This window comes from Sinorhizobium sp. RAC02, assembly GCF_001713395.1.
Taxonomy (GTDB): Bacteria; Pseudomonadota; Alphaproteobacteria; order Rhizobiales; family Rhizobiaceae; genus Shinella.
In genome coordinates this window covers 57672-115342 of the sequence record NZ_CP016450.1, presented here as the reverse complement: position 1 = coordinate 115342, position 57671 = coordinate 57672, and the positions used below count along the sequence as shown (strand labels likewise).

The following is a 57671-nucleotide window of genomic DNA, read 5'->3' as shown; positions in this document are numbered from 1 at the left end:
CGTCCTCGTTGAAGAACTTCAGATTGTCGAGGCTTGCACCCATCTGAAGGTTTTCAAACACGGTCATGCGCGGAAAAATACGGCGACCTTCCGGCGACTGAGCAACGCGGCGTCGTGCGATGAGATGCGTCGGCAGGCGCGTGATATCCTCGCCATCGAAGGTGATGGTACCGGTGCGGGCCTGCGGGCTGCCGCAGATCGTCATCATCAGGGTCGACTTGCCGGCGCCGTTCGCGCCGATCAGGCTGACGATCTCACCCTTCTTCACATCGACATTGACGCCGGCGAGTGCGCGGATATTGCCGTAATAGGTTTCCACGCCCTGAACGCTGAGAAGCGTATCGCTCATGAGTGCGACCCTCCCTGCGGGCCTTCGCTCTCTGCGATAACCTCGATTTCCTCGATCACCTCTTCGACCTCATCATCTTCAACACCGAGATAGGCCGCGATAACCCTCGGATCGTTCTTCACATGGTCCGGCGTGCCGTCGGAAATCTTCTGCCCGTATTCGAGCACGACCACATGGTCGGAAATTTCCATGACGACCGACATGTCGTGCTCGATGAGCAGGATCGACGTGCCGCTGTCCTTGCGGATGGAGCGCAGGAGTTCGTTGAGCGCCAGCGATTCACGCGGATTGAGGCCGGCTGCCGGTTCGTCGAGGCAGAGGAATTCCGGCCCCGTGCACATGGCGCGGGCAATTTCCAGACGGCGCTGCGCGCCGTAAGGCAGGTCGCCGGCCGGATCGTCGGCACGCTCGGTGAGGTTTGCCTTGTCCAGCCAGTACTTGGCGAGCTCGATCGATTCCGCCGAAGCCTTCTTGTAGGTCGGGAAACCGAGCAGGCCGAGGATGGTATAGCCCGACGCCTTCATCAGCTTGTTGTGCTGGGCGACGAGCAGGTTTTCGAGAACCGTCAGGCCCGAGAAGAGCCGGATGTTCTGGAAGGTGCGCGCCACCTTGGCATCACGGGTGATCTCGAAGTCGGTCATGCGCTCGAGCAGGAAATCCTTGCCCGCTTTCTGGCGCATGGTGATCATGCCCATGGTCGGCTTGTAGAAGCCGGTGACGCAGTTGAAGACCGTGGTCTTGCCGGCGCCGTTCGGGCCGATCAGCGCCGTGATCTCGCCGCGCTCGGCCTCGAAGGAGAGGTCGTTGATGGCCATGAGGCCACCAAAGCGCATCGAGAGGTGCTCGACCGTGAGGATGGGATCTTTCGTCATCGTGTTCGTCGCTACCGTATTCGTCGCCGTCACATTCGTCATGGGGGCCATCAGCCGTGCCCTTCCTTGGTGAAGCTTCCGGAGACGTTCTTGCGTTCCTTCAGGAAGGCCGTCGGTTCACGGCTTCCGACGAAACCGCGCGGCTTCAGGACCATGACGACGACCATCGCCAGACCGAAGATCAGCATGCGGTAGAGTTCCGGCGTGAAGTCCGGCCCGAAGATGCTCTTCAGGAACGTCATTTCACGCAGAAGCTCGGTGCCGCCGACCATGACCACCGCCGCAACGGCGATGCCGATCAGCGAGCCCATGCCGCCGAGAACCACGATGGCGAGGATGATTGCCGATTCGAGGAAGACGAAGCTTTCCGGCGAGACGAAGCCCTGACGCACGGCGAAGAACGAGCCGGCAAAACCGCCGAACATCGCGCCGATGGAAAAGGCCGTCAGCTTGGTCGTCACCGTGTTGATGCCGAGCGAACGGCAGGCGATCTCGTCTTCGCGCAGCGCTTCCCAGGCACGGCCGATCGGCATGCGGCGCAGGCGGATCGTCACGTAGGCGGTCAGGAGAGCCAGCGCCAGGATGAGATAGAACAGGAAGATCTTGTAGTAGGCCGACGACATCGGCAGTTCGAAGACCTTGGCGAAGTTATTCGGTGCGCTGACGTCGAAGGACCAGATGCCGAAGACCGAAGCCTTCGGAATGCCCGAGACGCCGAACGTGCCCTTGGTCACTTCCGTCCAGTTTATCAGGACGAGACGGATGATTTCCCCGAAGGCAAGCGTGACGATGGCGAGATAGTCGCCCTTGAGACGCAGCACCGGGAAGCCGAGAATCATGCCCCAGAAGGCGGCGAGGATGCCGGCAAGCGGCAGCAACACCCAGAAGGACAGGCCGAAATACTGCGACAGCAGCGCGTAGGAATAGGCGCCGACCGCATAGAAGGCGACATAGCCGAGATCGAGCAGACCGGCGAGGCCGACCACGATGTTCAGGCCCCAGGCCAGCATCACGTAGATGAGGATCTGGATGCCGAAATTGTCGACCCACTTCAGCGAGCCCTGCACGCCGAAGAGCATGACCATGAGCGGCGGATAGAAGATCAGTGCAACGATGGCGATCTTGCTGAAGTTGCGCTTGAAGAAGCTTTCTTCCGTGTCTGTGGAAGCTTTTGCGGACGCGGTGGCCTTGCGGGCCGCCAGCCAGGGGCGCAGATAGGCCACCGAAAGGAAGCGGCCGACGGCAGCCACGATCACGAAGATCGCGAGCAGACCCCAGCGCTGGTTCAGCACAAGCTCGTTGCGGATGTTCTGCGTGGTCTCGAGACCGACGAAGAGGACGAAGAGGCCAAGCGAGATGACGCCGGCATAAAAGCCCTCGCGCAGAGCCCGCGCCGTCAGGTTACCGCCGGCGCTCTCATGAGTGTTCGAAATGTTGGCCATGTAATCAAACCTTCTCGACTTCCGGTCGTCCGAGAATGCCGGACGGCTTGAAGATCAGGACGATGGCGAGGATGGAGAACGTCGCAACGTCCTTGTAGTCGATGGTGAAGTAGGCGGACCACAGGCTCTCGATGAGACCGATGAGCATGCCGCCGAGAACGGCGCCCGGCAGCGAGCCGATACCGCCCAGAACGGCAGCCGTGAAGGCCTTGACGCCCGGCACGAAGCCATCTGTGAAGACGGTCACGCCGTAATACATCAGGTACATCGTACCGGCGACGGCTGCGAGCGAGGCACCCATGATGAAGGTCACCGAGATCGTGCGATCGACGTCGATGCCGAGCAGTGCCGCCATCTTGCGATCCTGTTCGGTTGCGCGCTGGGCGCGGCCGAGTGCCGTCTTGTTAACGATATACCAGAAGATCGTCAGCAGGCTGACCGTCAGGATCATAATGATGATCTGCTTCAGCGAAATCGAGATGCCGAAGACGTTGTAGACGGACGAGACAAGCGGCGGGATCGGCTTGTTGCGCGGACCCTGCGTGACCTGAATGAAGTTCGACAGCGCGATCGACATGCCGATTGCGGTGATCAGCGGCGCAAGACGGAACGAACCGCGCAGCGGCCGGTAGGCCACCTTCTCGATCGTCCAGTTCCACAGGGACGCCGTCAGCATGGCCGCGGCGATCATCACCAACAGCAGAAGCACGACCGGGAGGCCGGCAAAGATGCTGGTGAGGAGAAGGAAGACGATGAGAGCGGCAAATCCACCCAGCATGAAGATATCGCCATGGGCGAAATTGATCATGCCGATGATGCCGTAAACCATGGTGTAGCCGATGGCTATCAAACCATAAATAGATCCAAGCGTCAGCCCGTTGACGAGCTGCTGGACGAAGTACTCCATATATATAATCCCCCGGATGCGGTTCCTGATAGGCCACATCTCTTGTTCTTGACGCTCATTTTTGAGCTTGTTTAGACAAGGAGATTCCATACCGCTTTCGAGACAAAAGGGAAGCCAAAAAAGTCCCGATCGACAATTTCTTTAGCAAGAAGCGTTAAATGACGTAATTAACGCCAGCGAAACCAAAAAAACGGCAGGAAAATCTGCACTTTTGCGCAAAATAGTGCACGAAAGCTGCAAAACGCGATGTACCGATTTGATACACCGCGTTGCGTGATGTGGATCAGGTCACCCGCGCATTTTCGCGCCGGACGGATCGAAGAGCGGTTCCGGCTGCAAGCGGGCCGCCAGCACCTCGCCAAGGAGCTCGATCGACCAGCCCCCCTCGACGTCCGAGATCTCCTTCGGCACGTAGCCGACGACAACCGAAACGCCGGCCGCATGGGCATAGCCGCCCGAGGTCACCCAGCCACGCACCGCGCCGTCCAGATAGATCGGCTCGTCGCCGATGACATCAGCATCCTTCGCCTCGAGGATGAAGGTGCGCAGCCGCAAAACACCACCTGATTCGCGTTCGGCCTTGGCCGCAGCCTTGCCGATGAAGTCCGCGCCCTTGCCAACCGCAACGAAACGCTCCAGCCCCGCCTCGAGCGGGCCATAAAGCGGACGGTACTCCCGCGACCAGCTGCCATAGGATTTTTCGAGGCGCAGCGCATTGAGCGCCCGGAGGCCGAAGAGCTTGATGCCGAATTCGGCGCCGGCCTCCAGGATCAAGTCGTAGAGATAGCGCTGGTATTGCGGCTTCATCCAGATCTCATACCCGAGATCACCCGTGTAGCTGACGCGCCCGACGATCGCCGGTGCCATGCCGAGGTCCATCTTCCGCACGGCCATGAAGGGAAAGACCGCAGTCGAAAGGTCCTGATGCGTCAGCTTCTGCAGCACGTCGCGCGCCTTCGGGCCGGCAATCGCCAGGCCGACGAGCCCGAGGTTCAGCGCTTCGAGCGAAACCGAGCTATCCTTCGGCAGGTGCGTCTCGAACCAGCGCATATGATAGTCTTCGGCGATGCCGGAGCCGATGAGCAGGAAATCGCCCTCGCCCAGCTTCGCCAGCGTGAAATCGCCGATGAGCTTGCCGTCATCCTTCAGCATCGGCGCCAGCGTCATGCGACCCGTCGCCGGGATGCGGCAGGTCAGCAGCCCGTCGAGCCAGGCTTCGGCGCCCTCCCCCGTCACCGCGTATTTGGCAAAGCCGGAGGTCTCCATCAGGCCGACACTGTCGCGAACCGCTCGCGCTTCCGCGCCCACCGTCTCGAAGTCCGTCGAGCGGCGCCACGAGAAATGATCCTCGACACCCTTTGGCGCAAACCACAGCGGCGCCTCCAGGCCATAGGATGCCCCGAAGACGGCACCGGCCTCCTTCAGCTTGTCATAGATCGGCGTCGTGAGCAGCGGACGGCCGCCGGGCAGCTCCTCGTTCGGATAGCGGATCGAGAATCGGCGGGAATAGTTTTCGCGCACCTTGGCATTGGTGTAGCCGAGGGTCGCGAAATCACCATAGCGCGAGACGTCCATGGCGAAGACGTCGAAGCCCGGATCACCGTGGATCATCCAGTTGGCAAGCGCGAGACCCACGCCGCCGCCCTGGCTGAAGCCGGCCATGACAGCGCAGGCCGACCAGTAATTCGTCATGCCGCGCACCGGGCCGACGAGCGGATTGCCGTCCGGCGAGAAGGTGAAGGGGCCGTTGATGACCTTCTTGATGCCGGCCTTGTTGAAGGCCGGAAAGTGGCGGAAGCCAACTTCCAGCTCCGGCGTGATGCGCTCGATATCCTCTTCCAGCAGCTCATGGCCGAAGTCCCACGGCGTGTTCAGCGGCGACCACGGGCGGCAGGCCTTTTCATAGGTGCCCATCAGCATGCCGTTGCGCTCCTGGCGGAGATAGATTTCTCCATCGAAGTCGACGCAGTGCATCAGCTCCTTGCCGCGCGTCTGGTTGAACTCGATGACCTCGGGCATGTCTTCCGTGATGAGGTACATGTGCTCCATGGCCAGCACCGGCAACTCAAGGCCAACCATGCGGCCGACCTCGCGCGCCCACAGGCCGCCGCAGTTGACGACATGCTCGGCGATGATCTCGCCCTTGTTGGTGATGACGCGCCAACTGCCGTCCTCGCGCTGCACGAGGTCTTCCACCTTGGTGTGCAGGTAGATGTCGGCGCCGTTCTTCTTGGCCGATTTCGCATAGGCATGCGTCGTGCCGTAGGGATCGAGATGGCCCTCGACCGGATCGAACACCGCGCCGACGAACTGGTCGGGGTCGAGCAGCGGCATCAGGTCGTGCGCCTCCTTCGGCGTCAGGAGATGCGCGTCGAGGCCCATGTAACGGCCCTTGGCGAGGATCGACTTCATCCAGTCGAAGCGGTCCTTGGTCGATGCCAGCATCATGCCGGAGGTCATGTGCAGGCCGATATCCTGGCCGGAATAGGCCTCAATCTCCTTGTAGAGCTCCACCGTGTATTTCTGCAGCTTGGCGACGTTGGGATCGCCATTGATCGTGTGCATCCCCCCGGCGGCATGCCAGGTCGAGCCTGAGGTCAGCTCCGAGCGCTCGACGAGCACGACATCGGTCCAACCGAATTTCGTAAGATGATACAGGACGGAACAGCCGACGACGCCGCCCCCGATGACGACGACCCTTGCATGGCTCTTCATGAAAAACTCCGGCTTTCGGCGGGTTGAAGGGAACTGTGTGCTGCGGACGAAACACAGCCTATTTTGTCCCCCGGAGGCCCGACAAGCCCGTGGTGCGAAACCTCATGTCGCTTTGCCGATTTCGGGTGTCGGCATTGGGGTCGCAGCGCGATGAAAAGCCGGATCCGGATCCGGCATACCCTGTCAGCGCGTCGCGAAGTCCACCGACAGCTCATGGCTGCGTGCCATCATCTTGAGGTCACCGACCAGGGCTTCGGCGAAGCTGCGCATCACGACGAGATCGAAGCTGTCCGCAGCGGTGCGGGCAAGATTGACCGACAGATGATTGCACAGCACGTTCGCCGCCCGGCCGACCGGAAACGCATCCTGATGAAGATCGACGGCAATGCCGTTGGCCAGGATGCGCGCGGCATCGAGGCCAGAGAGCGTCAGGGCGACGCGGCCATGGCTCTGGTCGATGATGAAGGCGAAATCGCCCAGTCGGACGGACAATTCGGCGCAAAGCGTTTCCGGTGCATGCACCTCGGACAGGACCAGCCATTCGCCCGGCCCCGAAAATCGGGCTTCGAACTCCCCGTTCGCAACAAGGATGCCCGCGGCCTCTGTGGTGCGGTCGGGCGCCGCCAGCACCATGGCGATGGCTGTTGAACGGTGGACGGCGAGATGGTTGGCCCGCCGTTCGGAAATCGCGCCGATCGTGCCGTCCAGCGCGTGCACCGCTTGATAGTCGTAAGCCATCGTTGTCACCTCACGCCATCAGCTTGCGGTTTTCCGGATCGACGAAGACCGGATCGCAGACCTCCGCCATGGTCTCGACCCCACGCAGCTGATCCCAGACCACGATCTTTTCACCGTAGCGCTCGCGCCCGGACTTCAGGAAGGCGAGTGCGATGTAGCCACCGAGCGTCGGCGAGAAACAGGTGGAGCTGACCCAGCCCTGGTCGTTCAGCGTCGAGGGTTTGGCGCCATCCTTCAGCAGATGCGCACCGGCGCGAAAATCCTTGTCCGCCTCCAGCGCCTTGAGACCGACAAGCTGCGCGCGGTCGGCCGCCGTCAGGCCGAAGCGGGTGGAAAGCCGCTTGCCGATGAAATCCGGTTTGCCGGTGCCCATCATACGCCCGAGACCGGCATCGTCCGGCGTCACGCGGCCATCGAGTTCGGCGTGGGTGACATGGCCCTTCTCGATGCGCAGAACGTTCAACGCCTCCACACCGTAGGCGCAGATGCCGTGCGGCTGGCCCGCCCGCATCAATGCATCCGCCACCGCCTCGCCATGGCCGGCCGGCACCGCCAGTTCATAGGCCAGCTCACCGGAGAAGGAGATGCGGAAAAGCCGCGCCTTCAGATTGCCCTTCAAACGCACCTCGCGGGCCGCAAGAAACGGGAAGGCCGCGTTGGAAAGGTCGTCTTCGACAACGGTCTGCAGAATGGTGCGCGCCTTCGGCCCGGCAATCGACATCTGCGCCCACTGATCCGAAACGGAGAGGAAGCAAACGCGCAGGTCCGGCCAAAGCACCTGCATGGCAAATTCCATATGCGAAAGCACACCGCCCGCCATGGCTGTCGTCGTGGTCACGAGGAAATGCTCCTCGCCAAGCCGGCTCACCGTGCCGTCGTCATAGACCATGCCGTCCTCGCGCAGCATCAGGCCGTAGCGGGCCTTGCCGACCGGCAGCTTCAGCACGGGATTGCAGTAGAGCCGGTTGAGGAACTCGGCGGCATCCGGTCCGAAGACCTCGATCTTGCCGAGCGTCGAGACATCGCAGAGGCCGGCGTTTTCACGCACGGTGCGCACTTCACGGTCGACGCTTTCGCGCCAGGTCTTTTCGTCCGCTTTGGGGAACCAGGAGGAACGGTACCAAAGCCCGGCGTCGATGAAGACTGCGCCATTTCGCGCCGCCCAGCCATGCAGCGGCGAACGGCGCGTCGGCATGGCGTGTTCGTCGACGGACGTGCCGGCAAGGGCACCGAAGGAGACCGGCGTATAGAACGGCCGAAAGGTCGTGGTGCCGACATCGGCGGGGCTGACGCCGCGCATTGCGGCCAGAATGCCGATGGCGTTGATATTGCCGAGCTTGCCCTGGTCCGTCGCCATGCCGCCCGTCGTGTAGCGCTTGGCGTGTTCGACATGACCAAAGCCTTCGCGCACGGCGAGACCCAGATCCTTGGTATGCACATCGTTCTGGAAATCGACGAAGGCCTTCGATTTTGCGCCCGGCACATGCCATAGCGCCGTGAAAGAGGGATCGATTTCCTCGCCGACAGCCGGACGGTCGAAACCGGCAACCGGGCGCCCAAGCGCCTCGACGGCCGCCGAAGCCTTGCGCGCACCGTCCTCGAAACATTCGGACAGGCGATAATGTCCCGCCGCGGCACCGGCCATCACCAGGCCCGCTCCCACCTCGGGTGCCTCAAATGCCTGAAGGGCCTCCGACCAGACAGGTTTTCCGCCGCGCTGGCAGGCAAGATGGATAACAGGGCTCCAGCCGCCGGACATGGCGACGGCGTCGCAGGCGATCAGCTCTTCAAAGCCGCCCCGATCCGTGACGATCGCGCGAATACGCTGATGTCCTTTCGTGTCGATGACAGTTCCACCGCGAATGAGCCGGACACCGTCCGGCACCGTATCGGCAGCATTCGTCCGTGTGTCGATGACCGCGGCGATCTCGATGCCCTGCGATGTAAGGTCCCGCGCCGTGCGATAGCCGGAAGAGCCGTTGGTGAAAACGGCAACCGACTTGCCCGCGGCAACGCCGAAGCGATTGGCATAGGTGCTGACGGCGCTGGCCATCATCACGCCCGGCCGGTCGTTACCGCCGAAGACCAGCGGCCGCTCCTCCGCGCCTGTCGCGAGAACAGCGTGCTTCGCCACGATGCGCCATAGCCGTTCGACGGGCTTTGCCGCGTCGATGGTCGCGTTGTGCTTCTGCACCCGTTCGACGGCGCCGAAGACATTGTCATCGTACCAGCCGAAGACCGTCGTGCGCGCCAGGAGCGTAACGTTCGGGTTGCCTTGCAATTCATCGATTACGCGGCGGGCAAAAACGAAGGGCGCCTCCCCATCGAACCGCGTCGTCTCGGACAGCAGCGCACCACCGAGAACAAAATCCTGCTCGGCAAGGATGACGCGCATGCCAGAACGGGCAGCGACCAACGCAGCAGCAAGACCGGCCGGGCCGGAACCGACGACCAGCAGGTCGCAGTGCGCCCAGCTCTTTTCGTAGCTATCGGGATCGCGCGGCAAATCCGTGCGGCCGAGGCCGGCGGCGCGGCGGATCAGTGGCTCATAGACCTTCTCCCAGAAGGCGGCAGGCCACATGAAGGTCTTGTAGTAGAAGCCGGCCGAGAGAAAGCGCGACATCAGGTTGTTCACCGCGCCAATATCCCAGGACAGGCTCGGCCAGCGGTTCTGGCTCGTCGCGACGAGACCGTCGTAAAGTTCGGCGACAGTTGCCTTGGTATTGGGGTCGCGGCGCGCACCGCTGCCAACGGTGACGAGCGCGTTCGGCTCCGACGGACCGGCGGTGACGGTGCCGCGCGGGCGATGGTACTTGAAACTGCGGCTGACGAGCAGCCTGTCATTGGCAAGCAGCGCCGAGGCGAGCGTATCGCCGGCATGTCCCGAAAGGCTCGCACCATCAAACGAGAACTGCACCGTATGGCTGCGATCGACGAGGCCGCCGGAGGCGAGACGGGAAGCGGTCATTGGGCGCCTCCCCGCTCGAGGGACGCGTCAGCTACGGAAAACACCTCATGGGTAAAATTGTCCCGTTCCACCACCAGCCAGCGCCGGCATCCGGCGATATGCTGCCAGTGCTCGCGGATGCGCCCGCGGGGATTGGCGCGGACATGCATGTAGTCGTTCCAGACCTCGTCGGCGGCCATCGGCGCGGGGCGAACGGGCGTCGCATCGCCGCGGATCGAAAACTCTTCCTTGGGGCGCGTGCCACAATGCGGGCAGGAAATCAGGCTTGCCATCGCTCACTCAATGCAGGTTGGGCTGGGTGCCGACACCCGCCTCGTCGATCGGGAAACCACGCTCGAAACGATCGAGCCTGAGCGCGCGCGCCACATGATGGCTCTCGCCCTTGGCGATCAGATGGGCGAAGCAGAAGCCGGAGGCCGGCGTCGCCTTGAAGCCGCCATAACACCAGCCACAGTTCAGAAAGAGGTTATCAATCGATGTGCGGTCGATGATCGGCGAGCCGTCCATCGACATGTCCATGACGCCACCCCAGGCGCGCAGGACCCGCACGCGGGAAAGACCGGGGATCATCGTCACCCCCTCCTCCATGACATGCTCAGCCGTCGCGAGATTGCCACGCTGCGCATAGGAGGAATAGCCGTCGATCTCCGCGCCGAAGACCAGGCCGCCCTTGTCCGACTGCGAGATATAGAAGTGGCCGGCGCCATAGGTGATGACGTGGTCGATGCAGGGTTTCAGCCCTTCCGTCACGAAGGCCTGCAGCACATGGCTCTCGATCGGCGGCTTCAGCCCGGCCATCTCGCCGACACGCGACGTGTTGCCGGCGGCGGCCAACGCCAGCTTGTTGCAGCCGATGAAGCCCTTCGTCGTTTCGACGCCAGTGACCACGCCGTTTTCACGGCGAATGCCGGTAACCTCGCAATTCTGGATGAGATCGACGCCAAGCCTGTCGGCGCCACGCGCAAACCCCCAGGCGACGGCGTCGTGCCGCGCCGTGCCGGCACGCTTTTGCAACAGCCCGCCGATAATCGGGAAACGCGCGTGGTCGAAATTGAGGAAGGGCAACATCTTCTTCAGCGTCTCGCGATCGAGCTGCTCGGCCGCCACCCCTTCCATCATCATCGCATTGCCGCGCCGCGTGTAATGATCGCGCTGGCTGTCGTTGTGATAGAGGCTGATGATGCCGCGCTGCGACAGCATGACATTGTAGTTGAGCTCCCGCTCCAGCCCTTCCCAGAGCTTCAACGAGAACTCATAGAACGGCTCGTTGCCGGCCAGCATGTAGTTCGAACGCACGATCGTTGTGTTGCGTCCGACATTGCCGGAGCCAAGATAGCCCTTTTCCACCACCGCGATATTGCGGACGCCGAATTCCCTGGCGAGATAGTAGGCCGTCGCAAGGCCATGCCCGCCACCACCGACGATGATCACGTCGTAATGCGGCTTCGGCTGCGGCTCCCGCCAGGCGGGCTTCCAGCCTAAGTTTCCGGCAAGGGCTTGTTTGAAGATCGAAAAAGCGGAGTAGCGCATGCGGGTTCCCGGATCAGTCGCCCCACATTCGCATATGCAGCACAAACGGCAAGACGGAAGAGCGTCGCAGTCCGCCGCATGCCGAACTCTTTCCACATCACTATATGGTTCGCGCGTCCTGGCAATTGCTTTCAAGGCGCGCCGCGTCTAAGCCATGAGGCCATGCAGATAGACCTTGCAGAGCTGACACAGGTGATGGAAAGCGCCGCGCTCGCCGCCGGCCGCGCCATCATGGCCATCCACAGCGGCGGCCCCGCCGTACAGTACAAGCCCGACAGTTCGCCGGTTACCGAAGCGGACGAAGAGGCCGAGCGGCTGATTCTCTCCGCCTTGAAGCGGCATTTCCCGGCGATACCGATCGTCGCGGAAGAAGCGGTCGCCGCGGGCGACGTTCCAGACATTTCCGGCGGACTGTTCTTCCTGGTCGATCCACTCGACGGAACGAAGGAGTTCGTCGCCGGCCGCAACGAATTCACCGTCAACATCGCCCTCATCCGTGACGGGGGGCCGGTGGCCGGCGTCGTTCTCGCCCCGGCCTTGTCTATCGGTTTCCTGGCCGCGGAAAACCAAGCCGAGCGTTTCTCGGTCACGGACGGCCTTATGATCGGGGAGCGCAAATCGATCGGCTGTCGTGGCAGGGGCACGCCGCCAACCGCCGTCGCCAGCCGTTCGCACGATACGCCGGAAACCGCTCGCTTCCTCGAAGACCACGGCATCGACGCCTGCACCGCCATCGGCTCCTCGTTGAAGTTCTGCCTCGTCGCCGAGGGCCTTGCTGATGTCTATCCCCGCTTCAGCCGCACGATGGAATGGGACACGGCGGCGGGCGATGCCGTGCTGCGCGCCGCAGGCGGGCAAACGCGCACACTGGATGGAAAACCTCTGCTCTATGGCAAGCGTAACCAGGCGCACGACGCGGATTTCGCCAATCCGAACTTCATCGCCGCAAGCCAGGGCTGGAGCGCGACTTCAGAAATGATCACAAAATAACCAGATTGCTGGCTGAGGAGTGCCGGCAACAAAAGGACCGCTTCAACCGGATCGACAACCATGCTACGGCTAGACACGATTGTTCGGCCTTGTTCATGCACGGCATTTTAGTTGTTTGTAAGGGTAAAGTCGAATAATCTGCCGCCACAAATGACTTGGCGACCAATCAGTTTGCTTTTGAGAGAGTAGCGACGTGGAAGACGAAAAAACGCCCGCTGCGGCAGAAACCCCTGACGCCAAGGCAAGCAGCCTGATGGATATCGCCAAGCAGCGCGCCAAGCAGCGCGCCGCACAGCAGAAGGTCGTCGCGATCAAGCAGGCCGCCGCTGCACGGCACCGCTCCGATCCAGAGCTCGATGACGAGGAAAATCTTGGCAAGCGCGCCGACTCGCGGCCGGCCCTGCCGAAGGACATCGTCAAGACCATTATGACGCTGCCTGAAATGCCGAAGCGGAAGCGGAAGCTTCCCTGGGCCAAAATTTCCTTCCTCGCGGCTGCGATTTTCCCTGCATTTCTCACGAGCCTCTATTACTTCTTCATCGCCAGCCCACAATATGTTGTCGAGACGCAGTTTTCTGTCCGCGGCTCCAGCGAGAATTCCTTCAACGCGCTTGGCCTTTCGGCTCTCGTTGGAAACTCGGCGCAGTCCGGCGATTCCTATATCGTTGCCGACTATATTCATTCGGCGCAGATCCTGCCCGACATAAAGGAACAGACGAACGTCGACATCCGGGACATCTACTCGCGCCCGTCGATTGACTTCCTGTACCGCGAAAACAAGGATGGATCACTAGACGAATTCCGCAACTATTGGCGGGACATGATCAATGTCAGCTTCAATTCGACGACCGGAAACGTGACCATGCAGGTCTATGCGTTTTCCCCGTCGGATGCCAAGCAGGTTGCGGATTCCATTCTCACCGTTTCCGAGAATTTGGTGAATACACTCTCCGAGAAATCGCGCAAACAGTTCATCGAGGTGGTCAACCAGCAGGTCGCCCGTTCGGAAGAGCGCCTGCGCAACATTCGCAAACAGATTACCGACCTGCGCATGACGGAACAGGCCGTCGATCCGACGGCCGTCGCAACGATGGAAGCTGCGATCATAAGCACGCTTGAGCAGGAACTCGCATCGCTTAGGACACGATACAAGGCGCTTGTCGATTCGATCAGTTCCGACGCGCCCTCGGCCCGTGTCATCGAGCGGCAGATCAGCGCGCTGGAAGAACAGCTTGTCGAGCAGAAGAGACGGATTACCGGCGAGGCCACTCCGACCGATTCCAGCAACAAGACCACCCGCAGCGGAGCGGAAGGCGGGCGCGCATTGCCCGAAATGCTCGACCGTTTCACGGAGCTCAGCGTCGAGCAGGAATTTGCGGTCAAGGCCTACACCGCTTCGCTCGCCTCGCTTGAAACAGCGATGCAGGAGGCGCAGAAGCAGGAGCGCTATTTCGCAGTTTACGTGGCGCCCCGGGAGCCGGAAATCGCGCTGTATCCGCTGGGTATGTTGAATACCTTCATCGTATTGATCGCATCCGTCGGTCTCTGGATCATCGGGTACTTCACGTTCCGGTCCGTCAAGGACCATTCAATTTGATCGTGGCGCCATGAGCATCTTCGCTGAAAAACCGCTGAGTTACGCGCTAAAGGAAAATGCCAGGGTAATTTCGGCGCTTGTGGTGAGAAACGCCGTTACCAGGTTCAGTAAGAGCCGTTTCGGCTTCATCTGGATCCTGGTGGAGCCGGCCGCCTATGTCGGGATCTTTTTAGCGATCCACACTTTCATGAAGGCGCACATCCCATTTGGCGACAATGCGGCACTGTTTATTCTGGCCGGCGTGTTTGGATTCCGAATGACACGCGGCATCTCCCGCAAAACAGAGCGCGCCATTATCAGCAACCAGCCGATGCTGACCTACCCTCTCATCCGGCCTCTCGATACGATCGTCGCAGCGTTTCTGCTCGAAGCGACAATCTGGATCATGATCTGCGCCCTGTTCATGGGCGGGCTCGCCTATACCATGGACCGACCGATCATCGTGTATCCCGGTGATTTCATGGAATGCCTGCTGGCCATTCTGTTCTTTGCGTTTTCCTTTGCAACGTTCAATGCCACGGTGGGAGGCCTGATCCCCCGCTATGACACGTTCCTGAACATGATAAACCTGCCGCTGATGCTACTTTCGGGCATCTTCTACATGCCGACGCAGCTTTCGCCGGAGGTTCAATCCATTTTGTGGTGGAACCCGTTCCTACATTGCGTGGAGTGGTTCCGCACCTCCACCTATATCGACTACACGCCGCTGCTCGACAAAGGGTACCTCCTCGGATTGGCGACCGGGCTGCTGGCAATTGGCCTTACGGTGGAACGCGTCTTCAGGCCGCGGATCATTAACGCATGATAATATTCGACAATGTCAGCAAAGCCTTTCCACGCCCTCGCGGTGGAAAGAAAATCATTCTGGACAAGTTCAGCGCAGCGTTTCGACCGGGTATTAATGTGGGTATCCTCGGTCGGAACGGTGCTGGCAAATCCACGCTGATGAACCTCATATCCGGTGGCGACCTGCCGGATTCCGGCCGCATCATCCGTGAGGGCAAAATCTCCTGGCCGCTCGGCTTCAACGGTGGTGTGCACGGCAAATTGACGGGCGCCCAAAACACACGGTTCATCGCCGACATCTACGGCAAGAGCCGCCACAAGGTTCTCGACTTCGTCAGCGAATTCTCCGAACTCGGCCCTTATCTCGACATGCCCGTGCGGACCTATTCAGCCGGCATGAAAGCGCGCCTCGCGTTTGGTATCTGCATGGCAATCGAGTTCGAATACTATCTTATCGATGAAGTGATCGCCGTCGGCGATTCGACCTTTAAGAAAAAGTGCAAGGAAGTCTTCGACCAGCGCCGCGAAAATGCAACCCTTCTTCTCGTTTCGCACTCTGCCGGCTTGCTGCGCTCATTCTGCGATATCGGTGGCGTCATGAATGAAGGCCAACTGACGTTCTACAACGATATTGAGGAAGCAATTCAGGTTCACGAGGAAATCCTGCGAACCTCCCGGCCCGCGTCGAGGCAGCGGCGATCAGCCTGACGCGGCTCTGCGCCGGCTACAGCATGTTGTGCAAAGTGTACGCAATTTGCGCAAACATCATGCGAAAAATCAGCGAACTAAAACGCAAGGAGCAAATCTGAAGGGATTGCGACGCGTTTGGTCAATAAAAAGAAATGCGGGTTGGTCAGCCGGCAGATGCCTCGCCGGAACGCTGCCCCCAGACCTGCGGATCGATGGCATCGGACAGAGGCAGTAAAACGCCGGCCGTACGGCCAACCGTCTCCATCGAGCGCAGCTTCGCGAGAAGCGAATTGGTCGCAACCTCCATCCCTTCATAGGCATAGAAGTCACCAGACTCGAGACATTGCTCAGCGACCCAGTTCAGATAGTCCCGCCGCAGGCCCGCAGAGGCCACATGGCCGCTCGACCAGAAGCTGTCCAGATCTATGCCCTTGGCGACGCAGAAAGCGAGCGCAGGATGGCGATAGAATGCTTTTCCAAGAACGGCAAGCGGAACGCCATGCACGAGCGCCGACAGGCCGGAGGTACTATTGATCGTCACCATGCCTGCGGAATGCCGCGTCAGAAGGCCAAGTGAACCATTGTCGAGAATATGCACACGGTCGGCCACATTGTTCAGTACGCCCACCTGGCGGATGAACTGCTTATCTTGGCTATGCCCACGTTCCATGGGGTGAATCTTGAAAACCAGCTGATGCGTTGGCGGTGCGTTTCGCGCAAAGGAAACGATCGCCTTCAGAATGAGTTTCTGGTTGTTCCAGCCACCGGCTGCAGCAGCCAGTTGGCTATCATCGTGCACTTGCAGGGGAACGAGAAAATATTTCTTGTCGTGATGCTCGAGCAGTCGCTCCATGCTGCGGTAGTTGCGGCCGAGATTTCGGAACTTCAGATAGTAGTTCTTGATCCAGTAGAACATCTCGGTCACGAGCGACCGCTTTGGCTTATGGAAAAGCTTGCGTTCGCTCAAGGTCGAAAAGACGCCGCGCACGGCAAAGTAGGTGAAGGCATAGGTCGCCATCGCGCCGAAAGAAGACGGATAGGTGGTGCTTTTCGGGCGTTCCCGCCGCTGCTTGACCTCATCCTCCGGCGGCAAGAGCCCGGCAATCGGCGAAAGCCAATTGTTGCCGCCAAGCTCCATCGTCACGAACCCCGGACGAATGTAGCCTTCTTCGAGGCTCAGCACGGGGATGGCATTCAAGGCGCATTGCTCAATGGCTATCTTGTGCACATCACGTTCGCACCCGAACAGGATGACATAATCGAAACCATGCTCCGTTACGATCCCGGTGAACCAGTCACGCCACGCGTCTGCCGTTCCGGAAAAATGAAGAATGTTGCTTCCGCGGGCAAAAAGCCGGTCTCCCGCATTGAAGCTGACACGCCAGGCATCGAAACCACTGTCGTTGAGGAGAGCCTGCACCTTGCGGAAAAAAGGACCGACCGGGCCCTGCAGCAACAGCACACGTGGCGCGCTCTTGGATGGAAACCGCTTGGAGAGCTTGCGGCGCAACGCCAGATTGACGAGTCGCGGGCCCTTTGCCGAGGCATTCACATCGGCATCCGCGCTCAGATGTTTTTCATGCTGTTCGATCATGACAGGCTGGCTTAACCTAAAGGGTAGCGCTGACGCTGAATGCGCTTGGTATTCGCACAAAGCAGCAATTTTAGCAACGGCATCTACGACACTCCCCCCACAAATTGCCACTCTGGCAACCGAAATTCGAAAAGTGCAGCAGCTATGCAACGCAACCACGGCACCTGTCCGCCTGCTCGCTACCGCAACCGCGAGTCGCGAAGCAACACACCAACCCGGTTTATCTGTTGCGCCGCACCCAGAGTCACCTTTTGCAGCAGGCCAGACTTTTTCAAGGCGCCGACAGAAATCTCTTCGATGAGATCCTCCGGGCGGCAGGGCAGGCCGCTGAGAGGATGGACATAGAATGGGTAGAAAATGAGGCTTGCGGCAACAAGCGTGTCCAGATCGATCCGGCGCGTGCGGCGCGGTATCATCAGACGATCATCGGTGAGACCCCATCCCGCATAGAAGGGCGCGCCATGCACGCCGACAATCTTGCCTCTAAGAAGCGCCTCGAAACCGGCAAGCGAGGTCATCGTCTCGATACGGTCGGCCCACCCAATCCATTGCAGAATGTCACCGCTTTTGACGATCATATCCGCCGCAATCGGCACCACACCACCATCTCGCACGCCGGAAACCACATCGGGGTGCGCCTTGTAGACGATGAAGGCATCTGGAAAGAGCGCCCGCACCGCTGCAACGAGCGCCGCGTTCGAGCGCACCGCCGGCGAGCCGTAGCGGATCGACGCATCCTTTTCGACCTGCCCCGGCACGAGGATTTTCAACTGTCCCGCTGTCCCGGCCGGCAAGCTTGCTTCCGTGCCCAGATTGTATTTGGAAACACCGCGCTGAACCAGCAGGTGCACGAGTGCCCGTGCGCGAGCACGCAACGGTTCATCGAATGTCCCGCCTGAAAGAATCGCCTCCAGCCGGCTTTCGCCCCGGGAATCGTAATAGACATGCTCGTCATCCATGGCGATAGAGGACGGCATGGTCAGGGCGACACCCAGCCCGCGCGATCGGATGAAGCCGTCTTCGAGCCTGATGGCCGGCACGCCGACGGGAAGCGTCCGGTCACTACCCCAGATGGCGACGACACCGTCCTCGGCCTGGGCGGCAGCAACCGCCGCATCAAGCGAGCGCTTGTGGACCGGGTCACCGGCAACCCCTTTGAGGAAGGGGGTCATCGCTCTGCGCTTCCACGGGGAGAACCCGGCGGTAAACACCTTCCGATCTACGCGCATGCGTTGATCCCGCACGGCGATCGCCTGATCTACCGCCCGTTCGAGGCTGCACGCCTCACGGCTGTGCAAATCCAGATAGTGCGAATAGTCGAGGAATGCGGCATGAAAAACCTGCTCCAGCGATGCCGGTGACCGGTTCGCAGGCTGGACGCTATAGTCATTGGTCAGTCCGCGCCCGGAATAATAGGTCGTTCCGAAGCAATGAACCTGTCCGCCCGCCATGAGCGCCTCGAAGCCGAGCTGGCTAGAGACCGTGTAGACGCTGTCGGCCGCCTCCAGAAGCGGCCAGGGGTTCATGCGTCCGGGGACCGCGATATCTGCACCGATCGTCGCTGCGGCCTGTCGTAGAAGGCTCCGGTCGCCGGCTGCGGGGTGCGTGCGCACGACAATCGTCTTGCCCGGATTGTCCGCGATGGCTCGCTCCAGCATGGCCCGAAAGCTCTCCGGCCCCGCACCCGCGCCGGCAATGGATGCATCGCCCGCAACCTGATCGACGAGCAGCACAAAAGGACGCCCGGAAGGCACGCCGGCATCAGCGGGGCTAAGCAGCGGACTATTGTTGTATTTGGAAAGGCGCTCATGGCGCAGTCGAGCAATCAGCAGGCGCGCACGCTCGAGCGCTGCGGCATCGGTCACAGGCAGCGAGAGCAGTCGCTCCAGCCCATTCGCCGCCTGCGCATCGAAATAGATGCCGTCCCGATCAATGACATAGGAATGGCTGGGCTCCCCCTGCCCCGGCGCGAAGCCGCGCAGGAAGCCATCCTCCAGGGTAATGACCTCTTTACCGAAGCGCGTCGCAAGCCGCATCGCCCGGATGCCGGACGGGCGTCGACCCCAACCGACAAAACCATCGAGCCGGCTAGGAAAGACAAACGGCCACGCCACGACATCGGCTTCGAGCAGCCCGGCAATGTCGACGCGCAGCCGCCAGAGACCAGGAGAAAGAAGCGCGTAGGTTTTCCGTGCCTGTCCGGCCATTCAGCCCTCTACGACAAAATGCAAAAATCCGGAACGCCGCAAGGACATTCCGGATGAATGCAGCGAACCCGCCGAAAGCGCTCGGCTACTAGAACGCCCGTCCTGTGCGCTGAATATTGTAGGCCGCACTTGAGCCACTGGAAACGATGCTCATGAACTTCGCAAAATCCGTTGCGACATGGCGTGCCAGATAGATGACGTCCTTGTTCCGCACAGGGAAGTTCTGGGCGATGATATAGCTCTGCGTCTCCGCCAGGTCGAGGCGGTAGACGATCGGATAGCGACCTTCGGTATCCGGCACCATGCCGCGCGAAATCAGATCGCGGAAGCGATCGTCACCCACAACGCTGCGATAGACGTTTTCCTCTTCGTAACGGAAGACGAAATAGCCCTTCGGATCGGCCGTGGCGGTGTTACCGCCGCCAGCGAGTGCCGCCGCCTCGACGAGGCTGAGCTTGGCGGCGTTGAACGCAACCTTGCCGCTCTTCTCCGTCTGCCCGAGCGCCGAGAAGGTCTGCGGATCGTAGCTGACGTAGATCTGGTCTTCCGGCTTGACGTAGATATCGTCCTTCGGATTGTCGATAATCGCCTGCAACAGCACGGACCGCGTGCGCCCTGCGCGCTTCAGGCTGACATAGGTGTCATAGGGCGGCTTGCTGGCACCGCCGGCCATCGCGAGAACTTCGCTGATGTGCAGGCCGTTCAGCCCGAGGGGCACGATGGAGGATTTGTTCACGTCGCCCTGAACGGACACCGTCCGCGAGGCATTGTCGGCCATCGCCACGATGACATCAGGCTCGACAGCCTTTGCCTTCAGCGCATCGACGATCGTCGAACGCGCCGAATCGATGGTCATGCCGGCAAAACGTACCGAGCCAACGTAGGGGATCTGGCCGTGCCCGTCCGGCTGCACGATGACGGGAATCGACGTCGATTTGCGCTCGGCGGTGGAGAACAGGCCGTCCGGGCCTGCTTCGAAGATCGTGACCTCTAGGCGGTCACCGACCCCGATAACCGGCGTGCCACCGCCGCCGCCAATACCGAAGGTCTTGGCGAAGCTGGCGCGTGGCGAGGCGTTTACGCTGTTGGCGATGCGCTGGTCGATCGTCACGACATCAAAAATCAGCTTGGTCTGCGGGATCTCGTAGGCCTTGCCGTCCGCACCAGACGAAATAACCTGGTTGGTCAGTGGGCCATCGCTCGGAACGATACAGCCGGCCAGAGCCAGCAGGGTTCCTGCCGCGAGAATACGCACGAATGCGTCCAACCCCTTACGCGGCCTGCTCACGTCTTCAATTCCGATCATCACACTGCAATTCCCTTCGACCGCGCCCGAGAGGGCACGAGGCAAGAGCCGATCGCTTGCCACGATTGGGCGGCATAGACATGCAGTTTCAACGTTTCGTCAAGTCCCATGACCAAACCTTGTTCCACTCCGGTACATCCGCCCTGTCCCGCCGATACCATGGAGAAAATCCCTTGCACATTCGTTACTGCGTGGAAAGCGGCTTTGCCCTTCGGCATTGAAAATCAACTTTTTCCACCAGCTTTTTCAAAAAGAGTGCGGCAAAAAGAACGCATCTTCACCCGCGAAAGCCAAGACATATAAAGGGCGTAACCGCGCCTGAAGCTTGCCACGAGAATCATTGCCCCTCCCCACGCCTGCCCATCCATGGCTGCGATTCCTAGAAGCCATGATGCCGGACATGGGCGAAATTGAGAGGCCCTACGCCGCCTTGACGGGCTCTGCCGGTGGAGCCGACGGCTCTTCCTTGTCTTCGGGCTTGATCCGGAACCAGGCGATGTAAAGCGCTGGCAGGAAGAGCAGCGTCAGCACCGTGCCGACGATGATGCCGCCCATCATGGCATAGGCCATCGGCCCCCAGAACACTTCGCGCGATATGGGGATGAGCGCGAGGCTCGCCGCCGCCGCGGTCAGCATGATGGGGCGCATACGATGTTCCGTCGCCTCGCGCACGGCGTTCCAAGCATGCATGCCCTCTCGCCGCAGATCCTCGATCTGCACGACGAGAATCACCGAATTGCGGATCAGGATGCCGATCAGCGCCAGCACGCCGAGGATGGCGACAAAACCGAGTGGCGCACCACTGCCGAGCAGCGCGATGACGACGCCGATCAGCGCCAGCGGCGCCACCGCGAACACGAGGAACAGCCGCGAGAAACTCTGGAGCTGCAGCATCAGGATCGTTGCCATGGCAAACAGCATCAGCGGCACGACCGCAATGATCGGCGCCTGGCTGTTGGCGCTTTCTTCCACCGTACCGCCGACCACGACATTGTAGCCGGAGGGAAGGTTTTCCTGGAAGGCCGAAACGTCCTTGGCGACCTGCGAAACGATCGTTGCCGGCTGCACGCCACCGGTAATGCTCGCCTTGACGGTGATTGTGGGTTCACGCGAACGGCGCCAGACGACCGGCTGCTCCATTTCGTAGCGGAAATTGGCGACCGCGGCGAGCGGCACCGAGGTGCCGCTGGCTGTCGGCAGCTGGAGCTGGCGCAACGTCTCAATCGATTCGCGCTCGCTTGCCCGCGCCCGGCCTATGACGTCGATCAGATAAACGTCATCGCGGATCTGGGTAACAGTCGTGCCGCCGACGACACCGTTAAGAGCCGAGGCGATATCCTGCGAGGTGACGCCCAGCTGGCGGGCCTTGTCCTGCAATACATCGACCTTCACGACGCGTGCCGGCTCGTTCCAGTCATAGACGATGTCGCCCAGCAGCGTGTTCTTGCCGAGCAGTTCGCCGAATTCGAGCGCGTGTTTGCGAACTTCCTCGATATCCGGGCCGCTGACACGATACTGGATCGGCCGGCCGACCGGCGGGCCGATGTCGAGCAACTTCACCAGCGCATCCGTGCCGACGAAGGTTTCGCGCAGATAGGCCTGGAGATCGGCACGCAGGCGATCACGCGCTTCGAGATCCTTGGTGACGATGACCGTCTGGCCGAAGGCCGGCGACGGCGGCTGTACGTCGAAGGACAGCAGGAAGCGCACAGCGCCCTCGCCCACATAGGAGGACCACCGCTCGACATCCGGATTGCCCTTGAGCTTCTCCTCCTCGAACTTGGCGATCTGCGCATTGGTCTCGGCAATCGAGGCATTCTGCGGCAGCGACCAGTCGATGATGAGCTCCGGCCGGTCGGACGACGGAAAGAACTGCTCCTGTACGTACCGCATGCCGAAAACGGAAACGCAGAACACTAGCACGGTGGCGATGATGGTCGTCCACTTCCAATGCATGCAGGTATCGAGCAGGCGCACGAAGGCGCGGGTGAACCAGCCCTTCTGCTCGTGATGTTTCTTCATCGTCTTGGGCAGGATCGTCACGCCGAGCAGCGGCGCGAAGACCACCGCGACGACCCAGGAGACGAGCAGCGAAATGGCAATGACGACGAAGAGGCTGAAGGTGAACTCGCCGGCCGCGCTGTTGTTGAGCCCGATTGGAATGAAGCCCGCCACCGTCACCAGCGTGCCGGTAAGCATCGGGAAAGCGGTGGAGGTGTAGACATAGGTCGCGGCTTTCCGCCGCGAATCGCCCATCTCCAGCCGCGCCACCATCATTTCCACCGCGATCATCGCATCGTCGACAAGCAGGCCGAGCGAGATGATGAGTGCGCCCAGCGAAATACGCTGCAGCGATATGTCGTCGTAGTACATGAAGACGAAGGTGATCGCGAGCGTCAGCGGGATCGACAGCGCCACGACAAGCCCGGCACGCACGCCAAGGCTGACGAAGCTGACTGCGAGAACGATGATGACCGCCTCGAACAGCGCCCGCGTGAAGCCGGAAACCGCCTCTTCGACCACCTTAGGCTGGTCGGACACGAGATGTACGTCGACGCCGACGGGCAGCTCATGCGACAGAAGCTCGATCTGCTTCTCCACGGCCGCGCCGAACTCCAGCAGGTTCGAACCCTGCTTCATGCCGATCGCAAGACCGATCGCCGGCTCGCCGTTGAAGCGGAAGAGCGCCGATGGCGGATCGAGGTAGCCGCGGGTGATCGTGGCAATGTCGCTCAGGCGGAAGAAGCGATTGTTAACCCGGAGATTGACGTCGCGAAGGTTCTCTTCCGAAGCGAACTGCCCGCCGACACGCACGCTGACGCGCTCGCCGCCTGCCTGCACGACGCCGGAAGGCGTGACGGCGTTCTGCGCCTGGAGGGTCGAAACGACCTGCTGCGTGGAAATGCCGAGCGCGGCGAGTTGGCGTGTCGAGAATTCGAGATAGATCACCTCGTCCTGCGCGCCGACGAGATCGACCTTGCCGATATTGGGAACCGTGAGGATGCGCCGGCGGGCGTCTTCCACATAGTCGCGCAACTGGCGCGGCGAAAGTCCGTCCGCGGTGAAGGCATAGATATTGCCGAAGACGTCGCCGAATCGATCGTTGAAGGCAGGACCGACGACGCCGGACGGGAAATCGCCACGGATGTCGTTGATCATATTGCGCACGGTCACCCAGGTCGGCGCGACATCACGCGCGCGGGTCGTCGGCTTGAGGTTGACGAAGATCAGTGTCTGGCCAGGCGTGGTGATGCTGCGGGTGAAATCAAGCGATTCCAGCTCTTCCAGCTTGCGCTCGATGCGCTCCGTCACCTGCAACGTGGTCTCCTCGACGGAGGCCCCGGGCCAGGCGGCGCTGATCGTCATCGTCTTGATCGTGAAGGACGGATCCTCCTCGCGACCGAGATTCTGGTAAGTGAAGAAGCCGAGCAGCGCGAAGACGATCATGAAGTACCAGACGAGCGATGCGTGATCGAGCGCCCAGTCCGAAAGGTTGAATTTCTTCATAGGCTTGCCTCGTCTTCAACCTTGATTTTCTGGCCTTCTTCGAGGCTGTGTACCCCGGCGGTGACGACGCGGTCACCGGCTTTCAGCCCGCTGGATACCGGGAGGTACCGGCCGACCGCAGCACCCGTTTCGATCGGTGCCAGACGCACCTCGCCCTTCTGCGCATCGACCAGCCAGACATTCGGCTTGCCATCCTTCTGCAGAATCGCCGTTTCCGGGATCATGATGGCGGTGACGTCCGGCCCTTCGAGTTCGGCCGTGATGGTGGTGCCGAGACGCACCGTGTCCGGCGGGTTTTCCAGCGCGATCTTGACGCGCCGCGTGCGGGTCACGGCATCGGCGGAGGGCGCCACCTCCCGCACCACACCCTTGACGGTGATGGCAGGATTGATCTGCAACGACACAGTGAACCGGCTGCCGATAGCGATGGCTTCCGCCGTCTCCGGGATATCGACGACGGCATCCCGCTCGTCCGGGCGGGCAACCGTGACGATCGCCTCGCCGGGCGAAACGGTCTGCCCCACCTCGGCGCCCGTCGCAACGACGACGCCGTCGAACTCCGCCAGGATACTCGTGTAGGAAAGCTGTTCCTCCGCCTTTACGAGTGCCGTGCGCGCCCGCGTCACTCCGGCATCGGCGGCCTCGCGCGACTGCTCCGCGCTCTCGACGGCGGCCTTCGCCGCGGCGTTCGATTGCAGCAATGTCTTCTGCCGCTCTTCGATCGAAACCGCGCTGGCAAGCGTTGCCTCCGCGCTTGAAAGTTCCGCACGCGCCGAACGCACGGCCAGTTCATAGGCCGTCGCGTCAAGCACAGCCAGCACGTCACCCTTCTTCACGAGATCACCGACATGCACGGCGCGCGAGACGAGACGACCTGCAACCCGCGAACCGAGCGTAGCCTGCACCTTCGCCTGGACCGTACCGGCAAAGCGCGTGCCGGGAAGCGCCGTGGGCGTGACGACCATGGACAGGACCGGCCGCGGTGGGACGACGGCCTCTTCTTCCTTCTTGCAGCCGGCAAGCGCCAATGGGACGACGATCACCGTGGCGAGCAGAATGGATATCCTCATTGGGTCGCTCCCTCGATCACGGTAACGGTCTGGCCGGGTCGAAGCAGCTTTGTGCCGTCGGAGACGTAGGCCTCGCCTTCTTCGATACCGCCCGAGATAAGCGCCACACCGGTCTCGAAGGATGCGACCTCGACCGGGCGCAGGCTCACGGTATTGTCCGCTTTGTCGACGATCCATAGGGCCGGCTTGCCATCGGTGCCGGAAAGGGCTTGCCAGGGCACCACCGCGACCCGACGCGGCGCCAGCGCGCCGACACCAACAACGGAGGCACCAAGTGTCATTTCAGGTGGTGTCCGGTCCATGGCGATCTTCACGCGCACGGTCCCCTTGTCCGCGTCGATCGTCGGTGAAATCTCGCGCACCGTGCCCGTCGTGCGGATCCTGTCATCGCTGAGCAGGGTCACGACAACGCCGTCCCTCGCCGGCTGCGCGAAGAACAGGGATTCGTAGACATCGAAGACGGCATCGCGCGGGCCGGTGTCGGCAATGGTGAACATGGTCTGCGCCGCCTGCGCCACCTGGCCGCTCTCGGCGAGGCGCGCCGTGACGATACCATCAGTGGGCGCGCGCAGTTCCGTATAGGAAAGCAGTTCCTTCGCAGTACCGCGCTGGGCGATTGCCGCCTCCCGCGAACTTTCCGCCGTGCGCAACGCCGTTTCGGCGTCGTCGAAATCGCGGCGTGTGCTGATGCCGTCATTGAGAAGTGATTTCTGGCGGTCGAAATTGGTGCGGGCGAGCCGCAACTGCGCATCGGCCGCGCGAACACCGGCTTCCGCGGCCTCCACGTCGGCTCGCTGCTCCTCGGGGTCGAGCCGCGCGAGGACCTGGTCCTTCTTGACCGCGTCCCCGACATCGACGAACCAGCCGGTGATGCGCCCGCTGACGCGGAAGGAGAGATCCGTCTCCACGCGCGCAATCACTTCGCCCGTGATGGTGACCGTCTGTTCGCGCTGTTCGAACTGCACCGGCGCGACGCGCACCGGACGTGCCAGACCGTCAGCCCAGGCTGGTGAAGCAATGGCGCAGACCGCCACCGCCGCCAGCAACATTCTCCCCCATCGGGTCATTGTCGACTCCACCGTTGCAGAACCCCCATTTAATATGGGTCCTCATTATATCGAGTAGATCAGACTGGCAAGTTTCGACACCAAAGCTGTTTCATTTGCCTGAACTGAAGTGTGGCGGAGTCCGCGAGAAAAGCCAATCGGGGCAAAGCTGTGATAGGAAAATATAATAAATCATGTTTTTCAGCCGCCTAACGCCTCCGCGTGTAAGGGCCGGAAACAACAAAGCCGCTGGCAGCTTCGAAACCTTTGCGGTTCCCACAGAGCTGCCAGCGGCTTTCCCGGAGCGCCATTCGTTGGACGCTTCTATCTCGGTCCCCTCTGGACCTATCCCCAAGAAAGCAGGAAGCATGCCAAGCCGAAAGAATTATCAATAGTCATTCGATTTCAAAACGATAAAGCCATTCCTAACATAGAGGGCGCGCAGCGTTAGCCGCCAACCTGGTTAAATGCTGTGCACGACGCAAAAGTTGTGCGCTTTTCTGACGCACAGCAAAAAGGCGGCCGGATGGGCCGCCTTTTCCTGAAAGCCATCGAAACCGGCTCAGAACTCTTGCCAGTCCTGCGCCGCAGCACTGGCCGCCGCCAGCCCGCCGCCAAAGGCACGGGTGAGCTTGCTGCCGAGCGCCCGCGCACCGGATGCCGCCGGGCGATGCTCGGCGGACGATGCGGCAACCGGGCGGGAGTTAGCCCCTCCCATGCCGAGACGGAACTGCGCAATGAGCGCGTCGAGTGCCGTTGCCTCGTTCGCCAGCGCATGGCTTGCCGCGGTTTGTTCTTCCACCATGGCGGCGTTCTTCTGCGTGCCCTGATCGATGGAATTCACGGCCGCACTGATCTCGTTGAGGCCCGTTGACTGTTCGCGCGCAGAACGCACGATCGCCGCGACATTGACGTCGATTTCCTGGACCTGGTTGACGATTTCGCTGAGCGCCGAGCCCGTCTCACCGACGAGCGTAACACCAAGATGGACCTGTTCGCCCGATTTGGTGATAAGGGCCTTGATTTCCTTGGCTGCATTGGCCGAACGCTGAGCGAGCTCGCGAACCTCCTGCGCCACGACGGCAAAACCCTTGCCGGCCTCACCGGCACGCGCGGCCTCGACGCCGGCATTCAGCGCCAGAAGATTGGTCTGGAACGCGATCTCGTCGATCACGCCGATGATGTTGGAGATTTCGCGCGAGGAATTTTCGATGCCGCTCATTGCGGAGACGGCGCGGCGCACCACCTCACCCGACTTTTCCGCACCGGCGCGGGTGCGCTCGACGAGCTGGCCGGCATCCTCGGCACGGCGCGTCGCATCCTTCAGCGACGTGGTGATCTCCTCCAGCGCGGCGGCAGTCTCCTCGACGGAGGCGGCCTGCTGCTCGGTGCGCTTGGCGAGGTCGTCGGAGGCAGAACGGATTTCCGCAGAGCCGGCCTGAATGGCATTGGCATTGCCGCCGACCGAGCGCAGCGCCGACTGGAGCTTCTCGACGGAGGCGTTGAAATCGTGGCGGACCTGGTCGAGCGAGCCGGCAAAGGTATGCTCGATCCGGTGCGTCATGTCGCCGTCGGCCAGTTTCTGCAGGCCATCGGCCAGTGCCTCGACGGCGATGCGCGTCTGGCGTTCACGCTCGGCCGCCTCGTCGGCGCGCTGGCGACGCTCGTCTTCGGAAAGCGCCCGGTTTTCTTCCGCCTCGCTTTCGAGACGCAGCTTGGCGAGTGTCGCATCGCGCAGCACGGCGAGCGAGCGGGCCATTTCGCCGATTTCATCCTGACGCGTAGATTCGGAAAGATCGACATCCGTGCGACCACTGGCAATCTCGCTCGTGGCCGTAATCACGGTGGCCAGGCGTTTGCGGAAGCGCGCGGCAAGCAGCCAGCCGATCGAAATCAACAGGCCTGCAGCAATAGCGATGACGATGATGGATGTGATGGCCAGCGTGGAAAGGCTGGCAAAGAGGACGCGCTTTGGCACGGAGACGACGGCGTACCAGGTGGTGCCCGGCTGCAGCGGCACCGGCACGGCGACGGCCATCGAGGCAACGCCCGAGGCATCGGTCATCTCGAAAGCCTTGTGCGGATTGTCGATGAGCTGCTGCCAGGCGGCAACGTCGAGACCGGAATCCTTCAGTGTCTTGCCGAGTGTCGCGGTATCCGGGTGACTGACGATGCTACCGCCCTGGCTGAGCAGCGTGACGTAACCCTCGCCGAGCGGTTTCAGCTTGGCCATGTCGGCCGCCAGCGCATCGAGCGCAACATCGACGCCGGACACCGCCTTGAAGGTACCGTCGTACATCAACGGCACCATGAACGACGTCATCAGCGTGTCTTTGCCGCCGACATTGTAGGTATAGGGCTCCGTCAGCAGATCTTTCCCGGTCTTCTTCGGGATCTGGTAGTAGTCGCCGGCACCGTCCTTGTCGTAATCCACCAGCGCCTCGATCACCGCCACGCCGTTCGAACGAATGGCATAGGGAACATAGCGGCCGCTCGCATCGTGGCCGGGCTTGTCCTTGTATTCGGCGTCCTTGCCATCGAAGGCGTCGGGCTCCCAGCCGGTGCTGAGGCCGACGGCAAACGGATTGTCGGTCAACAAACGCTTCAACGTCGCATCGACCATCTCGCGGCTTGGCGTAGCACTGTCCTTCATCGCAAAAATCGCAGACCGCAGGTTCCAGCTCAGCGTCTTCACCTGCGCGAACGTGGTTTCCACCTTGCCGGCGCTGGCCTCCGCCGCATTCACCATTTCCGAAATCGAGCGCTCCTCGACCGCACGGTAGGAGAGCCACAGCAGAACGCCCGCCGTCGCCACGGTCGTGGCAACACCGGTCGCAACGATGGCGAACATGTTTCGGGCAGTCGCAGTCTTCGGCAGCATCGAACGTCTCCTCGCGCGGGGCGGAAATTCCGGACCGGCAGTTCATCGGAAGGGTGGACATGCCGACGGGCGCGGCGAAGCAGAGACGAAGTCATTTCGCAACCGGCAGCGTACGGAGGGTTGGTTTATGAAACGATAAGTTTCGGAGGCGCTAACATTGGAACAGAATGGGTGAGAACGCCGGGAGGAAGAATGGCGGCTATGTGCCAGAAGATCCGGCATTCTGAGGGCAAAAGGGTCGTTCAACAAAAGTGAACAATCCGTTCGCCCGACCCGGTCTTTCGGCAGCGCATGCGAGGGGCGATATTCGCTTCAACGCAAGGCCCCGACAGCGGGGTACGCACCAGAACGCCCCGGATAGATCCGGAGAGGAGTTTATCATGACCCTACAGCTGACAGGCATCCACCATCTGACCGCGATCACCGCGAATGCGGCGGAAAACCTGCGTTTCTACACGCAGGTGCTCGGCCTGCGCCTCGTCAAGAAAACCGTCAACCAGGACGATACGAGCGCCTACCATCTGTTCTACGCCGATGGACTCGCATCTCCCGGCACGGATCTCACCTTCTTCGATTGGCCGGTCGGCCACGAACGGCGCGGCACCCACAGCGTCTCGCGCACGGGCTTGCGCGTCGCAACCCTTGCCACGCTCGAATGGTGGAAGGCCCGCTTTGCCGAGTTGAAAGTCAAGGCCGGTGAGATCCATGATGTCGGCGGCCGCGCTTCACTCGATTTCGAAGACGGCGAAGGCCAGCGCTTCCGCCTTGTCGTCGACAACGCCGGTGCGCCGGCCAACCCGTGGGACAGAAGTCCGGTTCCGGCCGAACACCAGATCAAGGGCCTTGGCCCCATCACGCTCAGCGTGCCCGACATCCGCAACACGCAGACCGTGCTTGTCCAGATCATGAACATGACGGAGACCTCGACCTATCCGAACCCGGACGGGGCGGGTGACGTGCATGTCTTCTCGATGGGCGACGGCGGCCCTGCCGCCGAACTGCATGTCGCCATCGAGCCGGATCTGCCGGTCGCCCACCAAGGTGCCGGCGCCGTGCACCACGTCGCCTTCCGTGCACCGGATGAAGAGGCACTGCATGCGTGGACAGAGCGTCTGCGCGGCTTCCGCCTGCCCTCGAGCGGCGAGGTCGAGCGTTTCTACTTCCGCTCGCTCTACTTCCGCGAGCCGAACGGCATCCTATTCGAAATCGCCACGGACGGCCCCGGCTTTGCGGTGGACGAACCGCTTGAAACACTCGGCGAAAGCCTGTCGCTGCCGCCCTTCCTCGAACCGCGCCGTGCGCAAATCGAGGCGCGGCTGAAGCCGCTCGTCTAAACCAGATAAAACCCCGGCGTGACAAACAGTCCGCCGGGGTTTTTTATGCCGTCTGCAAAGAGGAGAACCCAAATGACGAAACTGGTGGCAATCTCGGGCAGCCTGCGCAAGGGCTCCTTCAACACGGCGCTGCTCCGCGCCGCCCTAGCCATGGCGCCGGAGGGCGTCGAGATCGTCGAGGGCTCGATCCATGGCATTCCGCTCTATGACGGCGACGCTGAGGCCGAAAGCGGCATCCCGGATGCCGTCACCCGTCTCAAGGACCGCGTTGCGGACGCGGACGGTGTCCTTCTCTTCACACCGGAATACAACAACGGCATTCCCGGCGTCTTCAAGAACGCCATCGACTGGATGAGCCGCCCCTCATCCGACATTGACCGCGTCTTCGCCGGCAAACCCTTCGCGATCACCGGCGCCTCGCCCGGCAATTTCGGCACGCTCCTGTCGCAGGAAGCCTGGCTGCCCGTCATGCGCACGCTCGGCACCGTGCCGTGGTTCGGCGCCAAGCTGATGGTCTCGCGCGCCGGAACGGTTTTTCAGGATGGAAAAATCGTCGACGAGGCAACCGAGAAGAAACTTCGGGCCTTTATTGCGGGCTTTTCGGCTTTCGTTGCCGAGCACGGGCGTTAAGGCCGGTCGCACAATGGATCGACCGAATCAAAAAGGGGCATGCCAGCCGGCATGCCCCTTTTCTGTCTTGCGGCGCGGTCCCGTCAGCCGATCATCCGCTCCCTATAGGCCTTTGCCAGATCCAGATCGGCAGCGGCGAGTTCGTGACCAGCGTCGAGCAACCGGTTTTCGACGGATGCACCCGCCGCAGCCAGGCGCGTTTCGAGCGCCGACGCATAGGAACCGTAAGGATCCGACTTGCCCGTCAGCATCAGCACGTTGGTGCCGGAAAGATCAGCCTCAGGGGCACTTTCCAGAACGTTCATGCCACGCAGCAGCACCGCATTGCGGATGAGGCCCGGATGAAGCTGCATGACCGCGCCGATCATGTTGGCACCATTCGAATATCCGACGAAGAGCGTCTTCTGCGGATCCAGCCCATAGGCCGCATTCGCGCCCTCCAGGAAGGCGGCAAAGGCTTCCGCCTCGCCGACAAGATCCTTCTGGTCAAAGGTCGTCGCCGTCAACCGACGGAAGAAGCGCGGATAGCCTTCGTCCACGCTGCGCCCGCGCGGGCTGAGCAGGGCCGAATGCGGCGCCAACCGCACGCCGAAAGGCAGCAGGCTCGTCTCGTTGCCCCCGGTACCGTGCAACAGCACCACGGCCGTACCATCCGGGCTTTCCGGACGGTACACGCGGTGGATGAAGGGCAGGTCGCGCTCCGTGATGCGCTCCTCGCCCGGGAGAGCGAACTGCGGAAGCCGGGCACGGACATCCTCTGGATCGGTCCGGAAATGCCGTGGCACGAACAGTTTGCCACCGAGGCTTTCCAGCGGCTCATCCACCGTCATGCCGGGTGCATCCGTCGCGTATTCAATGAGCGCCCCACCCGGCTCACGCACATAGAGCGAGTAGAAATAGGTGCGGTCGTGCATGTTCGTATCACCCGCATCCTCATCGGCAAGCCGCTTGGCCATGGCCTCGACAGCAGTCCGGTCCGGCGCGCGCAACGCGATATGGTCGATCGTCCCGGTGCCGGGCGCCGATGTCCAGAAGCCGCTGGCATTGCGGATGTCGAGCACATCGCCCGTATCGCCGGCGAGCCTAGTGACGCCGTTCGCCTCGGCGGCTGTGCGGTAGCCGAAATGCCCGGTGATGAAGGCCGCAGTCTCCACCGGCTTTTCGGAGAAAATCATCGCGCCGCGAATACGCTGGATGGCATCCGCCACCGCGATGTCCTTCGTGACATGCGGGGCCGGCCCTTCCACGTCCGCCTCGCCGACGAGCTTGACGATGATGCCGTCCGGATCCTTCAGACGCAGCACTGGTTCACCAAACTCCTGCGCCGGGCCGGTGAGCGTAATGTTGTGCGTCAGCGCCCGCGTCAGCCAGAAGCCGATCGCCTCCGGTTTGATGGCGAGGGCGATCTCCGCCGGCTGGCCGAGCCCGACACGGCCAGGCGATCCGTCCTCCCAGGCAAGGAAGGTGATCAGCGAGCCGGGGTTTGCCGCCGCATCGCCATACAGGAGGTGGAGCTGATCGGCGTCTTCGTAGCCCGCCGTTCGCTTGACGAGGCGCAGGCCGAGAAAGCCGACGTAGAAATCGACATTCGCCTGGATTTTCCGGGTGATCGCCGTGATGTGATGGATGCCGCTGGTCATGGGGCACCTCCTTTCAGGCGGTAAACAATCAGGATTTCACAGTCCGCGCCAGCCGGCGCCCGGTGAATGCACTGTCCACAAAACATGACCGGCCCCGTTGATTGGCGGGGCCGGTCGATATCCGGCCTGGAAATGCCGGATCGTCAGAATTTCGGTTCAGGCGGCCGCGCTATGGGCCGGGGGCAGCGCCCGTGTGGCGGCAGCCGGGTCATTCAGGAGGCGACGGATTGCCATACGCACTTCGTCTGCCGACGAGAAACGCTGCGAATCCAAGTCCCACACGGAATATTTAACGGCTACGAACTTCAGCCGATCCTCATCAGGAACGACAACGCCGACGGCTTCACCACCGATTTCGATAACTTGCTTTTGCATAACAACTCCTGCCGCACCGAAGGTGCAGCCAATTCAATCTTGCGCTTAATTCGAAGAGGGAAGTGCGGTTACATTCGGCGGAGTGCCGTATGCGCTTTCCCTGTAATCGTTTCACGACAGGAGTACGCCACACACACGGAGGCGATGCAGTTAATGTCGTACATGGGCACTCCCTCTTGTTGGCGCCGACGCTCTAAAATGGATGCGTCAGGGGGACCGGGGTTAAAACGCATGCGGTCCTCATGCGAGGCTCCAACACATAAGCGAGCCTCCTTTCCTTGTCAATGGAATCGGCAGAATTTTGGAAAAAATTGCTGCCGAATTTGTGTGACAATTCGAATCACAAAATTCTGTTCGCTCATGCAGCATTTTTCAGAAAAATATGTCGCAAAGACGGGCAATCCGAGGAAATGCCGTGACGCAACCTTGCGGGGTGTTTTCGAAGGGGGACTTTCGCCGATCGAGCGAAAATGCGACATTCGGGCAAATGCCCCAGTTGCACGACGGACACACCCTCCCAGGTAAGCGGGGAAAAAACGCTGTGGGACCATTCTTTCTTGGGTGGGGGCTCGATCTTCCGCCCAAACATGAATAAAGAGTGAATCGCACATTTGTTCCGTTAAGTATGCCATGATGGCCGGCAGGGTAGACCCATGAATTTTTCCAGGACGCTTTTTCCGCTCACCATGCTTCTCTTGTCCGGCTGCGTCGTCGGACCCGATTACCAGAAGCCCGACACCGCGTTGCCGGCCAAGTTTTCCGAAAGCAAGGCCACGAGCAGCGAAAGCGTCGCGCTCAATCCGTGGTGGGAGTCCTTCCGCGACAAGCGCCTCAACGGGCTCGTGCATCAGGGCATGGCTGAAAACCTGACCGTCCAGCAGGCGCTGGAGCGCATCACAGCAGCCGAAGCGAACGTCATCATCGCTGGCGCAGGCGCCCTGCCGAATGTCGGCTTGTCCGCAGAAGGTAATGTCAGCGGCCAGGACGGCAACTATCTGCGCCGGACGAGCACCACCGGCGCGAGCCATTCCGAATCGAAATCTCTGAACGCCGGCTTGAGCGCCTCCTGGCTGATCGACTTCTTCGGCCAGTACCGCCGGCAGAGAGAAGTGGCGAACGCCTCGCTCGACGCAGCTTACGATGACGTCGGCGTCGCACGCCTCGCCTATCTGTCCGACCTCGTGTCGAGCTATGTCAGCGCGCGCTACTTCCAGGAAGCGCTCGCGCTCAACCGCAAGAACCTGGTCTCGCGCCGTGAGACGCTAAAGCTCACCAACGAAATCAAGGAAGCGGGTGCCGCCTCCAGCCTCGACGTGCTGCAGGCCGAAGGTCTCGTCAATCAGACGCTCGCCAACCTGCCGGCACTCGAAACTGGCTTCCACCAGTCGGCAAACCACATTGCGACCTTGCTCGGCGTGCCGGCAGCGACGATCACCTCCAGCCTGATCAAGGGTTCTTCCCAGCCAATGCCGCGTTATTCCACGCGCACCGGCATTCCGGCCGACCTCATTCGCAACCGTCCGGACATCCGCGCGGCCGAACGTCGCCTGCAGGCCGCAACGGCGCAGATCGGCGTCGCGGAAGCCGATCTCTATCCGAGCATCGAACTCGGTGGCTCGATCGGGGCGGCGCGCAACTTCAACACTAGGGTGGGCAACCTGACGAGCTGGTCGTTTGGCCCGACGCTCTCCCTGCCGATCTTCAACGGCGGCGCGCTCAAGGCGCAGGTCAAGGTCGCCCGTTCGGACGCCGAGCAGCAGTATCTGACCTGGAAGTCGACAGTGCTCAACGCCGTCGAGGAAGTGGAAAACGCCCAGACCGCGCTGATCCGCGATTACCAGACGGTCGCCGCCCAGCGTAAGGTCGTCGAAACCTTCGACCAGACCCTGGTCCTCGCCCGCGAAAGCTATCGCGGCGGCGCCAGCACCATCCTCGACGTGCTCGATGCTGAACGCAACGTCGCCGAATCCCGCTTGGCGCTCGCCACGGCCATCCGCCAGCTGGCGCGCGACTATGTCTCGCTCAACGTAGCGATCGGCGGCGGTGCCGAGATCGGCGCCTCGACGGTCGTCGTCAGCAAGTAAGCGTCACGCTTTGAAAAAGCCCTCGAGCGCTGCGGCCGTCCGGCCGTAGTGCTCGCGGAGCGCCTCGGCCGCTCCGTCTGCATCGCGCGCCAGCGCGCGGTCCATCAGCCGGCGATGCTCTCCCGTCGCATCCCGCGCCGCACCCTCGAGGCTGACGGACAGGCGCCGATAGCGATCCGCACGGGAAAACAGCTTTCCACAGATCTCCAGAAGTGTCGGCGAGCCGCAGGCCGAAATGAGGGCGGCATGGAAGGTGGTATGGCGCGCCTCCCAATCCTCCCGCATCGCTGACGGAATGTCCTCGCGCGCCTGTGGTATGCGCGCCATCAGATGGTGGGCGGCAATCACCCTGCCCTCCCAGTCTGCATCTCCCCTCAGCACCGATAGCCGCAGCGCCTCGCCCTCGCAGAGCTGGCGTGTCGCCGTGACGTCGCGCAGTTCCTCCAGCGACAGGCCCGCGACGCTGTATCCGCGGTGATCGTCCAGCACGGTAAAACCTTCCGCCGTCAGCCGCGCCAGCGCTTCGCGCACCGGCGTCACACTCATGCCGCACAGCGCCTGGAGATCGGCAAAGCGCAGCCGGTCGCCCGGCTTGAACGCGCCGGTGCGGATGGACTGGCGGATTGCCGCATAGGCTTCCGCCGCAAGGGTGCGTCCACTTCCCTTCTTCTGTTCCATGCGTCACACCGAATTTATAAAATCAGAAGATTTTCGAAAGTCATTGACTTGATGTAAAACCAGATGGAAGGTGCGCGCAACCGAAATCATAACTGGCATTCAATGGAGGTTCACATGAAGCTGGTGCGCTTTGGCGCGGCGGGCGCGGAAAAGCCCGGGATCATCGACGCGGACGGCAAGATTCGCGACCTGTCCGGCGTCGTACCGGATATTGCCGGCGACGTGCTTGGTCGGGAAGGCCTCAAGCGCCTTGCCGCGATCGACCCCAAGAGCCTGCCCCTTGCGCCGGAAGACAGCCGCTTCGGCGCCTGCGTCGGCCGCGTCGGCAATTTCATCGCCGTCGGCCTCAACTATGCCGACCACGCGGCCGAAAGCGGCATGGCCGTGCCGAGCGAGCCGGTGCTCTTCAACAAGGCACCCTCCTGCATCGTCGGCCCGGACGACACGATCCTCATTCCGCGCGGCTCGGAGAAGACCGACTGGGAAGTGGAACTCGCCGTCGTCATCGGCGAGCGCGCCTCCTACGTCTCGGAAGCCGATGCGCTGAACTACGTCGCCGGCTATTGCGTGTGCAACGATGTTTCCGAGCGCGCCTACCAGATCGAGCGCGGCGGTCAGTGGACCAAGGGCAAGGGCTGCCCGACCTTCGGGCCGATCGGCCCCTGGCTTGTGACGACGGACGAGGTGGACACAGGCGATCTCGCCATGAAGCTCAGCGTCAACGGCGAGCAGGTGCAGAACGGCTCAACGAGCACCATGGTCTTCAACGTGCCGTTCCTCGTGCACTATATTTCTCAGTTCATGATTCTCGAACCCGGCGACGTCATCACGACAGGCACGCCGCCCGGCGTCGGCATGGGCATGAAGCCGCCGCGTTACCTGAAGCCGGGCGATCGCATGGAAGTCTCCATTGCCGGTCTCGGCGTGCAGCGCCAGATCGTTGCCGCCGGTTGATTTAAAACATATCGCGCAAAAGTGCGCAGCGCTTTGGGTGAGACAAAACCCAAAAAAGCAAGAGGGGCCTTAACGGCCCCTCTTTCGTTTCTGCGATCAAAGCGTCTCGCGCAAAATGTGCCGCGGCTTCGCCTGAAAGCGATACGTAAAATTAGTGGAATGTCGCAGGCGACACTTCGTCTCCGAGAATGCGGAAGGCTTCGTTGAGCGCGGCCACTAGAATGTCCGTCAGTTCGTCCGCGTCATTTTCGAGGAGGAAGAGCGCAACCGTTGCATTGTCCGGGTCGCTGTAGCGCTCGAGATCGTTCGACATGTCATTGTCCCTTTCCAGCCGGCACCATCCCGGTTAACGGAAAGCATAGGAACGCTGGCTTGCGTCGGGCTTGTGCCGGAAAGACACAGGTTGCGCAAGATTTAATGCCTCAACCGCACCAGGATTGATGGCGCCCCGTCCAGGGTTTTGCGAGCCCTTCCTGCACGAGCCGATGGCCCACCGATTGACCGTTTCGCAGCACAAAATGTGGTGTGGCCCCTGCCCGCGCGCCGTCCTTCGCCGCAACCAGAGTCACATCGCCCTCGTTGAGAATTTCGCGCAGCCGCAGCTTGGCATCACCGCCGCGCAGGCGCTCCGCGTCGCAGCGTGCGTTCGCAATCGCCGGCGCATCGATATCGGCAAGCCGCACCTTGCGGCCGGCATAGAGGATCGTGCTGCCATCGAGCACGCAGTAGTCGGACTGCGTTGTGCAGATGAACCATTTGCCGGAAAAAGCCGGCAGTGCCTGCTCGAGCGGGAGCTTTTCCACTTTTCCAGTGAGCTCCTGCCTCGGCCGCGGCAACGGCACCTCACGCTCGACCTTCTTCTCCTTGCGCTCGATGGAGGCCGTGCGGATCGCCGTCGCCGGCGTTTCCGGCCCCGGAACCCGGTTGTCCATATAGAGAACGCCACCGATCACGGCTGCGCCCAGCACATACCAATGCGCCATGCCGCCTCGCCCCGCCGCAGCAGAACGCTTCGTGCCCGTCGTCTTCTTTCGCCTGGTCGTCTTCTTCGCCATCACCGGTCTCCTGCGCGAGACAGTGCGATGATCTCTTGAAGATATGGTTACCGAGACATGATGCCGGCGTTATCGTTCTCTGCACGGCGATCGGATTCCATCGATGGGTCGATAACAAAAGCGGAAAGGCAGCACTACCGAAAAATCCCTCCACCTGCCGCGTGCCTCCGGGAACCTTGCGGCAGGACCGGCATCCAATATTGTCCCGAAAGGAGCACGCCGATGCCAGCTTTGCAGAACAGTCCCCTTCACCCCCTCGCCACGCAGGAAGCCGACCTGATCCGCCGCGCAGTGGCGGGCGACGTCGAGGCCATCCGACAGATCATCGCGATCCACAACCAGCGCCTCTATCGGCTGGTGCGGGCCGTCGTCCGCAGCAATGCGGACGCGGAAGACGTCTTGCAGGACGCATATCTGCGCGCTTTCGCCAGCCTCGGAACCTTCAAGGGCGGCTCGTCCCTGTCGACCTGGCTTTCACGCATTGCTCTCAACGCCGCCTTGATGCGGCTTCGCGCGCAGAAACGATTGAAGCGCTCCGCCGTCACCCTACCGACGGATGCGCAGATCATCCCCTTCCCGCTTGTCTCCCCCACCGCCGATCCGGAGCGCGTCATGGCGCAGCGACAGCTTCTCCACCTCGTCGAGGAGGCAACCGACGCGCTCCCCGATACCTTTCGCCTGGTCTTCGTCGCCCGTATCATCGAGGGATTGAGCGTGGAGGAGACGGCGATGCTGCTTGACCTGCCACCCGCCACCGTGAAGACACGCCTGCATCGCGCCCGCAAGCTGATCCGCACCCGACTGGAAGAGCAGATCGGCCCGGTGCTCATCGACGCCTTTCCCTTCGCCGGCGCGCGCTGCAGCCGGCTGACGGACGCCGTCATCGCCAGACTGGGCCTCGAAAAATAACGGGAACCTCCTCAATGGGCGGGCATCCAATGCTACGTCAACACAAACCGGCGCCGGCCAGTCCCGGCGTCAAGGAGACCCCGATGAAGACCCTGATGTCCACGCTCGGTGCGGCCTGCCTCGCCCTTGCCGCAACCTGCACCATGGCCGCCGACAAGCCGACCGATCCCCAGATCGCCCATATCGCCTACAGCGCCGGCGTCATCGATGTGGAGGCCGCCAAGCTCGCCCTCGCAAAGACGATGAACGCCGACGTCAAGGCCTTCGCCGAGTCGATGCAGAAGGACCACACCGCCGTCAACGACATGGCGCTGGCGCTCGTCAAGAAGCTCAACGTGACGCCGGAGGACAACGCGACCAGCCAGGCACTCGCCAAGGCTGCGGAGGAGAAACGCACCGCACTCGGCAAGCTTGATGGCGCGGCCTTCGACAAGGCCTATGTCGATAACGAGGTTGCCTACCACAAGCAGGTGAACGGCGCGCTCGAGACGCTGCTCATCCCTTCGGCCGAGAACGGAGAGCTGAAAAGCCTGCTGGAGACCGGCCTGAAGCTGTTCCAGGGCCATCAGCAGCATGCCGAGCACGTTGCGGCAAGCCTCAAATGACACCGAACTTGCTCAACCGACGGCAGATCCTGATAACCGGCGCGGCCGTTCTGACGGGCAGCGCGCTCGCCCGCGCGCATAACGGAACGGTCCATGTCACGATCGAAAAGCTGGCCTTCCTGCCTGCCGAAATCGAGGTCCGGGCCGGCGAGACCATCGAATGGGCCAACAAAGACCCGTTCGCCCACACCGCGACCGTGAAAGGCGGTTGGGAGGTCCTGATCCCGCCAGGCAAGGTGGCAACGCATGTGGCAACCGCCGGCGACACCGTCGATTACTACTGTCGCTTCCACCCCAACATGAGCGGCAGGATCACGGTCAAGGCCTGAACAACGCCGGTTGTTGGACCTTGCCATCGTCGTCGACGTCAGCCCCACAAATACATAAGCCCTCCGCGAAGAGGGCTTATGCTCCGTGCTGGAGATCACGACCAAGGCATCGTCCAGAAGCGAGTGCGGGGCGCTTTCGCGCCACCGCATTGGCTTACATCGGTAAAGTCGCCTTCAGCGCTTCGGCGGCGGCTCGCCCGCTGTCATGCGAGCGATGAACCGAACTGGTGCTGATGCCGGCCCAGAACAACACGCCCATTGCAGGAGCATACAGGTCCTTTCCTGCTCCCCGACCATATGCACCCAATGAATACGGATCATTGGCCCAATCGTGAAGGACGGCATTCTTGAATGTCAGGCTGTCGTCGCCTGCCGCTGACCGCACCTGGTCGAGCGAAGCGGCAAGACGATCGTCCTGGCTCAGGCTCCAAAGCCGTGTCGCAGCGTCGCCGGTGGACCAGTTCACCCATATCTCTCCCTGGAAACCGGGCGTTCCCAATGAAGCGTTCCACATGCTCTTGGGGTCGTGCATGTAGGTCGCCGCCTGATCCGTCGGCTTTCCGTCGAACTCCAGGACCTGCCGATCGAATTCGAGAACTGACTTGTAGACTGGGAGATACCGGTAAGATCGCAGACTAGAGAGGTTCATTTCAGGAAGTGGAGGGTCAAACCTCACGTTGCCGCTTTGAAGAACGCCCGCCGGCAAGGTGATCACGGCGCGCTTTGCCTTGAACGCCCCTTTTGTCGTCTCGATCTCAACGCCCTTCGAGGTGTATGCGACGGTTGTGACCTGGGTGTCGAGTTGGATCGTCAATGGCGCCGCAAGCGGACGCAGGATCTGATCGTAGCCGCCAATGACCCGATAATCCCCGTCATTGGTTTCGGGATTGTTCGGATCGGGACGGGGGATGGGCGTGAAGCTGACAGGGTCGTCGCTGATCTCTATACATTGGCGGAGGGTGTCCAGCAGTTCCTCGCCCGCTTCCTGATTGTACAGCGGTTCGGTATCGATCGCCAGACGATGTATATTCACCGGCCAATTCTCGGGTGGCAGGCCGATCTGCTCTAGATAGGCCTGGGCCTTCTGGCCGGACGCGGCTTCCGGCAGCGGCAGCTTCAATCCATCCGGCTTGCCTGACGGGAAGAAGAAATGCTCGACCGCGTCGCGCGCCTGCCACGGATCGCCTTTGTTCACCCGGCGATAGTATCGGGTAAACATGTGCGTCTGAAGCTTCTCCTGTTGTACGATCGCCCATGTCGATACGTGCGGCCCGCCATGCACAAGCTCGCAGCCTCTTTCGATTGGAATCGACATCGAGGTGCGGTCCGTCCACATCCTTCCGCCGATTCGACCCCGCGCCTCCAGAACGAGGACCTTGTAGCCGTCTCTGACGAGATCATGAGCAGCGGTAAGACCGCTCACGCCCGCGCCAACAACGATGACATCCCATTCCCGCTGTTGAAACGATGGATCAATCGCCAGGGCTGTCGCAAACGGGTTCGCAATAGCCGCGGCGCCTATCGCAGCCACCGAATTCGTAAGAAAGACACGACGCGTAACCTTGTTCATCACTAGCTGTTCTCCTTTTTATCGTTGAGGGAAGACCACAGAATTCCCTCGCGCGCTCCTGATGGAGCGCGCGCCTGCTCGATTTCTGTTGTGGTGGGTCGGCGCAAGGCGTAAGCGCCTGCGCCGATGGTCAGGCTATGCTCAGGCGCTGAAATGAAAACTACTGGCCATAGCCAACGATGCTCTTGATCTCGAGGAAATCGTGGATGCCGAAATCGGCGTACTCTCGACCGTTCCCCGACTGCTTGTATCCGCCGAAGGATGCCATCGTGTCCCAGGCCGGATAATTCAGATAGACCGATCCGGCACGCATGCGTGAAGCGACCCGGCGGGCACGCTCGATATCCGTCGACTGAATATAGGCGGCGAGGCCATACACGGTGTCGTTAGCGATCCGGATGGCGTCCTCCTCATCCTCGTAGGGAATGATGGAAAGGACGGGGCCGAAGATTTCTTCGCGGGCGACCGTCATGGTCGGGGTGACATTCCCGAATATGGTTGGCCGGATGTAATAGCCGCGGTTCAGCCCATCCGGCCGCCCGGGGCCACCGGCCACGAGCGTTGCGCCTTCGCTGATGCCCGCTTCGATCAGCCGCTGGATCTTGTCGAACTGGAGTTGGCTCACCACGGGACCGAGATTCGTCTCCGCGGAGTTCGGATCACCCGTGCGAAAAGCCGCAGCCGCGGTCTTCGCGATGGCCAGCGCCTCGTCGTGGCGGTCTTTCGGTACGAGCATACGTGTGGGCGCGTCACAGGACTGCCCGGTGTTGCTGAAGCAGCCGCCAACACCTTTCGTCACCGCCATCTCGAAATCGGCGTCGGGAAGGATGATGTTCGCCGACTTGCCGCCAAGCTCCTGGGCGACGCGTTTGACCGTGTCGGCCGCCGCTTTCGCAACGATGATGCCCGCCCTGGTCGACCCAGTGAAGGAGACCATATCGACATCCGGATGAGACGCCATGACCTGCCCGACATCCGGCCCCGTACCGTTGACGAGGTTGAACACGCCCTTCGGCACGCCGGCCGCATGCATCACCTCTGCAAAGACGATGCCGGAGATGGGCGCAATTTCCGATGGCTTGAGGACGACCGTGCAGCCGGCCGCAATCGCCGGAGCGACCTTGCAGACGATCTGGTTGAGCGGCCAGTTCCACGGCGTGATCAGGGCGCAGACACCGATCGGCTCCTTGACGACTGTCGTCGTGCCGCGCTTTTCACTGAACGAATAGGCTTCGAACGCCCTTATCGTGGACTCGAGATGACCTCGTCCCGCCCACGCCTGTGCGTCGCGGGCGAATGCGAGCGGCGCGCCCATTTCGGCGGACACAGCGTGCGCAATGTCCTCAAACCGTTCAAGATACACCTCGTAGATGCGCTTCAGGAGGGTAAGCCGCTCGGCTGGCGTCGTACGCGAGAACGTTTCGAAAGCGGCCTTCGCCGCCGCGACTGCCTTGTCGACATCGGCCCCGGTACCGACGGAGATCCGGGCGAATGCCTCTTCTGTCGCCGGATTGATGACATCGAGCGTCTGTGGCTTCACGGGCGAAACCCAATCGCCATCGATGTAGAAATTCTCGTGATTGCTCATCGGAGCTGTCCTTTGTGTTTGTACGACAATGTTGTGTCTAACGATCATGCGAGCACGATCCCGCCCTCGACGATCGGCCCTGTCTTTTCGAAGCGGTCGAGCGCGAAGGGCTTCATCCTGTGATCGATCCGGCCTTTTACGATCGCTTCCGCCAAAAGCTTCCCGGCAGCCGGCGCGCCCGCGAAACCGTAGGACCACCCCGCCGAAAACCAGAAGTCCTTCAGGTCCGGATGTTCGCCCAGGAGAGGGGCATAGTCGGAGGATGCATGAAGCTGCCCGGCCCAATGGCGAAGGATGCGGACCTCGCCGAGCTGCGGAAACATCTCGAGGTAGACCTTCGCCATGTTCGCCATGACGGGAAGATCGACCTTCAACGACATGCGCGGTCGCTCCGGCACCTCGGTCCCACCGACCACTTCGCCGCGCGAAGTCTGATGGAAATAGGCAAGACTATCGATCAGCGCGATGGCGGGTTTGATAAGAGGGCGGGTGGGCTCGAGGGCCATGGCCTCGATGCGCATCCCGAAGCCATTCAGCGGCACGCGGGCCATCGCAGCAATTTCCGGGTTGTTGGGCCCTGCGCATGAGACGACGCAATCTGCCTCGATGCGATCGTCGCCGACCAAAACGGCGGTCACACGCGACGCTGCCCGCTCCAGCCCCGTGATGGCCGTCCGGTAGCGCACATCGACATCGTTTCGCAGGCAGAACGCCAAAAGCCCCTTCATCACCGCATGATGCGGCGCCACGCCGCCATCCGGCTGATGCTGTACCGCCCTGACGCGAGACTTGTTGATTGCCGGAAGGAACGTGTCGATTTCCCGGTGCGACAGCATCCAGCTTTTGACCCCGAGGCGCTTCTGAACCTTCAGGCCTTCGAGAAGCATGGCCTCGCTCTTTTCCGCCTCGGACACCACGGAATATCCGCGCTGCGTGAACATGACGTTCTCGCCGAGACGCTTCGACCAGCTCTCCCACTCCTTCACCGTGAGCACGAACAGTTCCGTCCAGGCCTCAGAGGCAAAACCCGGTCGGATCAACGTTCCATTGCGGCCGGAAGCACCGCCCTGCCAGTAGCCGGCATCGAGAACGACAATGTCGCGCTGCCCCTGCTCAACCAGATTGAATGCAACGGACAGACCCTGGATGCCGCCACCGATGATCACCACGGATGCACGCTTGGGAAGAGACTTGCTCATCGGTCAGGCTCCACGAGCCCGGCAAGCCCCGCGGCCTGTGCCACCGTTATCGAACGACGCGGGGGCCTGTGGGTTGGGCGAGCGAATATCTCCGGTTCGGTTCCCATGCGCGCCGCAAGCATCGCCAGCATGTGCTCCCAGCACGGAAAACCCTGACAAGTCCCCATGCCACAGGATGTCAGCCGTTTCAAAACTTCAGGGTCCGTCTCGCCATCGTCGATGTGGCAGTAGAGTTCGCCGGCCGTCACATCCATGCAGGGGCAAATCAAGGTGTCGGGGTGAAGATGCCTGCGCGCAGAAATGCGTTCGTCCCCCAACGCCGCTGCGCCGACGACGGACATCGAGCCCGGCAGAGGACGCGCCTGCATCTGAAAAATCCCATCGCCCGACGCCTGGAAGTCAAGGCTTGGATCGATCCTCCACGGACCGGCGTGAACGACGGCATCGCACCGGATTTGCGCGGCGGCACGAATTGCCGTGACACGGTTCCGCCCTTCGATCTCGACGAGTTCTTCGACCCGTCCTTGGTGAACCACCTTCACGCCGAGAGCAGCAAGTCTTTCCGCGACTGCATTCTCGGCTCCTGTCCCCACCACCGCAACGCGGCTTCCCGGTATGACGTTGTGAATGGCGGCGAGCTGAAGCGCGGAATGCGCATCCAGTACGCCGGGCAACTGATTGCCCTTGACCAAGGGGGGTATGGATCGCCGACCGGTCGCCAACACGGCCGTGCGGGGCTCGAACACGACAGCACCCCGCGTATTGTCGTGCGGGGATCCGACCATGATCGCGCCTTCGCGATACACACCAAAAAGCTCCATGCCCGCAAACAGCCGGACCTGCGGATGAAGCGGCTCGACGGCCATTCCCAGAGAACCCGCAAAACGGGCAAGGCTTTCCCCTCTCGTGACAAGCGCTACCGTTTCACCCAACGCAGTCCGTTGGTTTGCCTCCGAAATCCCGGCAGGGCCTCCGCCGACAACAAGGCAATCCACTGCAACACATTCACCGGGCACCGCCAGGGCTTGAATGGTGACGTCGGCAGGTCGGGCCACGCCCGCAAGGTTTGCCATTGCCCGTTCAGCCAAACGATAGGCCAGCCCGGACCTCGGCATCCAGGCGCCATGTTCGAAACCACCATAGACGGCCTTCGACGGCAAGAACTGAGCTAATCTGAGAAGATCGAAACGCGGGGACGGCCAGGTATTCTGCATTTCGACGACGAGGCCGTCTTGCGCACGAACCTGGTCGAGCCGGACGTTCGGGCGCCCATTCACCCGGGCCAGCACGCCCGTCGGATACGACCCGCTGTAACCGAGCGCACGGTGAAGCTTGCGCGAGCGCGCAAGGGTAATGATCCCGGCTCGCCAAAGGGCAGCGGCAACACTGTCGCTCTGCTCTGCCCGGATCCTGGAGCCGTTCCAAAAGAACACCACGCCCGCCTGCTGCTCGTCATGGCTCACAGTCCGCCCCCCGTATCGCCTGATCACCCGCACCCGCCGATGACCACGATGTCATCGACGGCCCAGGCCAGGCCGATCCGCTCACCGGGGTTCATCGCCGCGATCGAAGCGACATCCCGGCTGCAAAGATTGATCTTGCCGCCATCGGCCATCCGGACGACGAGCCTATATTCCACGCCAAGGTAGATCTTGTCCTCGATCACCCCCTCGCCCGCATTCTCCAGTGCGGTACCCACCGGAACCGCATGGATGCGCTCAGGACGAAGCACCACGCAGGCCTTCTGCGCACCCGCTAGAGACTGCGCCCGGGGATCATCTTTGGGGAGGTTTGCCTTCCAACTCTCGCCTTCGATGACAACGCCATCACCTGTCGATCGGACATTGCCGCGCAACAGGTTGGCTTCTCCGATGAAGTCGGCGACGAATTCGGATCGCGGCCGGAGATAAAGCTCATGCGGCGTGCCGATTTGCTCGAGGCGACCATCCTTGAAGACGGCGATGCGATCGCTCATGACAAGCGCCTCCTCCTGATCGTGCGTGACCGAGACCACGGTCGCGCCGACCTGCCGGGTGATGTGCATGATCTCGATCTGCATCTGACCGCGTAGCTTCTTGTCGAGTGCGGCCATCGGTTCGTCCAGAAGGACGATGTCGGGTTTGAACACGAGCGCACGGGCGAGCGCCACGCGCTGCTGCTGGCCGCCGGACATTTCCTTCGGATAGCGGTTCGCACAATGGGCAAGGCCGACGATCTCAAGCATCTCCATGCTTCGCTTTTCCCGCTCGACCCGCTTGATGCCGCGCGTCTCGAGCGGATAGCCGACGTTCTCCAGAACGGACATGTGCGGGAAAAGCGCATAATCCTGGAACATCATTCCGATGTTTCGCTTCTGCGGCGGGACCACCGTCATATCCCGGCCGTCGATGAACAGCCGTCCGGATGTTGGCTGGATGAAGCCGGCGATGGCGCGAAGCGAGGTCGTCTTTCCAGACCCCGAAGGGCCGAGCATGGTCAGGAATTCGCCTTTTCTAAGCTCGAACGACACGTTGTCGAGAGCCTTGACGGCTCCATAGAGTTTCGAAACCCCGTCGAGCTTCATTGCCGGTCCCGCAGTGTTCTCAAGGGCGGCGTTCATCATCTGGATTCCCTGAATTTGTAGGAAAGAAGGACGCCAAGCGCCGACAGCACGATGAGGATCGCAGCAACGGCGGCCGTGGCAGGGTCGAGATTGGTTCGCACCTGATTCCAGATCATGATCGGAACCGTGCGGGTCTGGGCGTCGGCGAGAAACAGCGCGATGACGACTTCGTCCCAGGATGTGATGAAAGCAAAGATCGCTCCCGACAAAACACCAGGCATGATCAGCGGCAGCGTAACCCTGCGGAAGGTGAACCAATGGCCCGCTCCCAGGCCCAGGCTGGCAGGCGCCAGCGACGGATTCACCATTTTCGAACTTGCCAGCACGGACACCACAACAAAGGGTATCGCAAGGACCGTATGGGCGAAGATCAATCCAAGCCGGGTCGCGACCAGCCCCCATCCGGAGAAGACCATATACATCCCCACCGCAAGAACGATGACGGGTGTGACCATCGGGCTGAGGAGCAGCCCCATGACGAGGGTCTTTCCGGGGAACCGATGCACGTGCAATGCAAGTGCGGCCGCAGTTCCAATGACAGTCGCGAGGACCGATGCGGCCACGGCGACGATCAGACTGTTCACGAGCGCCCCTTGCCAGTCGGATGCTCCGATAACCTTGCCGTACCATTCGAGGGTGAAGCCCACGGGGGGGAATTCGAGCGATGGCGTTGTCGTGAACGACATCGGCACGATGATCAGCGTTGGCAGCAGCAGGAACAAGGCCGTCAGGGCGACTACAAACCAGAAGAGAATGCGTCTCAGCTTGTCCATGTCACGCCTCCCCCCTGCGCCGGCCACGCAGTTGCAGGGCGGCCCACACACTGCCGAACAGTCCGAAGGCGACGGCCGTCAAGACCATGAGGACAACCGCGAGCGCGGCGCCCAGACCAAAATTCAGCTGTTCATTGAATTGCCCCGCGATCATCTGGGCGATCATCATGTCACGCGGGCTGCCGAGCAAAGCCGGGGTAATGTAGAAGCCGAGCGCCAGCGTGAACGCCAGGATTGCCGACGCCACGACACCGGGCAAGGACAATGGAAAATAGATCCGCGCGAACCCACGCAGCCAGCTCGCACCGCAGATGGACGAAGCCTCCATCAGGCGAAGATCTATCTTCTTCATGACAGTGTAGAGCGGCAGCACCGCGTAGGGCAGAAGGATATGCACCATGCCGATCGTCACGCCCAACGGAGTTCGGATGAGGCGAAGCGGTTTGTCGATCAGACCCATTGCGATCAGGAAGTCGTTGATCAGACCGCTGTTCTGAAGCAGCACGATCCACGAGAAACTGCGTAGCAGAAGGCTCACCCAGAAAGGAATGAGCAGTGCGATGGTGAGAAGCAGAAGGACAGAACGCCCGCCATGCGCCATGGCATAGGCATACGGATAGGCGACGACGACCGTGACAACGGTCACGATGAGCGAAACCCGGAAAGTCTCGCCAATGACCCGCAGGAAGATCGGGGTCGTGAAAATCTGCTGGTAGTACTCGACACTGCCACCGGGCAGCGAGATCGCCACGAGCTTTAGCAGGGGAAACACAAAGAACAGTGCAAGGAAGAGGATCGAGGGGACGATCAGCCAAAGCACCGGCGGCAGCCGGACGCTCCGCTGCGGCCCCGCCTTCATCGGCAAGCTGCGATCGTTGATTGATGCGGTCATTGTGTTTCCGAACAGAACGTTGGGAGAAGACCCGCCCGAGATCGGCGGGTCTCCGGCCGAAAGCCTTACTGAAGCAGCCATTCCTGGAAGCGGAGATCGATCTTCGCACCGTTCTCTGCCCACCAGTCGGCGTTCATGAGGACGCGCGTGTCGAGATGATCCGTCGGCAGGCTACCCTTGAACGTGCTGTCGACAGAGCCGACGGCGTTCTTGTTGGAGGGACCATAGGGCATGTACTTGGTGAATTCGATCTGCTGGGCGGGCTCGGTAAAGAAGCTGATTGCCTTCATGGCAGCTTCCTTGTTCTTCGTACCCTTCGGAACCACCCAGTAGCCCGTCTGCGACGTCCAGTTGGTCCAGTCGATCTTGATGCCCTTGTTGGCGACGCTGACGGCTCGCCCGACCCAGACGAGAGCCATGCTCGCCTCGCCGCTCGACAGCAGCTGCTCGGACTGCGAGCCGCTTTCCCACCACACGATATCGGACTTGATCGTATCAAGCTTCTTCAGGGCCCGTTCCACGTCGATTGGGTAGAGGTCCTCTGCCTTGACGCCATCGGCAATGAGGGCAGCTTCGAAAATACCCGACGCCGCATATTTCCAGACAGCACGCGAGCCAGGAAATTTCGTGGAGTTGAAGAAATCGGAGAAACCCTTCGGCGCCTCTCCCGAAAACTCCTCGGAATTGTAAGCCAGCACCGTGCCTTCGATGTCGGCGGCGACGCGATACGTGCCAGCGGCGCCTTCGATGAACTTCGACTTGTCGACGATCGCGTAGTCGATCGGCTCGAGCCACTTGCCATCCGCTTCGAGCCCGAAGCTGTCGTCGGTCACCAGGATGTCAAGCGTGACATTGCCTGTCTCGACCATGGCCTTGAGCTTTGCGTTGCTCGAAGAGCTGTCTTCCACGATCTTGACAGTCGGATTCTGTGCCATGAAGGGCTGGAAATACGACTTTGACTGGGCCTCCTGGTAACCACCACCGTAACTGGAAATCGTCAAGGTGGTGTCGGCGGCACTGACCGCCGTGCCGGCAAGCAGTGTCGCCACGGCCGTGATTGCTAAGGTCCTACGCATTTTGTTCCCCATCCTTTTGCTTGGAGTTGGTCTGCTTTTTGGTTTCGGTGTTTTCAGGATTCGACAGCGGCCTGGACCGCGATCTCGACCAGGATGTTCTCGGCTGCGAGGTTTGCTTCTACCGTCGCTCTCGCGGGGAGCGCATCTTCGGGAATCCAGTCTTCCCAAGCCTTGTTCATGGCTGCGAAATCCGAGACGACATGCTTTAGCCAGACCTGTGCGAAAAGGATTTTGGACTTGTCCGTACCCGCCTTTGCGAGGAGTTCGTCGATCCGCGCAAGAACCTGGACCGTCTGCCCGGAAACATCCTGGTTACGGTCGGCTGGAACCTGGCCTGTGACGTAGGCGATCCCATTGTGGACCAGCACGTGGCTGAGACGTTTTCCGTTTGGTTCAAAACGTTGGATCGGCATGCTCTCTCCTCGAAGTAGGCTGTTACTGGGATTTGCTTCTGGCAGCGCCTGGGGGTTTCAGTCCTTTGGCGGCGCTCGATATCGCTCTGGCAGCATTGACCACCTGCGGAGCAAGCTCCGAAGCTACGTCCTCCGGCCGCCAGCGACTGAAGGGCACGGATATGTTGATCGAACCGAGAGGATGCCCTTCGGCGTTGACGATGCAGGCGCCGACGGCGATGTCGCCGACGTAGATTTCCTCGGCAACGAGCGCAAAACCCTCTCTGCGCGTGCGGCCCAGCGTGTCAAGGATTTGAGCCGGATCGACGATGGTCCTGGGCGTAAAAGCGATCAGCCGGGACTGCGCGACAGTCTCCGCGGCCTCTTCTGCGGGCAGTGCCGCGAGATAGGCGCGCCCAGCCGCCGTGCAGTACATCGGCAGCCTGTGTCCGATGGGAACGTGAATCGTAATCTGCTTGTGGCTGGTGAACCGCGAGACGTAGACCATCTCCGTTCCGGACGGTTCAAGCAGATTGCAGCTTTCCTGGCATTGGCGGTTCAACTCATGAAGATAAGGAGACGCCCGCTCAATCAGTTCGCTTGTCTGAAGGTAACCCGTTCCGAACTCCAGGGATTTCACCGTCAGGCGGTATCGTTTGGAATTACCCTCGCGCGCGAGGTAGCCCATCGCCTCAAGCGTGAACACCGAACGTTGAATCGTGCTCTTGTTCAAGCCCGTGGCTTCGGCCAGTTCGAGCAGGTTCATGGCGGGTTGAGAAGGACCGAATGCCGTCAACACGGAAAGGCCCTTGGCAAGTGCGGTAACGTAGAGAGGTGAATCTTCAGCGTCTGTCATTGTACTCGATCGCAGCAGGTTGAAGGGGACCACTGTCATAGCATCCGCTTTCTTGCTGTCACTCTGGCAAGTTTGCCCGACCGCCTCGATGGAAGTTCACCAAAAGCCAGCAGGGAAGATCGTGAAAAAAGTTGCAGGGCTTTCTGCATATGCGTCATCCCGCTCTGCGCGCTTCGCGAGCATCCTTGGCATGAAGCCAGCGGTATGCCATCCACTGCCCGAGCCGGATGAAAGAGGCGAACGGGTAGCGCTCCGGTTGGCGCGTGAGGAATGATGCGCCCGTCTCGAACGGCCGGCCCGTCGCCATCATCGCAAGCTTCGCGCCGAGGTGGATCGAGAAGGAAACGCCGCTGCCTGCGTAGCCGCCGGCCGTGAACACATCACCCATTCCGGGCACCTGATAGCAGAACGGAAGGGAGTTCCGCGTGACGGCCACCCAACCGCCCCACCAGTGCTCGACGCCGATTCCAGCGAGCGCTGGAAATTTGCGTGTCATCGCATCGTGGAGATATTGACGATGGCGAGGCGCCTCCGCGTCCTTGCCGGTGATGGCACTTCGCCCGCCGAACAGCATTCGATTGTCCGGTAGACGGCGATAGTAGAACAGCAATTCGCGGGTATCGAACATGCACTTTCCCGATGGAAGGCTTGCCGCCACCTGAGAATCGCTCATCGGGGCCGTCACGATGATTTGCGAGTGGACTGGCAGCACACGCGCCGCCAAACGCGCGTGCAGCTGCGACGACGTGTATCCGTTGGTCGCGACAATGACGCGCTTTGCCCGGATCGTCCCGGTCGGCGTCACGAGGCGATGCGCACCGCCTTCGGTAATCCAATCCGTCACAGGCGAATTCGTGTGGATACAGGCGCCATGTTCACGCGCCATGCGATGGAGGCCGCGCGCCAATAATAAGGGGTTCAGCGAGAACCCGTCGGGCAGGTAAAGGGCGCCGTGGCTTTCGGGACCTTCGTGCACGCCGCGCAGCCCGCTCGCCTCTTCATACCGGGCCGGATAGCCGAGAACGTTGTTGTAGAGTTCCTCTTCTCGACGGAGCGAGTGGGCATGACTGGCGAAGGTGGCGACTTTGTAGACCCCGTCAGGCTGCTTGTCGCAAGCGATATTGCCGCCGGAGATCAAGTCGCGAACAGTATCCAGTCCTTGCTTGAGCTCCTTGAAATATGCCCGGGCAACATCTGGCCCGTGAGTCTTGACAAGTTCCGACCACGAAACTCGTCCGCCCGAGATCCGGGCGAAGCTTCCGTTCCGTCCGCTGCAGCCCCATGCGGAAGAGCGGGCCTCCAGAACGGTCGCCTTGACCCCATAATCGCGGGCTAGAGCGAGTGCCGCGGAAAGGCCGGTATACCCCCCACCGATGATCGCGACATCAACGTCGGCATCCCCCGCCACGGGGCCATCGTCGCGAGCTTCTCCTTCACTGACCTTCAGCCAGTAAGACTCTGGATTCGGGTGGCTACGGGCGGGGAACGGATGGGCAAGGGGGTCGTACATGCAATGCCTGCTATCGCTATGCGATATTTATATATCGATATAACAATAAGATATTCTGAATAACGATTTGTCAATATCGCACAAAGCCATAAAGACGCTGACGCCCGAATTCTCTCGGATGGGAGTCGCCGATGATTGGAAACAGGAAAACTCGGCCATGAGCGATTTCATTGGCCGAATGGTGTTTGATACACCTCTCCCAAATAGGGCCCTTCTAAAGGAGGACGCAAACCAGCTAGCGGACCTCATCGAGAGGCGAGAAGGGTGGCATAACCGACCGGGATGCGTTCAATCCCACAGAAGCGAAGCTTCACGCTCCCGTGTGGTCACCGAGAACCGCGACGGGCCCACTTCTCGGAAGAACCGCCGAAAGATTTCGATGAAGAGGCGCACGAATAGAGGTTTCGAGCCGCCGTAGGGATCGAGGATGATGACCGAGGGTGGCGGCAGTTCGTCGAGGATCGGCAGGCGGACGATGGCGTGGCCATCGGCCGTCGCCCGGCCGATCGGGCGCATGTTGAGGATGGACATGCCGAAGCCGGAGGCGACGGCAGAGCGCACGGTCTCGTAGGACCGGGTGTGAAAGCGTACCTCGGGGCGTTTTGCGAGAATGTCGAAAAGGGTGAGCAGGTAGGCCGCCGTCTGCGGCATGTCGAGCAGCACGAAGGGCCGCGTTGCGATGTCGGAAAGCCAGACGGCGTCCCGCGTCGCAAGCGGGTCGTCGACATGCAGCACGGCATGGGCCGGCACCTTGCAGATCTTCGTCATCGTGCCGGTGGTGATCGCGCCGATGTCGTAGAGGATCGCGAGATCGATGATGCCCTCCGCCAGCCAGGCTTGCAGCCGCACCTGGTCACCCTCGAGAAGGTCGATCTCGACGTCACCGACATTGTCGATATACATGCGCAGCATTTCCGGCATGAAGAGCGCGCCGAACGGCTCGAAACAGCCGATACGCAGCACCTTCGGTACGCGGTCCGCAAGGTCGCCGATCGCCCGGTCGAATTCTGTGGCCGCCGACAGCATGATGCGCGCCGCACTGATGAAGCGCTCGCCGGCAGGCGTGATCTGGACGCCCCGCGCCGGCCGCCGCTCGAAGATCCGCGCGCCCATCTCCCCTTCGGCAAGCGTGATCGCGGCAAGGATCGACGACTGCGAAATATGCAGCGCCTTCGAGGCCGCCTGCACGCTGCCGAGGCTCGCCACTTCGCAGACATAACGCAACTGCCGGGTTGTCAGGTTCATCGCGTTTGTTCCATAAAATGTAGAAACTTCCGCGAAAGAATACATTTTGTGAAAGCAAAGGAAAGGTTCATTCTGCCCCCGACAGAAAGCCTGCCGCAGATGCAGGTAAGACCAGGGGAACGACCGAATGCCTTTTCAAAACCCTCTCGAAGGAGCGGGCGAGCTGTGCCGTATGGATGCTGCCGGACTGGCAGAGGCCTATCGCACGCGCTCCCTTTCGCCGGTCGAGGTCGCCAAGGCCACGATGGACCGCGCGGAGGAGGTCAATGCCGATCTCAACGCCTTTACCCATATAGACCGTGAGGGCGCGCTTGCGGCAGCGAGCGCCTCCGAGCAACGCTGGAAGGATGGTGCGCCGCTTTCCGAAGTCGACGGTGTGCCGACCACGCTGAAGGATATCGTCTGGGTGGAAGGCTGGAGCGTGCGCTACGGCAGCACCACCACGCCGGCACGCCCGCAAACGGAAGATGCGCCCTCCGTCGCTCGCCTGCGACAGGCGGGTGCCGTCTTCATCGCGCAGACCACCACGCCGGAATTCGGCTGGAAGGCGATCACCGACAGCGCGCTCTTCGGCGTCACCCGCAACCCCTGGAACAGGGCGAAGACCCCCGGCGGCTCGTCGGGTGGCGCGGCCGTTGCCGCAGCCGTCGGCGCCGGCGTCTTCCATCTCGGCACCGATGGCGGCGGCTCAATCCGCATTCCGGCGTCGTTTACCGGCATCGTCGGGCACAAGCCGACCTTCGGCCGGGTGCCGGCCCATCCGCCGAGCGCCTTCGGCACCGTCGCCCATATCGGACCGATGGCGCGAAGCGCTGCCGACACCGCCGCCATGCTGAAGGCGATGTCCGGCCGGGACTTGCGCGACTGGACGCAGGGCGCCGGAAAACTCGGGGCCCTCGCCGCTGACGCCCCGGTCGACCTCTCGGGCAAGCGCATCGGCTACTGGTCGAAACCGGCCTCGGGAACGCTCGACCCGGAAGTTGCCGGGTTGGTAGATGCCACGGTTGCGAAACTCTCGGCTGCCGGCGCCATTGTGGAGCCGGTCGACCTGCCGGCGGACAATCTTCTCGACCTCTTTCATCATCACTGGTTCACGGGCGCTGCGGCACGCCTTTCCTCGATCCCCGAGACCGACCGCAAGGCGATCGATCCCGGCTTTCTGGAGATCGCTCGCGCCGGCGCTGCCTACACCTCGACAGAACTAGTCCTCGCGCAGGTGCGTCGCGGTGAATACGGAGCGGCGATGGATCTTTTACTCGCCGACTACGACTTCCTCGTCTCGCCCGCAACGGCGCTGCCGGCCTTCGACGCCGGGCTCGAGGTTCCGGCGGCAAGCGCTTACGGTCGCTGGACGGAATGGGCGGGTTTCGCCTTTCCAATCAACCTCAGTCAACAGCCGGCCTGCGTGGTGCCCTGCGGCTTTACCGCGGCAGGCCTGCCGGTCGGGTTCCAGATCATCGGCGCGCGGGGCGATGACGCCCGCGTTCTTTCCGCCGCCGCCCACCTGGAGGTGATCTTCTCCACGTAAGCACCCATTGACGCATGACGAACACAACCAACCATAAAAGGGGTAACCGTTATGATGAATAGACGTGCAATGCTTCAGGGAGCTCTGGGAGCCGGCGCAGCCGGCGGGATGCTTCTTGCCGACATGAACAAGTCCGCAAGCGCCCAGGAAACGTTGCCGATCGCGATCGGCTCGGCGCTGCCGATGTCCGGCATCGCGGCCGCCGATGGTATCGAGTTCAAGAACGGGCTCGACCTTGCGGCTGAAGAGATCAACGCCGCCGGCGGCATTCTCGGCCGTCCGGTCGAGATCCACATCGAAGACACCAAGGAAATGGGTGCCGACCTCGTTTCGCAGGCCATGCAGCGCCTAGTCGACCGCTACAACGCGCCGGTGATCATCAACGGCTACAATCTCGGCACCAACATGATCGAGATGGACATCGCCGCCGACAACGATGTCATCATGATGCATTACAATACGCTCATCTCGCACAATGAGAAATTCAAGACAGATCCGGAGCGCTACTACGGCTCGTTCCAGGGTGATCCGCCGGAATTCTGGTACGGCCCGGGCTGCCTCAATTTTCTGAAGACGCTTTCGGAAGGCGGCAAGTGGACGGCGCCGAACAAGAAGATCGCCATCATCCCCTCGGCCAACGAATATTCGATCGTTATCGCCAACGCGATCCGCGATCAGGCCAAGGATTTCGGCTTCGAGGTCAGCCTGTTCGAGACCGTGCCCTTCCCGACGAACCAGTGGGGCCCGACACTCGCGAAGCTGCGCCAGGATCCGCCGGCCGCGATTATCGTCACCCACTTCCTGCCGCAGGATCTTGCCCAGTTCATGGTGCAGTTCCTCGCGCAACCGATCAACAGCCTCATCTACATGCAGTATGGCCCGTCGCTTCCGGCCTTCCGCGAGATCGGCGGAGAGAGCATCAACGGCGTCATCTATTCGACGGTCGTCGGCTGCCTGCCGGATGACTTCTCAAAACCCTTCCGCGAATCCTATCGCGCGAAATTCGGCCCGAACTCGGCCTATATCACCGGCTCCCAGACCTATGACGGCCTGTGGATGTGGGCGATCGCCGCGGCGATTGCGGGGGGACCAGGCGAGCCTTTCAACAAGGAACAGGTGAGCAAGGTCGCCGCCGTGATGCGTCGCAATGTCTATCGCGGCGTCAACGGCACCTACCGCGCCGACCCGGCGGGCCAATCGGCCTATTGCTACCCGACGCAGGTTGCCGACCCCTCGCTCGGCATGCCGCACCAGTTCCTGCAGCATCAGGACTACAAGACCGATCCCAAGCTCATCGCGCCGGTGCTCTACGCGACCGATGAATTCCTGCTGCCGCCCTGGATCAAATAGACGGCTCGTCAGGACGGCGCTGGATCTGCGCATCGGCCGGGCAACCGGCCGGTGCCGATGAGGCCAAGGAGCGGAACATGGAAAACGGCAGGACACCCTTGCTGGAATGCGAAAACGTCGTGAAGCGCTTCGGCTCGCTTTCGGCGGTCGACGGCATGTCGCTGACGGTGCACCCGGGCGAGATCGTCGGCATAGGCGGCCCGAACGGCGCCGGCAAGACGACCTTCTTCGATGTGGTGACGGGCGTGACGCCAGCGACGGACGGCCGGATCGTCTTCGACGGTCACGATATTTCCGGGCTCGGGGCGGACCGGATATGCCAGTACGGCATCGCCCGCACCTTCCAGCTCAACGCGGCCTTCGAAAGCCTGACGGTGCGCGAGAACATCGACATCGCCGCCTATTTCGGCCGCGCCCGCCGCGCGATTCCCGGCCTGAAACTCGGCAAGGACGTGCGCGAGCAGACGGACGCCGCACTCGCATTCGTTGGCCTTGCCGACAAGGCGGATGCACCGGTGGCGCAACTGCCGGTGCTCGACCGCAAGCTGCTGATGATCGCCGGCGCGATCGCCACCAAGCCGAAGCTGCTTTTCCTCGACGAGCCCGTCGGCGGCCTCAACACCACCGAGATCGACCATATCATCCGCCTTGTGGAGCGGCTGAAGGCGGACGGTCTCACCGTCGTGCTCATCGAGCACGTCATGCGCTTCCTGCTGGCGCTGTCCAGCCGCGTCCTCATCATGCACCACGGCAAGAAGATTTTTGAAGGCCTGCCGAAAGAGGTTGCGGAGGACCCGGTCGTCGTCGAGACCTATCTCGGCGAGGGCACCCGCAAGCGCCTCAAGACGTTCTTCGCGGAAGGTGAGGTGCAGGCATGAGCAATGTTGCTAAAGCTCCCCTTCTGAGGCTCTCCAACGTGGTCTCCGGCTACCGCGAGCTGGAAGTCATCAAGGGCATCTCCTTCGATATCGCGGCCGGTGACTTCGTCACCGTGGTCGGCCCCAACGGCCATGGCAAGTCGACGCTGCTCAAGACGATTTCCGGTCTCGTGCCGCTGACCTCGGGCGCAATCAGCATCAACGGCGGGCCGACGCTTTCCAAGCCGCACGCGATCGCAGCACTTGGCATTGCCCATGTGCCGCAGGGCGACATGCTGTTTCCCGAGATGAGCGTGCTAGAAAACCTGCTGATGGGCGCCTATCTCGCGCCCTCCAAGGCGGAGATCGACCGCCGGCTCGACGAAGTCTTCACGCTGCTTCCCAAACTCTCCGACCGGCGCAACCAGGTCGCCTCGTCGCTGTC

General features: G+C 61.6%; 48 protein-coding genes (2 of these 48 cut by a window edge). 15 read left to right on the top strand and 33 right to left on the bottom strand.

Annotated elements, in window-relative coordinates; all coding sequences use genetic code 11:
- The 9 genes from BSY16_RS00515 to BSY16_RS00475 form a co-directional block, all read right to left on the bottom strand.
- A protein-coding gene (locus BSY16_RS00515; RefSeq protein ID WP_069057856.1) for an ABC transporter ATP-binding protein crosses the window boundary here: on the bottom strand, nucleotides 1-349 show its 5' end (the start). 377 nt of this gene lie to the left of the window's left edge; the window shows 349 of its 726 coding nt (coding positions 1-349); its start codon is at nucleotides 347-349; its stop codon lies off the left edge, out of view.
- Nucleotides 346-1263: an ABC transporter ATP-binding protein gene (locus tag BSY16_RS00510; RefSeq protein WP_069061285.1), complete on the bottom strand. Its 918-nt coding sequence runs from the start codon at nucleotides 1261-1263 to the stop codon at nucleotides 346-348. Before BSY16_RS00510 ends, BSY16_RS00515 begins: the two co-directional genes overlap by 4 nt.
- Before the next feature lie 8 nt (nucleotides 1264-1271).
- Nucleotides 1272-2663 carry a high-affinity branched-chain amino acid ABC transporter permease LivM gene (gene livM, locus BSY16_RS00505; RefSeq protein ID WP_069057855.1) on the bottom strand — a complete coding sequence of 464 codons (1392 nt, stop codon included), beginning with the start codon at nucleotides 2661-2663 and terminating at the stop codon, nucleotides 1272-1274.
- A 4-nt stretch (nucleotides 2664-2667) separates the two neighbouring features.
- On the bottom strand, nucleotides 2668-3570 hold the full coding sequence (locus BSY16_RS00500; protein ID WP_069057854.1) for a branched-chain amino acid ABC transporter permease: 903 nt from the start codon (nucleotides 3568-3570) through the stop codon (nucleotides 2668-2670).
- Nucleotides 3571-3858: 288 nt separating this feature from the next.
- Nucleotides 3859-6285 (bottom strand): GcvT family protein, encoded by a 2427-nt coding sequence (locus BSY16_RS00495; protein ID WP_069057853.1) that lies wholly within the window; start codon nucleotides 6283-6285, stop codon nucleotides 3859-3861.
- A gap of 183 nt (nucleotides 6286-6468) precedes the next feature.
- Nucleotides 6469-7023, bottom strand: a complete 555-nt coding sequence (locus BSY16_RS00490) for a sarcosine oxidase subunit gamma (protein WP_069057852.1) — start codon at nucleotides 7021-7023, stop codon at nucleotides 6469-6471.
- A 10-nt stretch (nucleotides 7024-7033) separates the two neighbouring features.
- The gene (locus BSY16_RS00485) at nucleotides 7034-9991 is read right to left on the bottom strand and encodes a sarcosine oxidase subunit alpha family protein (RefSeq protein WP_069057851.1); all 2958 of its coding nucleotides are present in this window, start codon (nucleotides 9989-9991) and stop codon (nucleotides 7034-7036) included.
- Nucleotides 9988-10263 (bottom strand): sarcosine oxidase subunit delta, encoded by a 276-nt coding sequence (locus BSY16_RS00480; protein ID WP_069057850.1) that lies wholly within the window; start codon nucleotides 10261-10263, stop codon nucleotides 9988-9990. The genes BSY16_RS00485 and BSY16_RS00480 overlap by 4 nt, the downstream gene beginning before the upstream one ends.
- A gap of 7 nt (nucleotides 10264-10270) precedes the next feature.
- Nucleotides 10271-11521 (bottom strand): sarcosine oxidase subunit beta family protein, encoded by a 1251-nt coding sequence (locus BSY16_RS00475; RefSeq protein WP_069057849.1) that lies wholly within the window; start codon nucleotides 11519-11521, stop codon nucleotides 10271-10273.
- A 183-nt stretch (nucleotides 11522-11704) separates the two neighbouring features.
- Between BSY16_RS00475 and cysQ the strand changes: the two genes are divergently transcribed.
- The 4 genes from cysQ to BSY16_RS00455 all read left to right on the top strand — a co-directional run bounded on the left by cysQ (nucleotide 11705) and on the right by BSY16_RS00455 (nucleotide 15602).
- Nucleotides 11705-12511 (top strand): 3'(2'),5'-bisphosphate nucleotidase CysQ, encoded by an 807-nt coding sequence (gene cysQ, locus BSY16_RS00470; protein ID WP_069061284.1) that lies wholly within the window; start codon nucleotides 11705-11707, stop codon nucleotides 12509-12511.
- Nucleotides 12512-12704: 193 nt separating this feature from the next.
- A complete protein-coding gene (locus BSY16_RS00465; protein WP_069057848.1) occupies nucleotides 12705-14108 on the top strand; it encodes a KpsE/RkpR family capsule polysaccharide export protein in 1404 nt (467 codons plus the stop codon).
- Nucleotides 14109-14118: 10 nt separating this feature from the next.
- Nucleotides 14119-14913 (top strand): ABC transporter permease, encoded by a 795-nt coding sequence (locus BSY16_RS00460; protein ID WP_069057847.1) that lies wholly within the window; start codon nucleotides 14119-14121, stop codon nucleotides 14911-14913.
- Nucleotides 14910-15602, top strand: a complete 693-nt coding sequence (locus BSY16_RS00455) for an ABC transporter ATP-binding protein (RefSeq protein WP_069057846.1) — start codon at nucleotides 14910-14912, stop codon at nucleotides 15600-15602. The genes BSY16_RS00460 and BSY16_RS00455 overlap by 4 nt, the downstream gene beginning before the upstream one ends.
- Nucleotides 15603-15747: 145 nt before the next feature.
- On the opposite strand, the gene BSY16_RS00450 is transcribed toward BSY16_RS00455, so the two are convergent.
- From BSY16_RS00450 to BSY16_RS00415, 7 genes are all read right to left on the bottom strand, one after another.
- On the bottom strand, nucleotides 15748-17178 hold the full coding sequence (locus tag BSY16_RS00450; protein ID WP_069057845.1) for a capsular biosynthesis protein: 1431 nt from the start codon (nucleotides 17176-17178) through the stop codon (nucleotides 15748-15750).
- A 179-nt stretch (nucleotides 17179-17357) separates the two neighbouring features.
- Complete coding sequence (locus BSY16_RS00445; RefSeq protein ID WP_069057844.1) at nucleotides 17358-19385, bottom strand: capsule polysaccharide biogenesis protein; 2028 nt, start codon at nucleotides 19383-19385, stop codon at nucleotides 17358-17360.
- 88 nt (nucleotides 19386-19473) lie between these two features.
- Nucleotides 19474-20640 carry a polysaccharide biosynthesis/export family protein gene (locus BSY16_RS00440; RefSeq protein WP_069061283.1) on the bottom strand — a complete coding sequence of 389 codons (1167 nt, stop codon included), beginning with the start codon at nucleotides 20638-20640 and terminating at the stop codon, nucleotides 19474-19476.
- 471 nt (nucleotides 20641-21111) lie between these two features.
- Nucleotides 21112-24198: an efflux RND transporter permease subunit gene (locus BSY16_RS00430; protein WP_069057842.1), complete on the bottom strand. Its 3087-nt coding sequence runs from the start codon at nucleotides 24196-24198 to the stop codon at nucleotides 21112-21114.
- Nucleotides 24195-25268 carry an efflux RND transporter periplasmic adaptor subunit gene (locus BSY16_RS00425; protein WP_069057841.1) on the bottom strand — a complete coding sequence of 358 codons (1074 nt, stop codon included), beginning with the start codon at nucleotides 25266-25268 and terminating at the stop codon, nucleotides 24195-24197. The genes BSY16_RS00430 and BSY16_RS00425 overlap by 4 nt, the downstream gene beginning before the upstream one ends.
- Nucleotides 25265-26335, bottom strand: coding sequence for an efflux RND transporter periplasmic adaptor subunit (locus tag BSY16_RS00420; RefSeq protein ID WP_150129832.1), 1071 nt, complete (start codon nucleotides 26333-26335; stop codon nucleotides 25265-25267). The genes BSY16_RS00425 and BSY16_RS00420 overlap by 4 nt, the downstream gene beginning before the upstream one ends.
- Before the next feature lie 541 nt (nucleotides 26336-26876).
- Entirely contained in the window at nucleotides 26877-29195 is a 2319-nt protein-coding gene (locus BSY16_RS00415) for a methyl-accepting chemotaxis protein (RefSeq protein ID WP_069057839.1), read from the bottom strand.
- A 380-nt stretch (nucleotides 29196-29575) separates the two neighbouring features.
- On the opposite strand from BSY16_RS00415, the gene BSY16_RS00410 reads away from it, so the two are divergent.
- Both BSY16_RS00410 and BSY16_RS00405 read left to right on the top strand, forming a co-directional pair.
- Nucleotides 29576-30529, top strand: a complete 954-nt coding sequence (locus tag BSY16_RS00410) for a ring-cleaving dioxygenase (RefSeq protein WP_069057838.1) — start codon at nucleotides 29576-29578, stop codon at nucleotides 30527-30529.
- A 72-nt stretch (nucleotides 30530-30601) separates the two neighbouring features.
- The gene (locus BSY16_RS00405; RefSeq protein WP_069057837.1) at nucleotides 30602-31159 is read left to right on the top strand and encodes an NADPH-dependent FMN reductase; all 558 of its coding nucleotides are present in this window, start codon (nucleotides 30602-30604) and stop codon (nucleotides 31157-31159) included.
- Nucleotides 31160-31242: 83 nt separating this feature from the next.
- Here the strand turns inward: BSY16_RS00405 and BSY16_RS00400 are convergent, their stop codons facing one another.
- Nucleotides 31243-32799, bottom strand: coding sequence for a VOC family protein (locus tag BSY16_RS00400; protein ID WP_069057836.1), 1557 nt, complete (start codon nucleotides 32797-32799; stop codon nucleotides 31243-31245).
- Between the two features lie 156 nt (nucleotides 32800-32955).
- Nucleotides 32956-33174, bottom strand: a complete 219-nt coding sequence (locus BSY16_RS00395) for a hypothetical protein (RefSeq protein ID WP_069057835.1) — start codon at nucleotides 33172-33174, stop codon at nucleotides 32956-32958.
- A 653-nt stretch (nucleotides 33175-33827) separates the two neighbouring features.
- Here BSY16_RS00395 and BSY16_RS00390 point away from each other — a divergent pair.
- The gene (locus tag BSY16_RS00390; RefSeq protein ID WP_069057834.1) at nucleotides 33828-35258 is read left to right on the top strand and encodes an efflux transporter outer membrane subunit; all 1431 of its coding nucleotides are present in this window, start codon (nucleotides 33828-33830) and stop codon (nucleotides 35256-35258) included.
- 3 nt (nucleotides 35259-35261) lie between these two features.
- On the opposite strand, the gene BSY16_RS00385 is transcribed toward BSY16_RS00390, so the two are convergent.
- Nucleotides 35262-35936 (bottom strand): GntR family transcriptional regulator, encoded by a 675-nt coding sequence (locus BSY16_RS00385; protein ID WP_069057833.1) that lies wholly within the window; start codon nucleotides 35934-35936, stop codon nucleotides 35262-35264.
- A gap of 114 nt (nucleotides 35937-36050) precedes the next feature.
- Between BSY16_RS00385 and BSY16_RS00380 the strand changes: the two genes are divergently transcribed.
- Complete coding sequence (locus BSY16_RS00380; RefSeq protein ID WP_069057832.1) at nucleotides 36051-36890, top strand: fumarylacetoacetate hydrolase family protein; 840 nt, start codon at nucleotides 36051-36053, stop codon at nucleotides 36888-36890.
- A gap of 151 nt (nucleotides 36891-37041) precedes the next feature.
- On the opposite strand, the gene BSY16_RS32240 is transcribed toward BSY16_RS00380, so the two are convergent.
- Entirely contained in the window at nucleotides 37042-37203 is a 162-nt protein-coding gene (locus BSY16_RS32240) for a hypothetical protein (protein ID WP_171902367.1), read from the bottom strand.
- A 109-nt stretch (nucleotides 37204-37312) separates the two neighbouring features.
- A complete protein-coding gene (locus tag BSY16_RS00375) occupies nucleotides 37313-37945 on the bottom strand; it encodes a thermonuclease family protein (protein WP_069057831.1) in 633 nt (210 codons plus the stop codon).
- 222 nt (nucleotides 37946-38167) lie between these two features.
- On the opposite strand from BSY16_RS00375, the gene BSY16_RS00370 reads away from it, so the two are divergent.
- The 3 genes from BSY16_RS00370 to BSY16_RS00360 all read left to right on the top strand — a co-directional run bounded on the left by BSY16_RS00370 (nucleotide 38168) and on the right by BSY16_RS00360 (nucleotide 39788).
- Nucleotides 38168-38854 carry an RNA polymerase sigma factor gene (locus tag BSY16_RS00370; RefSeq protein ID WP_069057830.1) on the top strand — a complete coding sequence of 229 codons (687 nt, stop codon included), beginning with the start codon at nucleotides 38168-38170 and terminating at the stop codon, nucleotides 38852-38854.
- Nucleotides 38855-38949: 95 nt separating this feature from the next.
- Nucleotides 38950-39459, top strand: a complete 510-nt coding sequence (locus BSY16_RS00365; RefSeq protein ID WP_286157233.1) for a DUF4142 domain-containing protein — start codon at nucleotides 38950-38952, stop codon at nucleotides 39457-39459.
- Nucleotides 39456-39788 carry a cupredoxin domain-containing protein gene (locus BSY16_RS00360; RefSeq protein ID WP_083242780.1) on the top strand — a complete coding sequence of 111 codons (333 nt, stop codon included), beginning with the start codon at nucleotides 39456-39458 and terminating at the stop codon, nucleotides 39786-39788. Before BSY16_RS00365 ends, BSY16_RS00360 begins: the two co-directional genes overlap by 4 nt.
- Before the next feature lie 154 nt (nucleotides 39789-39942).
- Here the strand turns inward: BSY16_RS00360 and BSY16_RS00355 are convergent, their stop codons facing one another.
- The 12 genes from BSY16_RS00355 to BSY16_RS00300 form a co-directional block, all read right to left on the bottom strand.
- Nucleotides 39943-41358, bottom strand: coding sequence for a flavin monoamine oxidase family protein (locus tag BSY16_RS00355; protein ID WP_069057828.1), 1416 nt, complete (start codon nucleotides 41356-41358; stop codon nucleotides 39943-39945).
- Nucleotides 41359-41518: 160 nt separating this feature from the next.
- Complete coding sequence (locus BSY16_RS00350; protein WP_069057827.1) at nucleotides 41519-42946, bottom strand: aldehyde dehydrogenase family protein; 1428 nt, start codon at nucleotides 42944-42946, stop codon at nucleotides 41519-41521.
- 44 nt (nucleotides 42947-42990) lie between these two features.
- The gene (locus BSY16_RS00345; protein ID WP_069057826.1) at nucleotides 42991-44145 is read right to left on the bottom strand and encodes an NAD(P)/FAD-dependent oxidoreductase; all 1155 of its coding nucleotides are present in this window, start codon (nucleotides 44143-44145) and stop codon (nucleotides 42991-42993) included.
- On the bottom strand, nucleotides 44142-45608 hold the full coding sequence (locus BSY16_RS00340; RefSeq protein WP_069061281.1) for a 2Fe-2S iron-sulfur cluster-binding protein: 1467 nt from the start codon (nucleotides 45606-45608) through the stop codon (nucleotides 44142-44144). Before BSY16_RS00340 ends, BSY16_RS00345 begins: the two co-directional genes overlap by 4 nt.
- A gap of 23 nt (nucleotides 45609-45631) precedes the next feature.
- Nucleotides 45632-46747, bottom strand: coding sequence for an ABC transporter ATP-binding protein (locus tag BSY16_RS00335; protein ID WP_069057825.1), 1116 nt, complete (start codon nucleotides 46745-46747; stop codon nucleotides 45632-45634).
- Nucleotides 46744-47520 carry an ABC transporter permease gene (locus BSY16_RS00330; protein ID WP_069057824.1) on the bottom strand — a complete coding sequence of 259 codons (777 nt, stop codon included), beginning with the start codon at nucleotides 47518-47520 and terminating at the stop codon, nucleotides 46744-46746. The genes BSY16_RS00335 and BSY16_RS00330 overlap by 4 nt, the downstream gene beginning before the upstream one ends.
- A 1-nt stretch (nucleotide 47521) precedes the next feature.
- On the bottom strand, nucleotides 47522-48412 hold the full coding sequence (locus BSY16_RS00325) for an ABC transporter permease (RefSeq protein WP_171902366.1): 891 nt from the start codon (nucleotides 48410-48412) through the stop codon (nucleotides 47522-47524).
- A gap of 65 nt (nucleotides 48413-48477) precedes the next feature.
- Nucleotides 48478-49488, bottom strand: a complete 1011-nt coding sequence (locus BSY16_RS00320; protein ID WP_171902365.1) for an ABC transporter substrate-binding protein — start codon at nucleotides 49486-49488, stop codon at nucleotides 48478-48480.
- 53 nt (nucleotides 49489-49541) lie between these two features.
- A complete protein-coding gene (locus BSY16_RS00315) occupies nucleotides 49542-49901 on the bottom strand; it encodes a RidA family protein (protein ID WP_069057822.1) in 360 nt (119 codons plus the stop codon).
- A 22-nt stretch (nucleotides 49902-49923) separates the two neighbouring features.
- Nucleotides 49924-50736, bottom strand: coding sequence for an IclR family transcriptional regulator (locus BSY16_RS00310; RefSeq protein ID WP_069061279.1), 813 nt, complete (start codon nucleotides 50734-50736; stop codon nucleotides 49924-49926).
- 154 nt (nucleotides 50737-50890) lie between these two features.
- Nucleotides 50891-52246, bottom strand: coding sequence for an NAD(P)/FAD-dependent oxidoreductase (locus BSY16_RS00305; RefSeq protein ID WP_069057821.1), 1356 nt, complete (start codon nucleotides 52244-52246; stop codon nucleotides 50891-50893).
- A 288-nt stretch (nucleotides 52247-52534) separates the two neighbouring features.
- The gene (locus tag BSY16_RS00300) at nucleotides 52535-53491 is read right to left on the bottom strand and encodes a LysR family transcriptional regulator (RefSeq protein WP_069057820.1); all 957 of its coding nucleotides are present in this window, start codon (nucleotides 53489-53491) and stop codon (nucleotides 52535-52537) included.
- 127 nt (nucleotides 53492-53618) lie between these two features.
- Between BSY16_RS00300 and BSY16_RS00295 the strand changes: the two genes are divergently transcribed.
- The 4 genes from BSY16_RS00295 to BSY16_RS00280 form a co-directional block, all read left to right on the top strand.
- Entirely contained in the window at nucleotides 53619-55019 is a 1401-nt protein-coding gene (locus BSY16_RS00295; protein WP_069057819.1) for an amidase, read from the top strand.
- A 123-nt stretch (nucleotides 55020-55142) separates the two neighbouring features.
- Nucleotides 55143-56369 (top strand): ABC transporter substrate-binding protein, encoded by a 1227-nt coding sequence (locus tag BSY16_RS00290; protein ID WP_286157163.1) that lies wholly within the window; start codon nucleotides 55143-55145, stop codon nucleotides 56367-56369.
- A gap of 77 nt (nucleotides 56370-56446) precedes the next feature.
- The gene (locus BSY16_RS00285; RefSeq protein WP_069057817.1) at nucleotides 56447-57247 is read left to right on the top strand and encodes an ABC transporter ATP-binding protein; all 801 of its coding nucleotides are present in this window, start codon (nucleotides 56447-56449) and stop codon (nucleotides 57245-57247) included.
- Nucleotides 57244-57671, top strand: partial view of an ABC transporter ATP-binding protein gene (locus BSY16_RS00280; protein ID WP_069057816.1) — the 5' portion only. Its footprint extends 298 nt past the window's final position; only the first 428 of its 726 coding nucleotides appear in the window; its start codon is at nucleotides 57244-57246; its stop codon lies beyond the right edge, outside the window. The genes BSY16_RS00285 and BSY16_RS00280 overlap by 4 nt, the downstream gene beginning before the upstream one ends.

Excerpts from the sequence above, each read along its gene's own strand:
- BSY16_RS00510 (WP_069061285.1), bottom strand. The coding sequence starts at position 1,263 with ATGACGAATGTGACGGCGACGAATACGGTAGCGACGAACACGATGACG.
- livM (WP_069057855.1), bottom strand. The coding sequence starts at position 2,663 with ATGGCCAACATTTCGAACACTCATGAGAGCGCCGGCGGTAACCTGACG.
- BSY16_RS00500 (WP_069057854.1), bottom strand. The coding sequence starts at position 3,570 with ATGGAGTACTTCGTCCAGCAGCTCGTCAACGGGCTGACGCTTGGATCT.
- BSY16_RS00495 (WP_069057853.1), bottom strand. The coding sequence starts at position 6,285 with ATGAAGAGCCATGCAAGGGTCGTCGTCATCGGGGGCGGCGTCGTCGGC.
- BSY16_RS00490 (WP_069057852.1), bottom strand. The coding sequence starts at position 7,023 with ATGGCTTACGACTATCAAGCGGTGCACGCGCTGGACGGCACGATCGGC.
- BSY16_RS00485 (WP_069057851.1), bottom strand. The coding sequence starts at position 9,991 with ATGACCGCTTCCCGTCTCGCCTCCGGCGGCCTCGTCGATCGCAGCCAT.
- BSY16_RS00480 (WP_069057850.1), bottom strand. The coding sequence starts at position 10,263 with ATGGCAAGCCTGATTTCCTGCCCGCATTGTGGCACGCGCCCCAAGGAA.
- BSY16_RS00475 (WP_069057849.1), bottom strand. The coding sequence starts at position 11,521 with ATGCGCTACTCCGCTTTTTCGATCTTCAAACAAGCCCTTGCCGGAAAC.
- BSY16_RS00460 (WP_069057847.1), top strand. The coding sequence starts at position 14,119 with ATGAGCATCTTCGCTGAAAAACCGCTGAGTTACGCGCTAAAGGAAAAT.
- BSY16_RS00455 (WP_069057846.1), top strand. The coding sequence starts at position 14,910 with ATGATAATATTCGACAATGTCAGCAAAGCCTTTCCACGCCCTCGCGGT.
- BSY16_RS00450 (WP_069057845.1), bottom strand. The coding sequence starts at position 17,178 with ATGATCGAACAGCATGAAAAACATCTGAGCGCGGATGCCGATGTGAAT.
- BSY16_RS00445 (WP_069057844.1), bottom strand. The coding sequence starts at position 19,385 with ATGGCCGGACAGGCACGGAAAACCTACGCGCTTCTTTCTCCTGGTCTC.
- BSY16_RS00430 (WP_069057842.1), bottom strand. The coding sequence starts at position 24,198 with ATGAAGAAATTCAACCTTTCGGACTGGGCGCTCGATCACGCATCGCTC.
- BSY16_RS00425 (WP_069057841.1), bottom strand. The coding sequence starts at position 25,268 with ATGAGGATATCCATTCTGCTCGCCACGGTGATCGTCGTCCCATTGGCG.
- BSY16_RS00420 (WP_150129832.1), bottom strand. The coding sequence starts at position 26,335 with ATGACCCGATGGGGGAGAATGTTGCTGGCGGCGGTGGCGGTCTGCGCC.
- BSY16_RS00415 (WP_069057839.1), bottom strand. The coding sequence starts at position 29,195 with ATGCTGCCGAAGACTGCGACTGCCCGAAACATGTTCGCCATCGTTGCG.
- BSY16_RS00410 (WP_069057838.1), top strand. The coding sequence starts at position 29,576 with ATGACCCTACAGCTGACAGGCATCCACCATCTGACCGCGATCACCGCG.
- BSY16_RS00405 (WP_069057837.1), top strand. The coding sequence starts at position 30,602 with ATGACGAAACTGGTGGCAATCTCGGGCAGCCTGCGCAAGGGCTCCTTC.
- BSY16_RS00400 (WP_069057836.1), bottom strand. The coding sequence starts at position 32,799 with ATGACCAGCGGCATCCATCACATCACGGCGATCACCCGGAAAATCCAG.
- BSY16_RS00395 (WP_069057835.1), bottom strand. The coding sequence starts at position 33,174 with ATGCAAAAGCAAGTTATCGAAATCGGTGGTGAAGCCGTCGGCGTTGTC.
- BSY16_RS00390 (WP_069057834.1), top strand. The coding sequence starts at position 33,828 with ATGAATTTTTCCAGGACGCTTTTTCCGCTCACCATGCTTCTCTTGTCC.
- BSY16_RS00385 (WP_069057833.1), bottom strand. The coding sequence starts at position 35,936 with ATGGAACAGAAGAAGGGAAGTGGACGCACCCTTGCGGCGGAAGCCTAT.
- BSY16_RS00380 (WP_069057832.1), top strand. The coding sequence starts at position 36,051 with ATGAAGCTGGTGCGCTTTGGCGCGGCGGGCGCGGAAAAGCCCGGGATC.
- BSY16_RS32240 (WP_171902367.1), bottom strand. The coding sequence starts at position 37,203 with ATGTCGAACGATCTCGAGCGCTACAGCGACCCGGACAATGCAACGGTT.
- BSY16_RS00375 (WP_069057831.1), bottom strand. The coding sequence starts at position 37,945 with ATGGCGAAGAAGACGACCAGGCGAAAGAAGACGACGGGCACGAAGCGT.
- BSY16_RS00370 (WP_069057830.1), top strand. The coding sequence starts at position 38,168 with ATGCCAGCTTTGCAGAACAGTCCCCTTCACCCCCTCGCCACGCAGGAA.
- BSY16_RS00365 (WP_286157233.1), top strand. The coding sequence starts at position 38,950 with ATGTCCACGCTCGGTGCGGCCTGCCTCGCCCTTGCCGCAACCTGCACC.
- BSY16_RS00360 (WP_083242780.1), top strand. The coding sequence starts at position 39,456 with ATGACACCGAACTTGCTCAACCGACGGCAGATCCTGATAACCGGCGCG.
- BSY16_RS00355 (WP_069057828.1), bottom strand. The coding sequence starts at position 41,358 with ATGAACAAGGTTACGCGTCGTGTCTTTCTTACGAATTCGGTGGCTGCG.
- BSY16_RS00350 (WP_069057827.1), bottom strand. The coding sequence starts at position 42,946 with ATGAGCAATCACGAGAATTTCTACATCGATGGCGATTGGGTTTCGCCC.
- BSY16_RS00345 (WP_069057826.1), bottom strand. The coding sequence starts at position 44,145 with ATGAGCAAGTCTCTTCCCAAGCGTGCATCCGTGGTGATCATCGGTGGC.
- BSY16_RS00335 (WP_069057825.1), bottom strand. The coding sequence starts at position 46,747 with ATGATGAACGCCGCCCTTGAGAACACTGCGGGACCGGCAATGAAGCTC.
- BSY16_RS00330 (WP_069057824.1), bottom strand. The coding sequence starts at position 47,520 with ATGGACAAGCTGAGACGCATTCTCTTCTGGTTTGTAGTCGCCCTGACG.
- BSY16_RS00325 (WP_171902366.1), bottom strand. The coding sequence starts at position 48,412 with ATGACCGCATCAATCAACGATCGCAGCTTGCCGATGAAGGCGGGGCCG.
- BSY16_RS00320 (WP_171902365.1), bottom strand. The coding sequence starts at position 49,488 with ATGCGTAGGACCTTAGCAATCACGGCCGTGGCGACACTGCTTGCCGGC.
- BSY16_RS00315 (WP_069057822.1), bottom strand. The coding sequence starts at position 49,901 with ATGCCGATCCAACGTTTTGAACCAAACGGAAAACGTCTCAGCCACGTG.
- BSY16_RS00310 (WP_069061279.1), bottom strand. The coding sequence starts at position 50,736 with ATGACAGACGCTGAAGATTCACCTCTCTACGTTACCGCACTTGCCAAG.
- BSY16_RS00305 (WP_069057821.1), bottom strand. The coding sequence starts at position 52,246 with ATGTACGACCCCCTTGCCCATCCGTTCCCCGCCCGTAGCCACCCGAAT.
- BSY16_RS00300 (WP_069057820.1), bottom strand. The coding sequence starts at position 53,491 with ATGAACCTGACAACCCGGCAGTTGCGTTATGTCTGCGAAGTGGCGAGC.
- BSY16_RS00295 (WP_069057819.1), top strand. The coding sequence starts at position 53,619 with ATGCCTTTTCAAAACCCTCTCGAAGGAGCGGGCGAGCTGTGCCGTATG.
- BSY16_RS00290 (WP_286157163.1), top strand. The coding sequence starts at position 55,143 with ATGAACAAGTCCGCAAGCGCCCAGGAAACGTTGCCGATCGCGATCGGC.
- BSY16_RS00285 (WP_069057817.1), top strand. The coding sequence starts at position 56,447 with ATGGAAAACGGCAGGACACCCTTGCTGGAATGCGAAAACGTCGTGAAG.